The organism is Sphingomonas sp. 1185 (assembly GCF_040544655.1).
Classification (GTDB): domain Bacteria; phylum Pseudomonadota; class Alphaproteobacteria; order Sphingomonadales; family Sphingomonadaceae; genus Sphingomonas.
On the sequence record NZ_JBEPKL010000010.1, the window covers coordinates 1 to 57,050 of the forward strand.

Sequence of the window (57,050 nt, forward strand, 5' to 3'; positions counted from 1 at the left end):
TTCCAGCGGATCGGCGCTCCCGAACCCCACCAGCAGACCAAGGCGCAGACGCATCTGATCGAAGCGTCCAACGCCTCGTTCCGCGACATGCTGGCTCGCTTCAACCGCCGAACCAAGCGCGCCTCCAAGACCCAAAACATGCTCGAGATCACCCTCGACATATTCCTCGCCAGAAAACGCCTGCAGAGTTCGGGGTGAGCACTCCCCCTTGCAGGGGAGGAATGGGAGGGCGCACTATACGCCGTATATATGCGAAACCGGGCAATCGCCCTCGCATTGCTACGCCGCCCAGGCCTAATTGCCCGGCCCTGGAGGTCGCCCATTTCTTCGCGGCGGCCTGTCCATAGGGGCCTATATGAAGACCATCACCATTTGCGCCGCCACGGCGCTGTTCGTGTTTCCGGCCGCCGCATCGGCGCAGACCGCTGAAACCGCGCCGCCGCCGCCCGTGACGGTCAGCGGTTCGGCCGCGATCGTCTCCGACTATCGCCTGCGCGGCATTTCGCAGTCGGATGAACATATGGCGGTGCAGGCCGGTATCACGGCGACCCATGAGAGCGGTGCCTATGTCGGCGCCTGGGCGTCGAACCTGGCGGGGTGGGGCACCTTCGGCGGCGCCAACATGGAGCTGGACCTGATCGGCGGGTACAAGACCAGGATCACGTCCAACGGCACGCTGGACGTCGGGCTGACCTGGTACATGTATCCGGGTGGCGCGAACAAGACCGACTATGCCGAACCCTTCGCCAAGCTGTCGGGCACGACCGGCCCGGTCTCGCTGACCGCCGGTGTCGCCTATGCGCCCAAGCAGCAGGCGATCGGCAAATGGTATGACAACGGCGCCCGTGCGGCGGCGGGCGTCTATGACCATCCGGGCGCCAAGAGCGACAATCTGTATCTCTGGGGCGACGGCGCGGCGGCGATCCAGAGCACGCCGATCACCGCCAAGGCGCATATCGGCCATAGCTGGGGCATGGACGGCCTCGGCCCCAACGCCACCGCGCCGACGCCGACCGGCGAATATTGGGACTGGTCGCTGGGCGCGGACACGACGTGGCGCAACCTGACGCTGGGTCTGGCCTGGGTCGATACCGACATTTCCGACCGCAAGGCCGCCTATCTGCGGCCGAGCTTCAGCAAGGGGCAGGACGGCACCGGCAATATCGCGGGCAGCACCTTCCTCGCCACCCTCACCGCTGCCTTCTGAGGAGCCGCACTATGGACGATCTGATCTGGTTGCTGGTCATGGCCGGGCTGGTGGCGGCGACGCTCGCCTATGCCCGCCTGTGCGACCACGCGTGAGGAGGGCGGAGCCATGACCCTAGACCTCTGGCTGGCGGCGCTGACCGCGCTTGGCCTTCTCGTCTATCTGGTGGCGGTGCTGATCCGCCCCGAACGCTTCTGAAGGAGGCGGCATCATGACGCTTCAGGGATGGGCCCTGATCCTGGGCTTCGTGGCGATCCTGCTCGCGCTGACCAAGCCGGTCGGCGCGTGGCTGTTCGCGCTCTATGAGGGGCGGCGCACGCCGCTTCACTCCGTGCTCGGCCCCGTCGAGCGCGGCTTCTACGCGCTGTCGGGCATCGACCCGGAGGCGCAGCAGGGCTGGCGCCGCTATGCGCTGCACATGCTGATCTTCAACGTCGCGTTGATGATCCTGACCTATGCGGTGCTGCGCCTGCAATATTACCTGCCGGGCAATCCGCAGGGGCTGGCCGGACTCGCCCCGCATCTGGCGTTCAATACCGCGATCAGCTTCACCACCAACACCAACTGGCAAAGCTATGCGGGCGAGTCGACCATGTCGAACCTGTCCCAGATGCTCGGCCTGACCATCCACAATTTCCTGTCGGCGGCGACCGGCATCGCGCTGGCCTTTGTGCTGTTCCGCGGCTTTGCGGGGCGCGAGACGAAGAATCTCGGCAATTTCTGGGCCGATGTGACGCGGATCACCCTGTACCTGCTGCTGCCGATTTGCGTCGTCTACACTCTGTTCCTGATCGCCAGCGGCGTGCCGCAGACCATGGCGGGCGTCGTCAATATCGACACGCTGGAGGGTGTGCGCCAGTCGATCCTGCTCGGACCCGTCGCGAGCCAGGAAGCGATCAAGATGCTCGGCACCAATGGTGGCGGCTTCTTCAACGCCAACAGCGCGCATCCATTCGAGAACCCGACCGCGCTGGTCAACTTCGTCCAGATGCTGTCGATCTTCGTCATCGGCTTCGGCCTGACCTGGTGCTTCGGCAAGGCGGTCGGCAACACCCGCCAGGGCTGGGCGATCCTGGTCGCGATGATCCTGCTGTTCCTGGGCGGCGCGACCGTGGCCTATTGGGCGGAAGCGGCGGGCAACCCCGTGCTGCACCAGCTGGGCGTGGCGGGCGGCAATATGGAGGGCAAGGAGGTCCGCTTCGGCGTCGCCGCGTCCGCCCTGTTCGCGGCTGTCACCACGGCGGCGTCGTGCGGCGCGGTCAATGCGATGCATGACAGCTTTACAGCACTTGGCGGCATGATCCCGCTGTTCAACATGCAACTGGGCGAGGTCGTCATCGGCGGCGTCGGTGCGGGAATCTACGGCTTCCTGCTGTTCGCCATCCTGGCGGTGTTCGTCGCCGGCCTGATGGTCGGTCGCACGCCCGAATATGTCGGCAAGAAGATCGAGAGCTGCGAAGTGAAACTCGCGGTCCTCGCCATCGCCGTCCTGCCGCTGTTCATCCTTGGGATGACCGCGCTGTCCTGCGTGACGGGGCAGGGGCTGGCGGGGCCGCTCAACAAGGGGCCGCACGGGTTCGGCGAGATCCTCTACGCCTTCACCAGCGCGGTGGCGAATAACGGCTCGGCCTTTGCCGGTCTGACCGCCTCTACCCCCTGGTATGACGGTCTGCTGGGCGTCGCCATGTGGGTCGGCCGCTTCTTCATCATCGTGCCGATGCTCGCCATCGCGGGCAGCCTGGCGGCGAAGAAGCATGTCCCCGCCTCGGCCGGGTCCTTCCCGACCACGGGTGTGCTGTGGATCGGTCTGCTCGTCGGCATCGTGCTGGTGCTGGGCGGCCTGACCTTCCTGCCGAGCCTCGCCCTTGGTCCCATTGCCGATCATCTCGCGATGATCCGCGGTCAACTCTTCTGATCGGGAGCGCCAGTCGTGGCCAATTCCCCTACCAAGAGCCTGTTCACCGCCGAGCTCGTGCTCCCGGCGATCAAGGCCTCGTTCGTCAAACTCAATCCGCGCGAGCTGATCCGCAATCCGGTGATGTTCGTGACTGCGGCGGTCGCCGCCCTCCTGACCGTGCTGCTCGTCGTCGGGCATGACGGGCTGACCACCGGATTCAAGCTGCAACTGGTCGTCTGGCTGTGGCTGACCGTGCTGTTCGGCACCTTTGCCGAGGCGCTGGCGGAAGGCCGGGGCAAGGCGCAGGCCGCGTCCCTGCGCGCCGCCAAGGCCGAGCTGACCGCCAAGCGGCTGAAGGGCGCTGGCCAGGAGTGGGAGAATGTCCCCGCCAGCGCGCTGAAGATCGGCGACGTGGTGCTGGTCGAGACCGGCGACCTGATCCCCTCGGACGGCGAGGTCGTCGTGGGCGTGGCGAGCGTCAACGAAGCCGCGATCACCGGCGAGAGCGCGCCGGTCATTCGCGAGGCGGGCGGCGACCGTTCGGCGGTGACGGCGGGCACGCGCGTCATCTCGGACGAGATCCGCGTCAAGGTGACGGTCAATCCGGGCCAGGGCTTCCTCGACCGCATGATCGCGCTGGTCGAGGGCGCCGAGCGTCAGAAGACCCCGAACGAGGTGGCGCTGACCATATTGCTTGTCGGCCTGACCATCATCTTCCTGATCGCGGTCGGCACCATTCCGGGCTTCGCGTCCTTTGCGGGCGGCAGCATCCCGGTAGCGATCCTGGCGGCGCTGCTCATCACCCTGATCCCGACGACCATCGCCGCTTTGCTGTCGGCGATCGGCATTGCGGGCATGGACCGGCTGGTCCGCTTCAACGTGCTCGCCAAGTCGGGCCGGGCGGTCGAGGCGGCGGGTGATGTCGACGTGCTGCTGCTCGACAAGACGGGGACCATCACCATCGGCGACCGTCAGGCGAGTGAGTTCCGCAGCCTCGGCGGCGCGGACGTGGATGCGCTGGCCGAGGCGGCGCTGATGGCCAGCCTGGTCGACGAGACGCCCGAGGGCCGCTCGATCGTCGTCCTGGCGCGCGAGCAGTTCAAGGTGTCGATCGCCAGCCTGCCTGCGGATGCCGAGATCATCCCCTTCACCGCGCAGACCCGTATCTCGGGGGTGAGGATCGGTGACCGGCTGATCCAGAAGGGCGCGGTCGACTCGATCCTGCGCGCGCATCCGGGCGTGGGCGAGACGGCGGCGGCGACCCAGCTGCGCCGCATCACCGACGAGATTGCGCGCGCCGGTGGCACGCCGCTGGCGGTGGCGGAGAATGGCCGGTTGCTAGGCGCCATCTTCCTGAAGGACGTGGTCAAGGCGGGCATCCGCGAGCGTTTCGGCGAGCTGCGCCGCATGGGCATCCGCACGGTAATGATCACCGGCGACAATCCCCTGACCGCCGCCGCCATCGCCGCCGAGGCGGGCGTGGACGACTTCCTCGCCCAGGCGACGCCGGAGGACAAGCTGGCGCTGATCCGCAAGGAACAGCAGGGCGGCAAGCTGGTCGCGATGTGCGGCGACGGCACCAACGACGCGCCCGCGCTGGCGCAGGCGGATGTCGGCGTCGCGATGAACACCGGCACCCAGGCCGCGCGCGAGGCGGGGAACATGGTCGACCTCGACAGCGATCCGACCAAGCTGATCGAGGTCGTCGGCCTCGGCAAGCAGTTGCTGATGACGCGCGGCGCGCTGACGACCTTCTCGGTCGCCAATGACGTGGCGAAATATTTCGCGATCATCCCGGCGATGTTCGTGGCGCTCTATCCGGGGCTCGGCGTGCTCAACGTCATGGGTCTGGCGACGCCGCAATCGGCCATCCTCAGCGCGATCATCTTCAACGCGCTCATCATCCCGCTGCTGGTGCCGCTGGCGCTGAAGGGCGTCGCCTACAAGCCGATGGGGGCGGGGCCGCTGCTGGCGCGCAACCTCGCCATCTATGGCCTGGGCGGCCTGATCGCGCCGTTCGTCGGCATCAAGATCATCGACCTCGTGGTCGGTGGGCTGGGTCTCGCGTGAGTTGAGAGCGAACGCCCCTCCCCTTCAGGGGAGGGGTTGGGGTGGGGCGTCGCCGCGAACGAAGCGCTTGTGGAAAGGCCCCACCCCCTACCCCTCCCCTGAAGGGGAGGGGCTTGAGGAAGGAAGCATTATGAATACCGACATCACCACCGCATTACGGCCCGCGATCGTCATGACGATCCTGTTCGCGGTCCTGCTCGGATTGGTCTATCCTCTGGCGATGACCGGCATCGGACAGACGATCTTCCCGCATCAGGCCAATGGCAGTTTGGTGCAGGTCGGGGGGCGCGTAATCGGCTCCGAAGTCGTCGGGCAGGCGTTCGTCAGCGACCGCTATTTCCAGACGCGACCCTCGGCGGCGGGCAAGGGCTATGACGGGCTCGCCTCGTCGGGCTCGAACCTGGGGCCGACGTCGCAGGCGCTGGCCGACCGGGTGAAGGCGGATGTCGCCAGGCGTCGGGCCGAAGGCGTGATGGGCGACGTGCCTGCCGACCTCGTCACCACCAGCGGTTCGGGGCTCGACCCCGATCTGTCGCCCGAAGCCGCACTGGCGCAGGCCGCCCGCATCGCCCGCGTCCGTGGCCTGGGCGTCGAGCAGGTCCGCGCGCTGGTCGTCCGAAAGACCGAGGGTTCGGTGCTGGGCGACCCCCACGTCAACGTCCTCGCCCTCAACCGCACGCTGGACGCCACGCCCGCGCGATGACGGCAGGCGAGCAGCGCCCCGACCCCGATGCCCTGCTGCGCGCCGCCGAGCGTGAGGGGCGCGGCCGCCTGAAGATCTTCCTCGGGGCAGCCCCCGGCGTCGGCAAGACGTTCGAGATGCTCTCCGAGGGCGCGGCACGCCGCCGCGACGGCGTCGACGTCGTCGTCGCGGTGGTCGAGACCCATGGCCGGGTCGAGACCGAAGCGCTGGTGCGCGGCCAGGAGGTCATGCCCCGCCGCGCCGTCCCCTATGAGGGGCGGACGCTGCACGAGATGGACATCGATGCGGTCGTCGCCCGCGCGCCCCGCCTCGCATTGGTCGACGAACTGGCGCACACCAATGCGCCGGGCAGCCGCCATCCCAAACGCTATCAGGATGTCGAGGAGCTGCTGGCGGCGGGGATCGACGTCTATTCCACCGTTAATATCCAGCACGTCGAGAGCCTGAACGACGTCGTCGCCAGCTTCACCCGCGTCCGGGTGCGCGAGACGGTGCCCGACCGCATTTTGGAGGCCGCCGAGATCGAGGTGGTCGACATTCCGCCCGACGAGCTGATCGAGCGGTTGAAGGCGGGCAAGGTCTATCTGCCGCAGGAGGCGACGCGGGCGCTGTCGCATTTCTTCTCCAAGTCGAACCTGTCGGCGCTGCGCGAACTGGCGCTCAGGCGGGCGGCGCAGGCGGTCGATGCGCAGATGCTCGATCATGTCCGGTCGCTTGGCGTCGGCGGGCAATGGGCGGCGGGCGAGCGGCTGGTCGTCGCGGTCAGCGAATTGCCTGGTGCCGACGAACTGGTCCGCGCCGCCAAGCGCGCGGCCGATGCGCTTCGTGCCCCCTGGACCGCCCTTTTCATCGACACCCCGCGCACCGCGACGCTGGGAGAGGCGCAGCATCGGCGGCTCGCCGCGACCATGACGCTGGCGACGCAACTCGGCGCGGCGGTCGCCACCGTGCCCGCGCCCAGCGTGGTCGAGGGCATCCGCGCCTTCCTGACCGATGCGCGCGCCACGCAACTGGTCGTCGGCAAGGCCAAGCGGTCGCGCTGGTTCGAGTTGCGCCACGGCTCGGTCGTCGACCGGCTGGTGCGCGAGACGCCGGGCGTCACCGTCCATGTCCTGCCGGTCGGCGAGGTCCCGGTCGAGCGCGAGCGGGCCCGGCGGCGCGGGCAATGGGGATCGCCCACCGGCTATGGCCTGACGCTGCTCGGCGTGGCCTTGGTGACGGGCTTGGCCAGCGCGCTGTTCCATATCCTGAACCTCGGCAATGTCGCGCTGCTCTATCTGCTGCCGGTTATGGCGGCGGCGAGCCTGTACGGCCTGCGTACCGGGCTGTTCGCGGGGCTGGCGTCGAGCCTCGCCTATAATTTCTTCTTCCTGCCCCCGGTGGGCACGCTGAGCGTCAGCAATCCCGAGAATGTCATTTCGATCTTCGTCCTGCTGGGCGTTGCGGTCGCGACCAGCCAGCTGACCTCACGCGTGCGGGCGCAGGCCGACCTTGCGGCGAGCAGCGCGCGCGACAATGCGACGCTGGCGGGCTTCCTCCATCGGCTCAGCGGCCTCGCCGATCCGGCCGAGGCGGCGCGCGTGATCTGCGAAGACATTGCCCGGCTGTTCGAGGTGCAGGCGGTGCTGCTCACCCCGTCGCCCGCCGGTCTGGCGGTGCAGGCGGCGACCAAGCCCGATTACCGGCTGGAGACGATGGAGATGGCCGCCGCGCACTGGGCCTTCGATACCGGCACGCCGGCGGGCAAGGGTTCGGCGACGCTGGCCGCGTCCGAATGGCTGTTCCAGCCGCTCAAGGCGGGCAACCGGACGCTCGCCGTCCTCGGGCTGGCGCGTGAGGCGGGGGGCGAGCCGGTGCGCGCCGACCGCCTGCCGCTGCTGACCGGGCTGATCGACCAGGCGGCATTGATCCTCGAACGGTTGCGGCTGGAGGCGGAGGTGCGCGACGTCGATGCGGTGCGCACCCGCGACCGGCTGCGGGCGGCGCTGCTCTCCTCGGTCAGCCACGACCTGCGCACGCCGCTGACCGCGGTGATGGCCGCCGCCGCGCAGTTGCGGCAGGGCACGACGCCCGATCTGATTGCGACCATCGAAGGGGAGGCGGCGCGGCTCAATCGCTTCGTCGCCAATCTGCTCGACATGGCCCGCGTCGAGGCGGGGGCGCTGAAGCTGAAGATCGAGGCGATCGACCTGAGCGACGCGGTGACGGGCGCGGCGCATGACGCCCGCCGCGCGCTGGAGGGGCATGCCGTGCGGCTCGACGTGCCGCCCGACCTGCCTTTGGTGCGCGCCGATCCGCAACTGCTGCACCATTGCCTGCTCAACCTGCTCGACAATGCCGGGCGCTATGGCGATCCGGGGACCGAGATCGTGATCGAGGGGCGGCATCGCCACGGCAGCTTGCGCCTCTCGGTCCTCGACCATGGCCCCGGCCTCCCGCCGGGCCGCGAGGCGGAGGTGTTCGAGACGTTCCGGCGGCTGGAGGGGTCGGACCGGGTGGCGGGCGGCACCGGCCTGGGCCTCGCCATCGTCAAGGCCTTTGCGGAGGCGATGGGTCTGGGCGTAGAGGCGGGCAATCGCGACGATGAAAGCGGTGCGGCCTTCGCCCTCGTCTTTCCTCGCGACCTGATCATGCGCGACGGCGCGCCGGAGGGAATGGCCTGATGCCCGCGACGATCTTGGTGGTGGATGACGAAGTCGCGATCCGTCGCCTGCTGCGCAACACGCTGGAGCAGGCGGGGCACAAGGTGGTCGAGGCCCGCGACGGCCGCGACGCGCTGGCACGCGCGGCGGCCGAGCATCCCGATGCGGTACTGCTCGACCTGGGGTTGCCCGATCGCGACGGGCTGGGCCTGATCCCGCTGCTTCGCGCGGCCGAGCGGGTGGTGCTGGTCGTGTCGGCGCGCGACGCGACCGACGAAAAGGTCGCCGCGCTCGATCTGGGCGCGGACGATTACGTCACCAAGCCGTTCGACAGCGACGAACTGCTGGCGCGGCTGCGGGTCGCGCTGCGCCACGCCCGCGCGGCCGAGGCGGCGCCAACGATCGTGCGGACCGGCGACCTGGCGATCGATCTTGACCGGCGGCTGGTCACGCGCGGGGGTGAGGAACAGCATCTGACCCGCAAGGAATATGGCGTGCTGGCGGTGCTGGCGCGCCATCCCGGCCGGGTGGTGACGCATGACCGGATCATCGACGCGGCCTGGGGCGGGGACGAAGATCCGCGCATCGACTATTTACGCATCGTCGTGCGCAACCTGCGCCAGAAGCTGGAAGCACCGCAGCCGGTCGGGAGCGTCATCGCGAACGAACTCGGCGTGGGGTATCGGTTGCGGGTGGAGGGGTAGCTGCCTGTTCCCCGGCGAAGGCCGGGGCCCAGTTTGTACGAACAGCGTGGCGCGCCAGCCGATGCGGGGGAGGCCATAGTGACCGCGTCGTTGATGCCTCCCCCGCATCGCCTCGCGCGCCATCGGCCACATCGTAACTGGGCCCCGGCCTCCGCCGGGGAACGGATTTCAACCCAGCTTTTCGTCCGCCCGCAGCGTCAGCACTTCCACCCCGGTCTTCGTCACCGCGACGGTATGTTCGAACTGCGCCGACAGCTTCCCGTCGTCCGTCACCACCGTCCAGCCATCCTCGCCGGTCGACACCTTGTGCTTCCCCTGGTTGATCATCGGCTCGATGGTGAAGGTCATCCCCTCGCGCAGCACCGCGCCGGTTCCCGGCCGTCCGAAGTGCAGCACATTGGGTTCCTCGTGCATCTCGCGCCCGATGCCATGACCGCAATAGTCGCGCACCACCGAATAGCCATTCGCCTTGGCATGTTTCTCGATCGCCGCGCCGACATCGCCCAGCCGTGCGCCGGGCCGGACCTGGCGGATGCCCTTCCACATCGCCTCCTGCGCGACGCGGACCAGCCGCCTTGCGCCGGGCGCGACCTCGCCGACCATATAGGTCTTGCTGGAGTCGGCGATGAAGCCATTCTTCTCCAGCGTGATGTCCAGATTGACGATGTCGCCGTCGCGGATCACGTCGTCGGCGCTCGGCACGCCGTGGCAGACGACTTGGTTGATCGAGCTGTTGAGCACATAGGCAAAGCCATATTGCCCCTTGCTCGCGGGCCGGGCCGACAGGTCGTGGGTGATGAAATGCTCGACCCGGTCGTTGATCGCCAGCGTCGACATGCCCGCCAGCGTCAGCCCGTCGAGCATCTCGAACACCTGGGCGAGCAGCCGTCCCGACACGCGCATCAGCGCCAGTTCGTCCGCCGTCTTGACCATGTCAGGCGACCATCGGCTGGGGCAGGGCGGCATCGGCGGCGGCCATCTGCGCCTTTACGATGTCATGGAAGCTGAGCGTCGGATTGGCCTCGGCCAGCATGCCCATCTTCATCCAGAATTCGGCCTGTGCGTTGATCGAACGGCACATGACGGTGCTGGTGCGGCGTACTTCTTCGTGCAGTTCGTCATCTATTTTCACGATACCCATATATGGACTATATATGGTTCGTATATTAGGCGCAACCGGTCAGTAGCGGGCAGTCGGACGGCTGAGGACGAAGGCCGCGCATCCGCCCATTATAACCGCCACGCATAAGGCGAGCGGCCAGTGCGGTCTGGCGGTGGCCCAGAACAGGCCATAGCCCAGCGCCATCCCGCCGCACGCCATGGCCTTGCCCTTGACCCCGATCGCGCCGTCCCGTCGCCAGGCCCGCAAGGTCGGTCCGAAGCGGGGATGGTCGAGCAGCCACGCCTCCAGCCGGGGCGAGGACCGCGCGAAACAGCCCGCCGCCAGAATCAGGAAGATCGTCGTCGGCATCAGCGGCAGGATCGCCCCGATCACACCGAGCGCGACGAACAGGCATCCCAGGATGAGCCAGCCGAACCGTATCATGGGTGATGCGTAGCGGGGTGCGAGCATGGGGGGAAGGGGAGCCGCGCCCGTGACATGGCCTTGGGGGGAGGGCAGGCCGCAAAGCCCGCCCCGCCCATTATTCGCCCGCTACGCCCAGCTGCGACAGCATGAATGCCTGCCACTCGGCATTCTGGCGGATACGCTCGAACCGCCCCGACTTGCCGCCATGCCCGGCTTCCATATTCACCCGGAACAGCAGCGGGTTGGCGTCGGTCTTCGTCGCGCGCAGCTTGGCGACCCATTTGGCGGGTTCGTAATATTGCACCTGGCTGTCCCACAGCCCGGTGCCGACATAGAGCGCCGGATAGGCCTTGGCCGCCACATTGTCATAGGGCGAATAGCTGAGCATGTAATCATAATAGGGCTTGTTCGCCGGATTGCCCCACTCGTCATATTCGAAGGTCGTCAGCGGGATCGAGGCGTCGAGCATCGTCGTCACCACGTCGACGAAGGGCACCTGCGCGATGATGACCTTGTAGTCCTGCGGCGCCATGTTCGCGACCCCGCCCATCAGCAGTCCGCCCGCACTGCCGCCCATCGCCGCGACCCGGCCGGGCGCGGCATATTTCTGCGCCACAAGATAGCGGGTGACGTCGATGAAGTCGGCGAAGCTGTTCTTCTTGTTCAGCAGATGGCCGTCATCATACCATCCGCGCCCCATTTCCTGCCCGCCCCGGATATGCGCGATGGCATAGACCACGCCGCGATCGAGCAGCCCGATCCGCCCCGGATCGACCCCCGGATCGGTCGAAATGCCATAGCTGCCATAGGCATATTGGAAGAGCGGCGCAGTGCCGTCGCGCTTCACGTCGCGGCGATAGACCAGCGAGACGGGTACGCGCGTTCCGTCGCGGGCCGGAGCCCAGACGCGTTCGGTGACGTAGCGGCTGGGATCATAGCCGGGCACCGGCGTCACCTTGAGCGTCCGGCGCTCGCCGGTGCGGGCATTGACCTCATAGGTCGTGGTCGGCGTGACCAGCGAGCCATAGGTATAGCGGACCCAGGGCGTATCCGGCTCCTCGTTGGTCGACAGGCTCATGCGATAGGCGGGTTCGTCCGCCTTGACCGGGATCGACTTGCCCGCATCGGTCAGCAGGCGGATCATCCGGTTGCCGCCCTCGCGCTGGTCGATCGCGACGAACCCCTCGAACGGCTTGAAATCCTCGATGAACACGGTGTCGCTGCCGGGCACCAGATCGCGCCAGGCGGCGACCCCCTTGGCCATGTCGGCATCGGCCAGCGTCACGAGCTTGTAGTTCTTGGCCCCGCGATTGGTGCGGATGATCCAGCGATGGCCCAGATGGTCGGGGCTGTAGCGGAACTCGCGCTCGCGCGGGGCGATGACGGTGAAGCGGGTGGGCGCGGTGGCCGGTGCGCAGCGTTGCTCGTCGCTGACCGTGCTCTGGACGCCGATGCAGATATAGCGATCGTCGGTCGTCCGGCCGATGCCCATCTGGAAGGTGTCGTCCTTCTCCTCATAGAGCATGCGGTCGTCGCCGACCGGCGTGCCCAGCCGATGCGCCATGACCCGATAGCCGCGCAGCGTCACCGGGTCCTTGGCGATATAGAGGATGGTCCGGTTGTCATCGGCCCAGACGATGTTGGGCTCGATATTGGTCACAGTGTCGGCAAGGATGCGGCCGGTCGCGATGTCCTTGACCTTCAGCACATATTGCCGCCGCCCGACCGTATCCTCGGCCCAGGCGACCATCTTGTTGTCCGGGCTGACCGACCAGTCGGACAGTGAGAAGAAATTGTGGCCCTTCGCCATGGCGGGCTGGTCGAAGAGAAGGGTGGCGGGGGCGGTCTGGCTGCCCTGCCGACGCTCGATCAGCGGATAGTCGGCACCGGTGACGAAGCGCGAGGAATACCAATAGCCGTTCTTGCGATACGGGACGCTGCTGTCATCCTGTTTGATATGCGCGACCGTCTCGTCATAGAGCCGGGTCTGGAGCGGCTTGAGCCCGGCCAGCTGCGCATCGGCATAGGCGTTCTCGGCGTTGAGATAGGCGAGCATCTCCGGATTCTTGCGGGTGTCGTCGCGCAGCCAGTAATAATCATCCTCGCGTGCGCCGTTGGGCGAGGGCACCTGATAGGGCTTCTTCGCGGCGACGGGCGGGCGGACCGGAGCCTCCTGCGCCATCGCCGGGATCGCCAGCGCGACCATGCTTGCCGCCGCCATCCAACGCATCGTCATTCGCTTCCCCCCCGATCGATCCATGGGGGCAGGATGGCGGGGCCTGCGTGCCAGTGCAAGCCCGTCAGGGCGCCGTGATCCGGTGGACGATGGTGCGAATGGCTTCCCGGTCGAGCGGATCGCGATCGATCGAGTTGTGGATGCCGATCCCCTCGACCAGCGCATCCAGCGCGCGGGCGGTCAGCGGGTCGAAGAAACGCTCCAGCGCGGCGCGGCTGTTGTTCATCCACCCCTGCATCACGGTCGAGACCGAGGGGTGGCGCGCGGCAAAGGCATAGAGTTCATAGCTCAGCAGCAGCGTGCGCGGCTCGGCCCAGACCGATCCCGCGATGATGTCGATGATCGCCTCGCGCGCGCTGTCCGCATCGCTGGCCCGCGCCATATGCGCGGCGAAGGCGGCGGAGGAACGCTCGGCCAGCTGCACGAAGGCGGTGGTCAGCAGATCCTCCAGCGAGGCGAAATAATAGGTGACCGACCCCAGAGGCACCGCCGCCGCCGCCGCGATCCGGCGATGCGTGGTCCCCGGCACGCCCTGCTCGGCGACCACATCCAGCGTCGCGTCGATGATGCGTTGCCGCCGTTCGGGATCGTTCCGTCGTGCCTCGCCGCCTGCCACACCACACTCCCTGCCGCTCGATGGCGGGTCGTACACGGCTTGCCGCCGATGCGACAGGCGCGCCGCACGATCCTTCGCCTACCATGAAAGAATTTGGGGGCAGGGCGGACAATTGATCGTTGGTGCGCCGCTTTCCGCTGCGATAGCCAAACAGTGCTCCACAAGAGGGAGCGTCGCCATTCTCGCAGGTTTGCCATGTCTTCGTTCGTGCATGCCGCATGTCCGATCCCGCAACGTCGATCATGGCTCGGCCTGCTGACGTCGGGTATTGCCCTCGCGCTGGTCGCGCCGGGTATCGTGCTGGCCCAGACCTCCCCGCTCCCGCCGCCATCCAAGGCGGAGGACAAGGAGATACTGGTGCGGGGCCGCCGCCTGCCGGCCAAGCGGACGCTGGAGGGGGTGGTCTATTCCACCGCCGATCGCGTCCAGGGCGAGGGTGGAAGCGCGGTCGACCTCCTCAACACCATTCCCTCGGTCCATATCGCGCCGGATGGGCGGGTGACGATGCGCGGCAGCGACAAGGTCCGCATCCTTATCGACGGACGCCCTTCCGCCGCGCTGAATGGCCCGGAACGGGTCATGGCGTTGGAGGCATTGTCGGGCGGGTCGATCGAGTCGGTGGAATTGCTGACCAACCCTTCGGTCCGCTACGACGCGAATGGCGGCATGATCCTGAACATCCGCCTGAAGAAGCCGAAAGAGGAGGGGCTGAGCGGCAAACTCGCCGCCAGCGTCGGCGACTCCGGTGGCCGGACGCTGTCCGCCGACACCATGCTGCGGTCGGGCAGATGGAAGATGTCGATCGATACCGCCTTGCGACAGGATGTGCGTCTCAGCACGGTCCTTGACGATCGGCGTCTGCTGAATCGCGACGGCGGCGAGATCGGTCGATTTGCCACGGTCGCGCGCTTTACCCCGACGTTCAGCCGATCGGCCAGTCTTACCGGCACCCTGTCCTATGCCGCGACCGCCAATGACGAGATCGGACTGGAGGCGATGGGCTCACGCGGGACGCCGATCAATACCGTCTTCGAGGATCATCGCGACCAACTGCGGGACGGTGTGACGGCCCTCTATCGGCGCGTCCGGGGCGGAACCTATTGGAACGACGCGCGCGACGTTTCGCTCTATTACCGGGAAAAGGTGGCGGCCGACCGCCCGTCCCTGTCGGTCGAGGCGCAGCATAGCGAGACGGGGCTGCGGTGGGACCGTCCCTTCACCACGATCCATGACAGCCCGGCACGACCGGCTTCGGGTCAGATCGTCCTGTTCCGCAGCCGCTCGACCATCGACCGCGTCGCCATCGACCATAGCCTGCCGCTCGGCAAGCGGTGGACGCTGCAATCGGGGGCGGAGTGGAAACGCGAGGGGGAACGGGTCGCGAACGGCGCGGCGGCCTTCGACCCCGCCCAGGCGGGCGCGCTTCCCATGCCGTCGCTCGCCACCTTCGATGGCGTTCAGACCATCGCGGCCATCCATGCGGCGGCGGCCTATCGTGACCAGGACTGGGCGATCGAAGCGGGGACACGGGTAGAGGCCATTCGCATTACGGCCGCGACCTCACCCGAAGCGACGTCGGTACGGCGCAGGGTCGCGGGATTTGCGCATCGCTTGTCGGTCACGCATGACCTGGGACGCGACCATCTCGCGTTTCGCGTGTCGCGCAGCCGCGAGAGGATCGATTCGACCGAGCTCAGCCCGGTCGTCGTAACCATCGATCCGCAGAATCTGTCGATCGGCAATCCGCTGCTCCGCCCGCAGGACGTCACGGGTGTCGAGGTCGAATATGGCTTCGCCCATGCGGGCTTTCAGGCGACGGCAACGCTCTATTCGCGGCGGACCGACCGGTTGATCGGAAACTCCTATGTGTTCCAGTCGGACAATGTCCTGCTCCGCGTCGCGCGCAACAACGGCACATGGCATTCGGCCGGGGGAGAGGTCGTGCTGTCGGGCCCCGTCGGTGGGACGCTGCGATATTCGCTGACGGGGAATTTGCGGACCGACTGGACGACGAGCGGCGATCAGGCGGGCACGTATCGCGCCGCGCTTCTCAGCTATTCGCTCCAGGGCTCGCTCGACTGGCAGGCGACGCACCGCGACACATTGCGTGTCGATGCCGACCGGCAGGGGCCGGAGCTGATTCCGCTGGGCACCCGGACTGGCACCAGCGCGGTCGATCTGGTCTGGAGGCACAAGATTTCCTCGCGCTGGTCCACATCGCTGACCGCGCGCGGTCTGGTGCAGGACAGCGCGATCCGCACGGTGATCCGGACGCCGCTGGCGATCGCCGTGAACGATCGCATCACCGATACCCGCGCGATCCTTTTCGGCCTGTCCCATGACTGGGGGCGAATGCGGCAGCGGTGACGCTTCGGCACGGGGAGGGGCCCATTGCAAAGGTTTTTGTTAACCCGGCATGTCTATCGTCTGATGCCACTATGCGGGGGCATGGCGACGAATTCGAGAGATACAGGGAGTTTGCAATGAAGAACCTGCGGATCGGTACGAAGCTGATAAGCTGCTTCGCCGTCGTGCTGGTGGCCTTGCTGATCGTCGGCGGGCTGTCCATTCGCAATCAGAACGCCCTGAGCGCCAATGCCGCCGATATCGCCCAGCGGCTGGCACGTCTCCAGAAGCTGACCCACAGCATCGATACGCAGACGTCGAACACCCGCGCCGAGGAAATGACCCATATCGTCAGCACCTCGCCCGAGGTGATGGCCGCGCATGAAAAGGCGATGCGCAAGGCGGCCGACATGATCAACAGGTCGCTGGTGGAGGTCGCGTCGCTGGAACAAGACCCGACCGCGAAGGCTGCGATGCAGGACTTCGCCGCCGTCTGGCAGCGCTATTTCGATCATATCCCCGCCACGATCGCCCTGTCCCGCCAGAACGAGGTCGCCGCGGCGCAGGCCAGCGCGCTGACCGAGGTCAAGGACTATGACGCGCAGAACGCCGCGCTCGGCCGGGCGGAGGATGCCTATACCGCCGCGATGGACGCGGCGCGTGCCAAGGCCGATTCGATCGCCACGACCGGGCGACTGATCACCCTCGCGATGATCCTGGCCGCGGTGGCGCTGACGGTGGCGCTGCTCGTCCTGCTGATCCGCCAGATCGCCAAGCCGTTGGGCACGATGACCGATGCGATGGGCCGACTGGCGGCGGGCGATATGCATGTGTCCGTCCCCGAAGCCGATCGCCGCGACGAGGTCGGCGATCTGGCCCAGGCGATGACCCGGTTCCGCGACCAGCTTGCGGCGGCGGAGCGGGCCAAGGCGGAGCAGACCACGCTGATCGTCGACAGCATCGGCCATGGCCTGTCGGAACTGGCGCGCGGCGACCTGCTGACCCGGATCGACACGCAGCTGACCGGCCCGTTCGCCAAGCTGAAGACCGACTTCAACGCCGCCGCCGAGGCCTTGCAGGACGCGCTGGGCCGGGTGTCGACCGCCGTGTCGGGCATCAACGGCGGCGCGAGCGAGATCCGCACCGCCTCCGACGACCTGTCGATGCGCACCGAGCAGCAGGCCGCGAGCCTGGAGGAAACCGCCTCGGCGATGGACGAGATCACCGCGACGATGCGCTCGACCGTCGAGCGGACCGCCAGCGCCAATGCGGCGGTGCGCAACGCGCGCGAACTGGTCGAGCGGTCGGGCGGCATCGTCCGCAACGCGGTCGAGGCGATGAGCGGCATCGAGCGGCGGTCCAACGAAATCTCAGAGATCATCGGCGTGATCGACGGCATCGCCTTCCAGACCAATCTCCTTGCGCTGAACGCCGGTGTCGAAGCGGCGCGCGCGGGCGATGCGGGCAAGGGCTTCGCCGTCGTCGCCTCCGAAGTCCGCGCGCTGGCGCAGCGTTCGGCCGACGCCGCCAAGGACGTCAAGGACCGGATCAGCGCGTCCTCCGAACAGGTGGCCGAGGGCGTCCGTCTGGTCGGCGAGACCGGGGACGCGCTGACCGGCATCATCGACCGGATCGTCGAGGTCAGCAGCCTGGTCGGCGAGATCGCCAGCGCGGCCGAACAGCAGGCGGCGGGGCTCCAGCAGGTCAATACCGCAGTCGGCGAGATGGACAGCGTGACCCAGCAGAATGCCGCGATGGTCGAGGAAGCGACCGCTGCCGCGCGCAGCCTGGCGGCGGAAGCCGATGGCCTGGCCAACCAGATCGCCCGTTTCCGCATCGGGATGCCCGCGCCCGCGCCGACCTCGCCGGTCCATGCGCTTCAGGACCGGGTGGCGACGGCGGCACCGCGCATCCGCAGCAGCGCCCCGGCGCCGCGTGTCCAGGGCAATGTCGCGCTGGCCGACGATGATTGGGATGCCTTCTGATCCGTCCGCCTCGCTGCGGTCGCGCAGGAAGGCATGATGGGAAAAACGACATAGATTAGGCCGCTTCGTACCTTTCTTTACGCCGCAGAAACGATCCAGAAAAATTTCGGTGCGATGGGGCGCGTCGAAACGGAAAAGGGGGCCTTCGTGGCAGCGAAGCGGTTGGGATTTCGGGACGCGGTCGGCTGGCTGGCGCAGATCATGGGGCCGGACGCGGCCTATGTGCGGCTGGGCATGGTCTATACCATCGCGATCAGCCTGTTGGCGCTGGCCACGCCCATCTCGGTCCAGCTGCTGATCAACAGCGTGGCCAATACCGCGATGCCCGCCCCGCTCTGGGCGCTGTCGGGCGTGCTGCTGCTGTTGCTGTTGCTGGTCGCGGGGCTCAGCGCGCTTCGGGTGTGGATCATGGCTGCGTTCGAGCGCCGCCTGTTCTCGCGCGTGGTGGCCGAGGTCACGCTGCGCGCGGTGCATGCGCAGGACCCGTTCTTCGCGGACGGCAATCGCGGCGACCTGTTCAACCGCTTCTTCGATCTGGTCGTCGTCCAGAAATCGGTGCCCAGCCTGGTGATCGGGGCGTTCACCATCATGTTGCAGGCGGCGATCGGGCTGACGATCACCAGCTTCTACCACCCGGTCTTCCTGGCCTTCAACGCCGTGCTGGTGGCGGCGGTGCTGCTCGTCTGGCTGCTCTGGCGGCGCGGGGCGATCAGCGGCGCGGTCGCGCTCAGCCATGCCAAGCACAATGCCGCGCGCTGGCTGGAGAGCGTCGGCGGATCGAACGGCTTCTACAAGTCGCTGCGCCACCTCGACTTCGCGATGGCGCGGTCGGAGGCGATGACCGCCAGCTATGTCGACACGCATCGCCGCTATTTCCGCTATCAGTTCGCGCAGACGATCGCGTTCCTGCTGATCTATGCCTTTGCCAGTGCCGGGTTGCTGCTGCTGGGCGGCATGCTGATCCTGCGCGGGCAATTGTCGCTGGGCCAGCTGGTTGCCGCCGAACTGATCCTGTCGGGCGTCTTCTACGGCATTTCGCAGCTCGGCTTGTATCTCGATACTTTCTACGACCTGGTCGCCAGTTCCGAGGAGCTGTCGCTGCTGTTCGCCATTCCGCAGGAGCCCAAGGTGCTGGGCGACAACGGCCCGCGCGACGGCGCGGTGAAGATGACCGATGTCCGGTTCGACCAGGCGCGGTACAATCTGACGCTGGCGGCGGGCGAGCAGCTCGTCACCGTCGCCGAACCCGGCGCGGAGCGGCGGCTGGCCATGTTGCTGAAACGGCACGTGGTGCCCGAACGCGGGCTGGTGCGGATCGGCGGCAGCGATCTGGGGTCGTTCGACATGTACCATCTGCGCTCGGACGTGACGGTGCTCGACCGTTCGACCATCGTCGAGGTCACGATCCGTGAATATCTGCGCCTGGCCTCGGGCGAACGTGCCGAGGATGCGATGGCGGCGCTCGCCATGGTCGGGCTCGAGCGGCGTCTGGCCAGTCTGCCGCAGGGGCTGAACACCCTGCTCGGCTCGACCGGCTATCCGCTCAGCGTCGGGGAGACCATGGCGTTGAAGCTGGCCAATGCGCTGCTCGTCCGGCCCCGGCTGTTGCTGCTCGGCCAGCTGTTCGACCTGTTGCCGCCGCAGCGGCTGCTGGCGGCGCTGCGCCTGTTGAAGACGCATGGCACCACCGTGTTGCTCTGCACCGGCCGGCCCGAGGATTTGACGCTGGACGGGTATCTCTATCTGGGCCTGACCGAGCAGCGGCGCTTCGACCATCTCGCCGATCTTCAGGCCGCTTATCGTCAGGAGGATGGCGATGTCGCATCTGCCTGAGCATCTTGCGCATTTCCGCACCTTGGCCTCGCTGCGTCCGCCGCGCGTGGCGGTCGCCATCGCCTGGATCCTGACGGTCGGCATCGCGGTGGTGGTCTTCATCCTGTTCGCGGTGCCCTGGCTCCAGACCGCGCAGGGGCGGGGGCAGGTCGTCGCGCTCGATCCGGAGGACCGCGCGCAGGACGTGACCGCGCTGGTCCCCGGACGGGTCGAGCGCTGGTATGTCCAGGACGGCCAGCCGGTGAAGCGCGGCGACCCGATCGCGCGCATCGTCGATCTCGACCCCAATCTGCTGTCGCGCCTGGCCGCCGAGCGCGCGCAGGTCGAGGCGGAGATCGCCTCGGTCCGCCAGTCGCAGGCGGTCGCGCAGATCGACGTCAACCGCACCCGCCAGCTGTTCGCCGAAGGGCTGGCCTCGCGGCGCGACTATGAACAGGCGCAGATCAAGGTGTCCGACTCCGGGGCCAAGCTGGCGGAGTCGCGCGCCAAGCTCAACCGGATCGACGTCCAGCTGAACCGCCAGTCGGCCCAGCTCGTCCGCGCCCCGCGCGACGGCCGTATCCAGAATCTCAACGCCACCGCCGGTGGTGCGCTGGTGTCCGCCGGGACGGCGCTGGCGGTGGTCGCGCCGGAACAGGTCGAGCGCGCGGTCGAACTGATGATCGACGGTCGCGACGTGCCGCTGTTGCGCCCCGGCCGCCCGGTGCGGCTGGAATTCGAGGGGTGGCCCGCGATCCAGTTCAGCGGCTGGCCATCGGTCGCCTACGGCTTTTTCGACGGCCGCATCCGCAGCATCGACCCGACCGCCAACGCCCAGGGGCTGTTCCGCATCCTGGTCGAGCCGGTGCCGGGCAAGCCCGCCTGGCCCGAGCGGCGCTTCGTCCGGCTGGGCGGCAAGGTGCAGGGCTGGGTGCAGGGGGAGACGGTCAGCGTCGGCTATGAACTCTGGCGCCAGCTGAACGACTTCCCGCTGGAATTCGGCAAGGTCGCGGGCGACAAGACCACCGAGAAGGAGGACGACAAGAAGATCGCGGCCAAGGCGGGCAAGCCCAAATGATCCGGCCGCTGCTGATCCTGTCGATGCTCGTCGCGCCCGCCGCGCCCGCCACGGCACAGCGTATCCGGCCCAACCCGGTGCCGGTGCAGGCCACCGGCACGGGGCCGCTGACCCTGGACGAAGTGCTGCGCGCCTCCGCCCGCGCCGCGCCGCAGATCGTCGAGGCGCTGGCCAAGGTCCGCGCGGCCGAGGGGCGGGCCCTGACCGCGAACGGCGCGTTCGACACGGTGTTCGAGGCGGAGGGCCGGTCGCGCACGCTGGGCTATTATGACGGCACCGTCGCCTCGGCCACCGCGACCCGTCCGCTGGGCGACAATGGCGGCTATGTCTATGGCGGCTACCGGGTCAGCCGGGGCGATTTCCCGGTCTATGAGAACCAGAGCTATACCAACCGCCTGGGCGAGGTGAAGGTCGGCGCGCTCTATTCGCTGCTGCGCGACCGACTGGTGGACGAGCGTCGGACCCGCCGCACGCTGGCCTCGGGCGATATCGACATTGCGCGGTTCGAGCGCGAGGCGGTGGCGATCGGGGTGCAGCGGCGCGCGATCGACGCCTATCAGAACTGGGTGGCGGCGGGCCTGCGGCTGCGCGCCTATCGCGACCTGCTGGCGCTGTCCGAGAGCCGTCGCGGCGGCCTGGCGCGTCAGGTCCAGCTGGGCGCGCGGCCCGACATATTGCTGGCGGAGAACGACCAGAATCTCGCGCGCCGCCGGGCGCTGGTGGTGCGGGCGGAAGGCGATTTCCAGGCGGCGGCCAATGCGCTGTCGCTCTATTTCCGCGACGCGGCGGGCGAGCCGCTGCTGGTCGGGCCGGACCGTCTGCCACAGGGGGCCGAGGCGCTGTCGGGGGTGGCGGCGGCTGCGCGTGCCGACTTCGCGCAGCAGCGTCCCGACATCCAGATGCTGCTGGCGCGGATCGACCAGGGGACGGCTCGGCTGGCCCTGGCGCAGAACGACCTGCGCCCCCGGCTCGACCTGCGGGGCGAGGCGGGCAAGGATATCGGCCCGGTCGGGCTGGGCGGACCGTCGCGCACCCCGCTTGAGGCGGCGGTCGGCTTTCGCTTTTCGCTGCCGCTCCAGAACCGCGCGGCCAAGGGGCGGATCGCGGAGGCGCAGGCGGAGATGGACGCGCTGGCGGCGCGCAGCCGGTTCCTGCGCGACCAGATCGCGGTCGAGGTGGAAGGCATATTGATCGGCGTCGGCGCGGCCGAGAAGCTGGCCGGGATCGCCGACCAGGAACGGCAACTGGCCGAGCGGCTCGCGGCGGCCGAGCGGCGCCGCTTCGAACTGGGATCGAGCGACTTCTTCCTGGTCAACCAGCGCGAGGAAACCGCCAATGACGCCCGTGTCCGCCTGATCGACGCCCAGGCCAGGATCGCCGCCGCGCGCGCCGAACTGGCCAGCGCCACCGCCGATCGCGCCGCGCTGGGGCTCGACCTCTAGGTCGGATCGACATTCAGGATTGCGTCTTCTTCCCTCTCCCCTGGGCAGGGGAGAGGGTTAGCGAATTCTGGCTCGCGCAGCTTGGGTGAGGGGTACAGCGAGCCCAAAGGCTCGCGCGCTCGCTTCGCGAGCGCCCACCCCTCACCCAGCTCCGACTAAGCCTTTGCTCTCGCAAAGGCCAAGTCTGCGCAACCCTCTCCCCTCTGCGAGGGGCGAGGGGAGGAAGGCGTCGCCCTTTGCCGGATGTGGCCGATATTCCTCAAACATTACAACATCCTGTTCATATGCGATTGACTCTCATTAGCTGACGCCATTAGACGCCCCCGAATTATCACGGAAGCGCCGTCAGGGCGGCGCGTACCAAGGGGCGGGAGACGTATGAAAATCTGTTTGGGTATCGGGTTGCTGCTGTCGGCGGCGACCTCGGCCGAGGCGGCCCAGGATAACAAGGGCGATGCGCTTCGCGATACCGACATCGTCGTGACCGCCACGGGGCAGACCCAGGCGACGTCGGGCACCAAGACCGCGACGCGCCTGATCGAAGTGCCGCAATCCATCTCGGTCATCACCCGCGAGGAACTCGACGTCCGCGCGGTGCACAGCGTGACCGAGGCGCTGGCCTATACCGCCGGGGTCCAGGCCGAGCAGGACGGCATCGACAGCCGCGCCGACAGCTTTTCGGTGCGCGGCTTTTCGGCGGGCAGCTTCAGCGACAATCTGTTCCTCGACGGCATCCGGTTGCCGGCGGGCGGTCAATGGACGCGCACCGCCTTCGATCCCTTCGCGCTCCAGCAGATCGAGGTGCTGAAGGGCCCCTCGGCGGTGCTGTTCGGGCAGGTGGCGCCGGGCGGTATCGTCAATCTGGTGACGAAGCGGCCGACCGCGACCCCGCGCGGCGAGATCATGTTGCAGGGGGCCGGGTTCACCAGCCTCGGCAAGTGGCAGTATCAGGGCGCGGCGGACGTATCGGGGCCGCTGACCGCCGATGGCACGGTCACCGCACGGCTGGTCGGTCTGGCGCGCTATGGCGATGCCCAGATCGATTCGATCAAGACGGGCCGCTATTACATCGCGCCCAGCCTGACCTGGGCGCCCGATGCGGCGACCAGCGTCACGCTGATGGCGCAATATCAGCGCGACGAAGGCGGATCGACCTTCCAGTTCCTGCCCGATATCGGATCGCGCCAGCCGGGCGCGGGCGGACGTCATATCCGGCTGGACGCCTTTCTGGGCGAGCCGCAGTTCAACACCTATGACCGCAACCAGTATCTGCTCGGCTACGAACTGCGCCATGCCTTTTCCGATCGCTTCGAGCTGCGGCAAAATGGTCGCTATACCCGTGTCGAGACGCTGTTCGAGGGGACGGTGCTGCGCGGCGGCACGCTGTCCAACGGCAAGACGATCAACCGGCGCGCGGTGCGCGGCGTCGGCCATTCCGACGGCTATGGCCTCGATACCAAGCTGGAGGGGCGCATCGACACCGGGCGGCTGGCGCACCGGGTGCTGCTGGGCGTCGACATGCTCGACACCGAATGGCGGCACCTGCGCGACCTGTCGACCGACGTTCCGGCGATGCCCGACATCTTCAACCCCGTGTCGCAAGGGGTGGGGCGGATCCTCTCGACGCTCCGGCCGCAGGTCCATCTGAATGCGCGGCTGGAACAGGTCGGCGCCTATGGCCAGGATCAGCTTTCGCTCGGCCAGCTGCATGTCACCCTGGGCGCGCGCTACGACTGGGCCAAGAACCATCAGGTCAACGAACTGGCGACCGGCACCACCGATCCGGTGACGGTGACCAAGGCCGACAAGATGACGTGGCGCGCGGGCGCGACCTGGATCTCGCCGAGCGGCGTGGCGCCCTATGCCAGCTACTCGACCTCGTTCCAGCCGACGACCGGGCAATATTTCGACGGCACGCCGTTCAAGCCGACAACCGGCGACCAATATGAGGTCGGCGTGAAATACCAGCCGCAGGGCAGCAACGCGCTGCTCACCGCCGCGATGTACCAGCTGACCCAGAATAATCTCGCCAGCCCCGACCCGGACGAAAGCCATGTCTGCGCGGGCACGACCTGTCAGGTGCAGACCGGCCAGGGTCGCATCCGTGGCGTCGAGTTGGAGGGCAAGGCGACGCTGATCGGTGGCCTGAGCCTGATCGCGACCGGCACCTATATGGACAGCGAGATCACGCGCGGGGCGAAGGGGCAGCAGGGCAACCGGCTGACCCAGGTGCCCGACTGGATGGGGTCGCTGTTCGCCGATTATCGCTTTGCCGAGGGCGGGGCGCTGGGCGGCGTCGGCCTGGGCGGCGGGGTGCGCTATGTCGGCGTGTCCTATGGCGATACCGCCAACGCCTATCGCGTGCCGGGCTATACGCTGTACGACCTGTTCCTGCGCAAGGCCTTTGCCAGCGGCATCATCCTGTCGGTCAATGCGCGCAACCTGACCAACCGGCGCTATGTCGCCCTGTGCTCGGCGGCATCGGCCTGTTTCTACGGGTCGGGGCGCACGCTGAACCTGCGGCTGCAATACCGGTGGTAAGCGCGTGGCTGGCGGGCCTGCTCGCGCTGGCGTCGCCGGTTGCGGCGGCAATGCCGGAGCCACCTGCGGGGCCGCCCTATACGCTGCCGCGCAGCGTCGAGCGGGTCGTCCATGCGCCGGACGGAGAGGCGTATCGCCTCTTCGTCGCCTGGCCGGAGGCGCCGCCGCCGCCCTCCGGCTATCCGGTGCTCTATGTGCTGGACGGCGAGGATAATTTCGCGATCGCGGCGCTGACCGCGCGTCGGCTGGCCGGGGCAGGCGCGCGCAGCGGCGTGGGGGAGGGCATCGTCGTCGGGATCGCGGCGGGCTCGTTCCAGCGCCGCGCGCGCGACTATACCCCCGCCACGCCTGGCTGGACGATCCCCGCGAACAGCCCCGGCAGCGGATGGCCGACCGGCGGGGCCGAGGCGTTTCTCGACCTCGTCGAGCGACAGGTACAGCCGTTCGTCCGCCAGCATTGGCGGGTCGATCGATCGCGCGAGACGCTGCTCGGCCACAGCTTCGGCGGCCTGCTCGCGCTGCATGCCGCACTGACCCGTCCGGCGATGTTCGGCGGCGTCGTCGCGGTCAGCCCGTCGCTCTGGTTCGGCAACGGCCTGATCGCGCGTGAGGCCGCGACCGCCGGGGCCGCGCATCCCCGCATCCTGATCGCGGAGGGCGACGCGGCCGCGACACCTCCCGCCGAGCTGGCGCGGTCGCTCGATCGGGGCGGCGGCGCGGACCATGCCCGCTTCCTGCCGCTGCCGGGCCAGACGCACGGAACGACGATGCTGGCGGCGATGGCACCGGCGATCCGCTTCGCCTTTGCACGGGCCGCGCCGTGATCGCGGCCTGGTGCGCCGCTTTCGCCATTATCGGCGGAGCTCTATGCCTTTATGTGGGCACGCCGCATCAGGCCCTGATCGCCGGTAGCGGGGCGCGGCGGTCCGGTCGGATCGCCGGGATCGTGCTGCTGGCGGTCGCGCTGGCGCTGCTCATGACCGTGCAGGGCCCGGCGACCGCCGTCTTCACCTGGATGACGGGGGCGATGCTGGTCTGGAGCATCGTCCCGGTGGCGGTCCGCTGGTGGCGCTTCCGGCGGGAGGCGGCGCGATGAGCCGTCCGCTTCTCACCAGTCGCGACTGGTTCGGCAAGGTATCGGCCGCCGCCCTGCTGGGGCTGACGCTGGCCTTGGCGCTCACCTGTCTGTTCGCCGCGCTATTCTCGACGGACGATGGCCCGTTCAGCGCGCAGAAACAGCTCGCCATGTGGCTGGTGTCGCCGATCTGGTGCCTGGTGCTGGGCCTTTGTTTCCTGTTCCGCAGCGGCGCGCGCGCATGGGGTTGGCTGGCGCTCGCCAATCTGATGGCCTGGGCGGCCTATATCGCCGCGCGCCTGCTTCTGGGGTGATCGCCGATGCGCACCGATATTCTGAAGACCTATAAGGACGTGCATAGCTGGGTCGGCATTATCGCCGGGCTGGCGCTGTTCATCGCCTTTTATGCCGGCGCGATCACGATGTTCGCCGAGCCGCTGAACCGATGGGCCTCCGCCCCCGCCAGCATCGCGCCGCCGCCGTCGCTGGATCGCACGCCCGAGCTGATCGCCAAGGTGCTGCGCGCGCGGCCCGATGCGCGTGCCGCCTATACCGTCCATTTCGACACCGGCCCCGACATGCCTGCACGGCTGAGCTGGACCACCGGCAACCGCCGCGCGCCGGGCCCGACCTTCCTCGCCGCGCTGACCCCGGAGGGCGCGTTGCAGGTGGTCCGGCAGGACGCCTCGCCGGTCGCGGAACTGGTCGACGTACTGCACCAGCAGGTCGGCCTGCCGCTCGATCGCAGGACGGCGATGCCGATCATGGGGTTGGTCTCGCTGCTTTACGCCGTCGCGATCGTCTCGGGCGTCATCTGTCTGCTGCCGAGCCTTGCCAAGGACCTGTTCGCGCTGCGCTTCGGCAAGAATATCAAGCGGATGTGGCTCGACCTTCACAATCTTCTGGGTCTGTTCAGCCTGCCCTTCCATATCGTCATGGCCGTCACCGCCGTCATCTTCGCGTTTCACGACCAGATCTATGCCGCCCAGGGCGCGGTGTATCGGGTCGGCGCGGCGAGGGTCGAGCGGCGGGCCCCGCCGCCGCCCGGTCCGCCGGAGCCGCCCGCGCTTGAGGCGGTGCAGGGCACCTTGTCGCCCGTCGAACTGCAACGGCGGATCGCGGCACAGGCGCCCGGCTTCGCGCTGCGCTCGATCACCTATCGCCATGATGCCAAGAGTGGCGCCCAGGGCGATCTCACGGGCGTCGACCAGCGCTATGGCATGCGCGCGCCCACCTATGGCCGGGCGGAGATCGACACCCGCACCGGTGCGATTACCGAGGCGGATTATATGCCGGGGCGGCAGGGGCCGTGGTTCGCGGCGGTCACCTCCTTCTTCGCGCTGCATTTCGGCAGCTTCGGCGGCGCGTCGGTGCGCTGGTCCTATTTCCTGCTGGGTCTTGCCGGTGCCTTCCTGTTCTACTCGGGCAATCTGCTGTGGATCGAGAGCCGCCGCCGCAAGGAGCGCAAGGCGGCTATGGTGGAGCAGACGCGCGCGACCCGCATCCTCGGCAGCCTGACCGTGGGCGTGCCGCTGGGCTGCGTCGCCGGGATATCGCTGACGATCGCCGCCGCCAAGTGGCTGCCCGCCGACCGCGCCGATATCGGCGCATGGCATGGGCGCATCTATTATCTGGTGTTCGTCGCGGCGGTCGCCTGGGCGCTGATCCGTGGTGCGGCGCGCAGCGGATCGGAATTGTTGTGGGTCGCCGCCGGGGCGACCGCCGCCATTCCGCTCACCACGCTCCTGTCCCCCATATTCGCCCAGGGCTGGAGCCATCCCGGTGCGAGCCAGTTGGTCGACGGGGTCGCGACCCTGGGGGCGATCGGCTTTGCCATCATGGCGCGTGCCGCCCGGCGGCGTGCGGTGGCGGGGCCACGCGACAGCGTCTGGGCCGCACCGCGCATCGCCACGACATGACTCTTTGTTGATAATGACTATCAAATGCTATAATGACGGAGTCCCAGTAAGGCGTCGAAGGAAACCGGCATGAGCCCATGTCCGAAGCGAGCGGAAAGCCTCATGAACCCGCCAGCGCCGATGGGCGCGGCCCCCGATGCCGCCGGGCTTTTGACGGCCGCCGCGCGCTGCTGGCGCTATGCGCGCGATGGGGGCAGGCCGGTGCAACAGGCGTTGCACCGCATGCTGGCCCCGCATCGCTGCGAGATGCTGGCGCCGGTGTTCGACAGCTATCTGACCTTGTGCGAGGCCGCGCTCGGCCGTTGCATCGATGTGGGGGAGTGCGCGCGGTCGGACGACGAATGCCTGCTGCTCGGGCTGCTGGACGGATCGATGCGCCGCCGCGCCTGTATCGATTGCAACAAGGGCGCGGCCAGCGCGCTCGACTGCGCCATCTGTTCGACGCGCATCATGCTGGCGATGACGCTGGGCGCGCCGCGAGGATATGGGCTCCAGTGACCGTCGCACCCTGGTCGCCCGCGACGATCGGGGCGGCCAGGGGAGGGCGGGCTATGGAACGCCGAGCAGGCCGGAGGCGGGAACATCGTCGACCAGACCCTGCAACCCGAAGCAGTCCAGCCCCAGCGTCATCAGCGCCAGCGTGCCGCGCAGTTCGTCGGCGCTGACATCGCGGGTGATGAACACCAGCCGCGTGCGCCGGTCGTCGGACGGCCAGGCGTCGAGCACCACCGGCGGGTGGAAGACATGCTGCACGCCGTGGATCACCACCGGGTTCGGCTCGTCCTCCAGATTGACGATGCCCTTGATGCGCAGGATGTCCGGCCCCTTGAACATGGCCAGGACATCGAGCCACCGCTCGAACGCATGCGCCTTCAACGGTTCGTCGAAGGTCAGGCAGGTGGCGCGGATGCGATCGTCATGCCGGTTCACGTCATGATGATGGTCATGGTCGTGATGGTGGTGATCGTGCCCGTGATCGTGCCCGTGATGATGATGGTCGTGGCCATGATGGTGCGGATCGTCATAGGCCTCGGCCGCCAGCCAGCGGCGGACATCGTTGGTCTTGGTCTCGGGATTGTAGAGACCGGCATCGAAGAGCACGTCCGGCGATACCGCGCCGTTGACCGCCACGATCAGCGGCGCGGCGGGGTTGAGCGCGCGCAGCCGCCCGGTCAGGGCCTGCTGGTCCTGCGGAGAGGCGAGGTCGGTCTTGGTCAGGAGGATGCGGTCGGCGACGGCGGCCTGCTTCACCGCCTCTTCCTGCGCGTCGAGCGTCGCCATGCCGTTGACCGCATCGACCGTCGCGATCACGCCGTCGAGCCGGTAGAGCGTGCGCAGCCGATGGTCGGTCATCAGCGTGTGGAGGATCGGCGCGGGGTCGGCGAGGCCCGTGGTCTCGATCACCACCCGGTCGAACCAGCACAGGCCATCGCGGGCGAAGCGCCAGGGCGCATCGCGCAGGGTGCGCGCCAGGTCGCCCCGGACGGTGCAGCACAGGCAGCCACCGATCATCTCGACCACCAGATCGTCATTCGACCGGGCGATGAGATCATGATCGAGGCTGACCGCGCCGAACTCGTTGATGATGACCAGCGCGCGACTCATCTGCGGCGCGCGGACCAACTGGTTGAGCAGGGTCGTCTTGCCGCTGCCCAGAAAGCCGGTCAGCACCGAAACGGGGATCAGCGACTCGGGACCGGAGAATAGCGCCGGATGCGACTCAGCCATGGGCGATCCCTCCCCGCCGAGCGAGGGCGCCGGAAAATGGCGCGATTGCCGGAGTACCGGCCTTGCGGATCATGTCTTCATCCTTGTCGGGGGTGAACGGGTCGGACTTCGCGCCGTCGTGGAAAAGCATCATGCGGAACGGCTCAGCGAAGGACGGCGCAGGCGATGCGCGCGCCTGCGCCACCGATGGGCTGGGTCCGATAATCGTCCGGCTCGGCATGGATGACGAGCGCCGCGCCGTCGGCATCGTTCAGCGCGGGGCGTCCGCCCGCGCCGGTCATCGATACCAGCGTGGAGTGCAGCTCGACGGTGGCGCTGCCGTCCGCCCGGACGAACAGGTTGGGCAGATCGCCCGCGTCATTGGCGCCCGGCACCAGGAAACCGTGCACGACCGGCTTGGCGGCATGGACATGGCCGCCCGCCGAGCTGAAGCCCGCGCTGGAACAATCGCCTTTCTCGTGGAAGTGCATGCCGTGCCATCCCGGCGGCAAGCCGGTCGCCTCGATCCGCAGGAGCACGCCCGACGCCGTATCCCGCACGCTGACGCTGCCATGGCGCGTGCCGTCGGTGGCGAGGATCGGGCTCGCCTGGGGTTCGGTCGCCGCGACCGGGGGCGGTCAGCGTCAGCATGAGCGGCAGGGCGCAGGCCAGCGAGGCGCGGAAGGGCAGGCGCGAAAGCGCGTGCGCGGCGGTCGCGATCCGGCTCATTCGGCCATTTCCAGCGCGCGCTCGCCCCAGGCCGGGAAGGGATCGCGCAGGCCCATCCACAGGTCGGGCGTAAACGCCTTGACCGGCAACAGGCAGGCGTCGAGCCGGGCGCGGATCCGCGCCTCGTCCATGCCGATGCCGATAAAGACCAGTTCCTGCCGCCGATCGCCCCAGATCTCGTTCCAATGGCCCGCGACGAAGCGCTCGAAACGGTCGTCGTCGGGCCATTGGTTGCGCGGGATGCTGGCCCACCAGCGGCCCAGGCGCGCGGTCATCGTCTGCGCGCCCGCGACCGCCAGTTCGCCGACCCAGTCGGGCCGGGTTGCCAGCCAGAAATGCCCCTTGGCCCGCACGACATGATCCAGTCCGCCATCGGTCAGGAAGCCATGGAACTTCACCGGATCGAACGGCGCGCGCGCGCGGTAGACGAAGCTCTCAATGCCATATTCCTCGGTCTCGGGGACATGGCTGGCATAGCCGTACAGCTCCTTCGCCCAGAGCGGATGCTGCGCGGCCTTTTCCTCGTCGAACAGGCCGGTGTCGAGAATGGCATCCAGCGGAACGCGCGCCTGGTCGCAGGCGATGATCCGGGCATCGGCATTCAGGCTGGCGACCAGCTTCTTGACGGTGGCGAGTTGTTCGGCGGACACCGACGACGCCTTGTTGACCACCACCACATCGGCGAATTCGATCTGTTCGACCAGCAGGCCGACCAGGCTGCGCGTGTCCTCCTCGCCCAGCGACTCGCCCCGATCGGCGAGGAAATCCTGGCTCGAATAATCCTTCAGCAGGTTGATGGCGTCGACCACCGTCACCATCGTGTCGAGCCGCGCGACATCGCCCAACGACTGCCCCGCCTCATCGCGGAAGGAGAAGGTGGAGGCGACCGGCAAGGGCTCCGAGATGCCGGTGCTCTCAATCACCAGATGGTCGAACCGCCCGGCCTCGGCCAGCGCGCGGACCTCCTGCAACAGGTCGTCGCGCAGCGTGCAGCAGATGCAGCCATTGGTCATCTCGACCAGCGTCTCCTCGCTGCGCGACAGGGTGGCATCGCCGCCGCGCACCAGATCGGCGTCGATATTCACCTCGGACATGTCGTTGACGATCACCGCCACCCGCCGCCCTTCGCGATTGGCCAGGATATGGTTGAGCAGCGTGGTCTTGCCCGCCCCCAGAAAGCCCGACAGGACGGTCACCGGCAGGCGGGCCTGCCCGGTCTCGACGATCGAAAATGCGCTGTTCATACCAAGCTCTCATCATTGATATGATGTATCATTACGTCATCGAGGCGTGGCAAGTCAAAGCGTTTGACCCGGGCAGCCGTCGCATGGGTGGCGATCGGCCCTGCCGACAGGAGGGGGAGGGCGGGTAGGTCCGCCCGCGGATCGCCGCCCCTGACGGGCGATCCGCGGGCCGTTCGGTCAGACGATGGTGCGTTTCAGCCGGATCAGCATGGGGTCGCCCTCGACCGGATGGGGCTCGAAACCCATTTCGCGTTCCAGGGTGATGGCGGACCGGTTGTCGCGATCCTCCAGCGCCTCGATCGTGCGATATCCCTTCTGCCTGGCATGGCCGACCAGATGGTCGAGCAGCGTCCAGCCGATGCCCTGCGCCTTCCGGTCATGCCGGATCGCGATCGCCGCCTCGGCCGATCTGGTCGCGTCGTCCCCCACCAGCATCGCGGCCGCGAGCACCGACCCGTCATCGGCCAGGGCGATCAGGCTGGTGCTGGCGGCATCGTTGGCGCGGATCATCCCGGTCAGCCGCTCGTGACTGACCTGCCGCACGCTGGTCAGGAAGCGGAAGCGCAAATCCTCGGGCGAGACGCGCGCGAAGAACTCGGCCAGCGCGGCCTCGTCCTCCTCGCGCGTGGGACGAACGTGCAGCCGCACGCCATGGCGCGTGACGAGCAACTCGGTATCCGCGATCATCATCCTGTCCTCCTGACTGGGTGCCTTCATGGTCGGGGCGACCTTCGACATGGTCAAGATGGCCGCATCGTTCCCGTTTCCATGAAACGACGATGCCAGGACAACGCCTCGGCGGGCAGCGAGGGTGCATGAAGGCCATAGGAACCGCCCTCGGCCCGCAGCGCATAGTCGGCGAGGAGGGGGCGGTAATCGGGATGCGCGCACCGTTCGATCACCGCCCGCGCGCGCTGGCGGGGCGACAGGCCGCGCAGATCGGCGAGCCCCTGTTCGGTCACGATCACCTGCACGTCCTGCATGATGTGATCGACATGCGCCGCCTGCGGCACGATCGCGGAAATCTTGCCGCCCTTGGCGGTGGAGGGGGTCATGAAGATCGAGACATAGGCGTTGCGCGCGAAATCGCCCGATCCGCCGATGCCGTTCTGGATGCGTGATCCCATGACCAGCGTCGAGTTGACGTTGCCATAGATGTCCGCCTCGATCAGGCCGTTCATCGCGATGCAACCCAGGCGGCGGACCAGTTCGGGATGGTTGCTGATCTCCTGCGGGCGCAGGATCATGCGATCGCGATAGCCCGCCATGTTCGCGTTCAGCCGCGCCGCCGCCTGCGGGCTGAGCGAAAAGGCGGTGGCGGATGCCATGCGCAGCTTGCCGGCGTCCAGCAAGTCGAGCATCCCGTCCTGGATCACCTCGGTATAGGCGGTCATCGGTTCAAAGGGCGTGTCGATCAGCCCCGACAGCACGGCATTGGCGATGTTGCCCACCCCCGACTGGATCGGCAGCAGGGCAGGGGGCAGGCGGCCGCGCGACACCTCATGGGCGAGGAACTCGATGATATGCCCGGCAATGGCGCGCGCGGTATCGTCGGGCGCGGCGAAGGGCAGGTTGCGGTCGGGCGCGTCCGTCTCGACCACGGCGACGATCTTGTCGGGATCGCAGGCCAGATAGGGTGTGCCGATGCGGTCGTCGGGCCGCACCAGCGGGATCGGCACGCGGTCGGGCGGCAGGCGGGTGCCGTAATAGATGTCGTGCATCCCTTCCAGCGCCGCGTCCTGCCAGCGATTGACCTCCAGGATGACGCGCTTGGCCCGGTCGGCCCAGGTCTTGTTGTTGCCGACCGAGGAGGAGGGGATCAGCGAGCCGTCCGCGCGGATGCCCGACACCTCGATGATCGCGGTGTCGAGCGTGCCCAGCACCCCCTCCCACGCCATCGGCGCGACCTGGCTGAGATGCATGTCGAGATAGTCGATCTCGCCGCGATTGATCTTCTCGCGCGCGACCGGATCGCCGCTATAGGGCAGGCGCTGCGCGATGCCGTCGACCGCCGCCAGCGCGCCGTCCAGTTCGGGGCCGGTCGAGGCGCCGGTCCACAGGTTGACGCGGAAGGGCCGCCCCTCGGCATGCTCCGCCGCCATCCGCCGCGCCAGCGCCTGCGGCACGGCCTTGGGATAGCCCGAGCCGGTGAAGCCGCTCGTCGCCACCGTCTCGCCGGGGCGGATCAGGGCGGCGGCGCTATCGGCATCGGTGATACGCGAACGAAGGGTCGGGCAGGCGATACGATCGGTCATTGTCACTCCCAAAGCGGCGGGCGGCGCCGAAACCGCCGCCCGCCCTGATGTCAGGCGGCGAGGTCGAGGACGATGCGGCCCTCGATCTGCCCTTGGCGCATCCGGTCGAACACGTGATTGACCTCGGTTAGCGGCGCGGTGGAAACCGTCGCCCTGACCTTGCCGTCCGCCGCGAAGTCCAGTGACTCCTGAAGGTCGAGCCGGGTTCCGACGATCGACCCGCGCACGGTGATGCCGTTCAGCACCAGACCGAAGATGTTGAGCGGGAAGTCGCCGGGCGGCAGGCCGTTGAGCGCCACCGTGCCGCCGCGCGCCATCATGCCCACGGCCTGCGCGAACGCCTTTTCGCTGACCGCCGTGACCAGCGCGCCTTGCGCCCCGCCGCCCGTCTCGCGCCTGATCGCCGCCGCCGGGTCCGCCTCCGTCCGCGCATTGACCGTGACCTTCGCGCCCAGACGGCGGGCCAGGTCCAGCTTGGCATCGTCGACATCGACCGCCGCGACGTTCAGCCCCATGGCGACCGCATATTGCACCGCCATATGGCCCAGGCCGCCGATGCCGGAGATGACGACCGTGTCGCCCGGCTTGGTGTCGGTCATCTTCAGCCCCTTATACACCGTCACCCCGGCGCACAGCACGGGCGCGATCTCGGTAAAGCCGATATTGGCGGGCAGGTGGCCGACGAAATTGGGGTCGGCGATGACATAATCGGCGAAACCGCCATTGACCGAATAGCCGGTGTTGACCTGGCTTTCGCACAGCGTCTCCCACCCGCCCAGGCAATGCACGCAGTGGCCGCAGGCGGTGTAGAGCCAGGGCACGCCGACCCGGTCGCCCTCCTTGATGTGCTTGACGCCCTTGCCGACCGCCGAGACATAGCCGACGCCCTCATGCCCCGGAATGAAGGGCGGGTTGGGCTTGACCGGCCAGTCGCCCTCGGCCGCGTGCAGGTCGGTGTGACAGACGCCCGACGCCTGGATCGCGACCTGGATCAGGCCGTCGCCGACTTCGGGAACGGGGACTTCATCGATGCTGAGCGGTTCGCCGAACGCACGGACGACCGCCGCCTTCATCGTCTTCGCCATGGTGTTTCTCCTGTCGAATGAGGATAGGCCGGGGATGGGCGCGGCGGCCGATCCCCGCCTTGACCGCGGTCAAAAGAAGCCGAGCTTCTTGGCCGAGTAGCTGACCAGCAGATTCTTGGTCTGCTGATAATGGTCGAGCATCATCCGGTGCGTCTCGCGCCCGATGCCCGAGCGCTTATAGCCGCCGAATGCCGCATGGGCGGGATAGGCGTGATAGCAGTTGGTCCACACCCGCCCCGCCTGGATCGCGCGGCCCATGCGATAGGCGCGGGTGCCGTCGCGCGTCCACACGCCCGCGCCCAGGCCATAGAGCGTGTCGTTGGCGATGCGCAGCGCCTCCTCATCGTCCCTGAAGGTCGCGACCGAGACGACGGGCCCGAAAATCTCCTCCTGGAACACGCGCATCCGGTTGTTGCCGCTCAGCACCGTCGGCTTGACATAATAGCCCTCCAGCCCCTCGGGCCGGTTGCGCGTGCCGCCGGTCAGCACCTTCGCGCCCTCGTCGCGGCCGATGTCGAGATAGCCGAGGATCTTGTCCATCTGCTCCTGCGACGCCTGCGCGCCGACCATGGTGGCGGGGTCGAGCGGATCGCCCTGGATCATCGCCTCGACCCGCGCGACCGCCTTTTCCATGAAGCGGTCATAGATGGATTCGTGGACCAGCGCGCGGCTGGGGCAGGTGCAGACCTCGCCCTGGTTGAGCGCGAACATGGCGAAGCCCTCGATCGCCTTGTCCAGATAATCGTCATCCTCGGCCGCGACGTCGCCGAAGAAGATATTGGGGCTCTTGCCGCCCAGCTCCAGCGTCACCGGGATCAGGTTTTCGGACGCATAGGACATGATGAGCTGCCCGGTCGTCGTCTCGCCGGTGAAGGCGATCTTGGCGATGCGCGGGTTCTGCGCCAGCGGCTTGCCCGCCTCGACGCCATATCCGTTGACGATGTTGAGCACCCCGTCGGGCAGCAGGTCGGCGATCAGTTCGGCCAGCACCATGATCGACGCCGGGGTCTGCTCGGCGGGTTTCAGCACCACGCAATTGCCCGCCGCCAGCGCGGGCGCCAGCTTCCAGCAGGCCATCAGCAGCGGGAAGTTCCACGGGATGATCTGCCCCACCACGCCCAGCGGCTCGTGGAAATGATAGGCGACCGTGTCGTGGTCGATCTCCGAAATCCCGCCTTCCTGTGCGCGGATGCATCCGGCGAAATAGCGGAAATGGTCGATCGCCAGCGGCAGGTCGGCCGCGGTCGTCTCGCGGATCGGCTTGCCATTGTCCCAGGTCTCGACGGTGGCGAGGCGGCTGAGATTCTCCTCCATCCGGTCGGCGATGCGGTGGAGGATCAGCGCCCGCTCGGCGACGCTGGTGCGGCCCCAGCCGTCCTTGGCCTTGTGCGCGGCGTCGAGCGCGAGTTCGATATCGGCCGCCTGGCTGCGCGCGACCTGGCAGATGACCTGTCCGTCGATCGGCGATCGGTTGTCGAACCAGCGTCCGTCGACCGGATCGACCCAGCGCCCGCCGATGAAATTGGCATAGCGTTCCTTGAACGGCGCGGTGCGGGCCTTGATGCTTTCCTGGATCGTCATGAAACCTCTCCTTGGTCTGTTATGACGCCAAGGCTCTGCCTGTGCGGCGCGCGGGGCAAGCCGATCCGCGACGAGATGCGCGGTGCCGATGGACTTTCCGTCGGCAAGGCGTAGCATGTGTCGCATGGCGCGACGCGAAAGCCGCGCCGGTGTCGCACTTTGCGACAGTCGGAGAAGGATGCGGCGATGGACGGCGCCGGGATAGAACAGGGCCGGCGAGCCTATTTCGACGAGGGGCAGCTGCCGCTCGAAAGCGTGCGCCAGCCGGTGCTGCGCTCCTGGCTGCGCTGCACCGACATGGGGCTGGCGCAGGGGCGGCTGCGCGACGGCGGGCCGCTGACCGAGGGCGAACTCCATGCGCTGCGCCAGCGTCGCGAGTCGCTGCGTCGCCTTTGCCGTCCCGAACTGGAGATGCTGGCAGGCGAGGCGCGCGACACGGGCAGCGTCGTGATCCTGGCGGATGCCGACGGCATGATCCTCGACACCATCGGCGACACCGGCTTCCTGTCGCGGGCGGCGCAGGTGGCGCTGCGGCCCGGCGTGTCCTGGACCGAGGCTAGCACCGGCACCAATGCGATCGGCACCGCCATCGCCGAGCGCCGCCCGATCGCGGTGCATGGCGGCGAACATTTCTTCGCCGAACATGCGGTGCTGAGCTGCGCCGCGACGCCGATCCTCGATCCGCGCGGCGCGATCGTCGGGGCGCTCGACATTTCAGGCCCTTCGGTCAGCGGGCACGGGCATGCGCTGGGGCTGATCCGCCTGGCGGTCGACCAGATCGAGCATCGGCTGTTCCGCACCGGCTTTGCGGATTGCCGCGTGCTGCGCATGCACGACGATGCGGCGATGCTGGGCACGGCGCGAGAGGGGATATTGGTGTTTCGCGACGACCGGCTCGTCGCGGCCAACCGGCGCGGCCTGTCGCTGGTCGGGCGCAGCTGGGAGGCGCTGGACGACACCGCGCTGGGCGAGTTGGTCGACATGCGCAGCCAGGCGGCGAAGGGGCAGTTGCGCCTGGCCAATGGCGCGACGCTGATCGGCGGTTGGGATGCGGAGGCGCGAAGCGGCGGCATCGAACTGTCGGTCGCGCGTCCGCTGGCGGATGACCGGGCTCAGGCGATCGACGCGGCGCTGGCAGCCCATGGCGGCAATGTCTCGGCGGCGGCGCGGCAACTGGGCGTCCACCGCAGTACGATCCACCGGCATCTCGCCCGCCATCGTTGAAGGGGCCGGGCGCCCGCGTTTGACCATCGTCAATGTCGGCGACGCTGCCCTGCGTCACGAGGGCGGCGAAGGAGACCCTGCGCGATGGACCGCAACCCGCTTCAAGGCAGCGTCGTGCCGTTCGCGCGTCGCTGGCACGTCATCCACGAAATCGACCTGGTCCGGCTGATCCAGGAACATCGCCGTCGCCTGGCCTTGTGCGACCAGGCGGAGGCGATCGCGGACGGCCTGCCAGCGCAGCCCGACGCGCCGATGACGGCGGCATTCCTGACGGCCTTGCAGGGGCTGGTGGCGAAGGGGGAGCGGGTCGATGGCGATTATCTGGCGGCGATGCTGCTCAACGGGCATGAAGACCCGCTCGCCTGGACGCTGCTCGACCATGTCCGGCATCGGCACATGGCGGACGGCGCGGCGGCGCGCGATCTGATCGAGGCTTTTGACGGGGCCGACGCCACCATGGGGCCCGAGGCACTTGGCCATATGCTGCGCTGTTTCTTCACCGGGTGCCGCCGCGCGGTCGATTTCGAGCAGCTGACCATCATCGCCCTGGCCGGGCACCGCCTGACGCGCGAGGCCCGCGCGCTGCTGGTCGAGGCGCTGGCGGACAACGTCGCGGCCTGACCGCCTCTCAGGCCGCGGCGCGGGCGGCCAGCGCGTCGCGGTCGCTGATCGTGATGGCCCGGCCGCCGGGCAGGCCGATGATCCCGCTCTGCTTCATCCGGGTCAGCTGGCGGCTGACCGTCTCGATCGTCATGCCCAGCACGTCGGCGATCTGTCCGCGTGTCAGCGGCAGGTCGAAGGTGAGCGGCCCGTCGCGACTGGCCCGGCACCCGCCGGCCCCGGCGCGCGCCGCCATGTCGAGCAGGAACCCGGCCAGCTTCTCCCCCGCCGATTGGCGCGCCAGCACCAGCATCCGCCCGCGCGCCTCGTTCAGCGACTCGAAGGTCCGCTGGAGCAACAGCCGCTCCATGCGCTGGTGATCCTCCAGCACCCGCTCGAAGGCGACACGCGGGAAGACGCAAAGCTCGGCATCGGTCAGCGCGGTCAGGGTGAAGTCGACATCGCCCGCATAGGGCTGTCCGAAGAAATCGGCCGGATAGAGCAGGCCGACCGTCTGTTCGCGCCCGTCGGCGGTGGCGGCGACCAGTTTCAGCACCCCCGACAGCAGGTTGCCGCAGAGCACCGCCTCGTCGCCCGCCCAGGCGATGGTCTGGCCCCGCGCGACATGGCGGCGCTGGCCTATCGTGTTGAGCGCGATCAGCTCGCGGTCGTCGAGGCTGCCGCACAGGGCCCGGTCGCGCACCGCGCAGTCGGCACAAACGTCGTTCGGGATCATGGCCTTGCCCGATAGCATGGCCATGATCCCTTGTCGTCGGACGGATTGTCCCATCCGTCAGTGTCGCGGCGACACATCCTCCTCCTGCGGCAAATGGAATTCATGCCACATGCCGTTGAGGATGCCGAAGCCGATGGCCAGGCCGAGGCCGAGGACCCAGGAGAAATACCACATGGACGGGGCCTTTCAGTAGAAGTCGGGGTTGGTGCGCACCGCCTCCGCCGTCACGCGGCCGAACATCACCCGGTAGGCCCAGGCGGTGTAGGCCAGCACGATCGGCAGGAAGACGATGGTGACGAACAGCATGATGCCCAGCGTCTTTTGCGAGGACGAGGCGTTCCAGACCGTCAGGCTGCTATGCGCATCGATGCTGGAGGGCAGGATGAAGGGGAAGATCGAACAGCCGACCGTGGCGATGATGCCCGTCGCGGCCAGCGACGACCCGGCAAAGGCGACGCTCTCGCGCTTGGTCCTGATACCGATCAGGGCCAGCGCAGGCCCGGCAAAGCCCAGAATGGGCAGCGCCGTCATCCAGGGATAGGCGGCATAATTGTCCAGCCACGCGCCGCCCGCCGCTTCCGTCGTCATGTGCAGCGGATTGGACGGGCCGAGAGGATCGACCGCACCGACGACATGATAGCCCATGCCGCCCCAGGCGACGAAGGCAAAACCGCCCGCGAACAGCAGGATCGCGGCGATCGCCGCCACCGTCCCGAACGTCCGGGCGCGGTCGTGCACCGGCCCGTGCTCGACCTTGATCGACAGCCACGCCGCGCCGTGCAGCACCAGCATCGCCACCGACAACAGCCCGCACAGCAGCGTGAAGGGCGTGAACAGGTCCAGCAGCGTTCCGTCGTAAAAGGCGCGCAGATCGCTGTCGAGGCGGAAGGGCGCGCCCAGCAGGACGTTGCCGACCGCCACGCCGAAGACGAGCGCGGGCACCAGCCCGCCGACGAACAGCGCCCAGTCCCAGCGGGTGCGCCATGCCGGGTCGGGCCGCTTGCTGCGATATTTGAACCCCACGGGCCGCAGGATCAGCGCGGCGAGGACCAGGAACATCGCCAGGTAGAAGCCCGAAAAGCTGACCGCATAGACGAAGGGCCAGGCGGCGAAGATCGCCCCGCCACCCAGGATGAGCCAGACCTGGTTTCCCTCCCAGGTCGGCCCGATGGAATTGATGACCATCCGCCGCTCGGCATCGTTCCGCGCGACGAAGGGCAGGAGGGCGGCGACCCCCAGGTCGAAGCCGTCGGTCAGCGCGAAGCCGATCAGCAATATACCCAGCAGCGCCCACCAGATCAGGCGCAACATCTCGTAATCGAACATATCCCAGTCCTTCGGGTCAGGCGGCAACGGGAATGGCGGCGGGGATCGGGCCGGGGCCGGGCTGGTCGTCCCGTTCCTCCGGCCCGTGCGCGATGGCGGCCAGGATCAGCCGGACCTCGATCACGGCCAGCACGCCGTACAGCGCGGTGAAGCCCGCCAGCGTGGTCCATAGCGCGCCGCGCGACAGCGAGCTGGTCGCCAGGAAGGTCGGCAGCACGCCCTCGATCGCCCAGGGCTGACGCCCCAGTTCGGCGACCAGCCAGCCCAACTCGATCGCCACCCAGGGCAGCGGGATCGCCGCCACCGCCAGCTTGAGGAACCAGCGCGCGTCCATATGCATCCGCAGCGAACACAGGGCGAAGGCGGTTGCGAACAGCGCGATCATCGCAAAGCCGATCCCCGCCATGATGCGAAAGCTCCAGAAGAGCAGGCCGACATCGGGCACCGTGTCCCATGCCGCCGCCTCGATCTGCTGCGGCGTCGCGCTGCGCGGGTCGGTCATTTGCCGCTTGAGGAGCAGGGCATAGCCCAGGTCGCGCTTATGCGCCTCGAACCGCGCCCGCTGGGTCCGGTCCTGCGGATGGGCCTTCAGCCGCTGTACCGCGTCATAGGCGATCACGCCCGATGCGATCCGCTCCTGCGCCTTCAGCACCAGTTCGGACATGCCCGTCACCGTGCCGTCCAGGCTGCGCGTCGCGATCAGGCCCAGGACCCAGGGGATCTCGACCTTGTAGCGGGTCTCGTGCGCCTTGACGTCGGGCAGCCCGAACAGCGTCAGCCCCGACGGGCCGGGTTCGGTGTGCCAGACCGCCTCGATCGCGGCGAGCTTCATCTTCTGGTTGTCGGTCAGCGCATAGCCGCTCTCGTCGCCCAGCACGACGACCGACAGCGAGGAGGCGAGGCCGAACGCCGCCGCCACCGTCATCGACCGGCGCGCGACGGATACGAAACGCCCCTTCAACAGCCAGAAGGCCGACACGCCCAGCACCACGACCGAGGCGCAGACATAGCCCGCGCTGACCGTATGGACGAACTTGGCCTGCGCCACCGGATTGAACAGCACCGCGCCGAAGTCCGCGACCTCCATCCGCATCGTGTCGGGATTGAAGGTCGCGCCGACCGGGTTCTGCATCCAGCCATTGGCGATGAGGATCCACAGCGCCGACAAATTGGTGCCCAGCGCCACCAGGAAGGTGACGATCAGATGGCCCAGCTTCGACAGCCGGTCCCAGCCGAAGAACATCAGCCCGACGAACGTCGCCTCCAGGAAGAAGGCCATCAGCCCCTCGATCGCCAGCGGCGCGCCGAAGATGTCGCCGACATAATGCGAAAAATAGGACCAGTTGGTGCCGAACTGGAACTCCATGGTCAGCCCGGTGGCGACCCCCAGCACGAAGTTGATGCCGAAGATCTTGCCCCAGAAGCGCGTCGTCACCCGCCACACCGGGCGATTGGTCATGACATAGACCGATTCCATGATGACCAGCATCATCGACAGGCCCAGAGTCAGCGGCACGAACAGGAAATGATACAAGGCGGTGGCCGCAAATTGCAGCCGCGACAGGTCGACGACCCCGGGGTCCATGGCATGTCTCCATAAAAGGAGCCGCCCCCCGGCCCCTTGTCCGCGGATTCGCTACGCCCCGGTCCGCCCCCCGACATTGACCGCGGTCAAAGACGCCCGCCCATGCCGCTGCGACGGTCGCGGCATGACGACGATCGCCCATGATGCCCCCGCCGCCCGGATGCGGAGCCGCTGGTTGAAGGATGCGGCCGCGGGCCGTGACGGGACGCCGGGCCTGCTGCTCCTCGATACGTTGGCCGCCATCGGCTTCGCGGCCGGGATCGCGGGGGGCGTGGCGGCGGTGGCGGGGCGGGGGGCGGTGCTGCCCTGGGCCCTGCTTGCGATTGGCATGGGGATGGCGCGCGGATGGTTCGCGATGCTGGCCGTGCGACAGGGGGCCGCGCGCGCGGGACTGGTCAAGCGGGCGCAACGGCGGCGCGTCGTCGCCGCTGCCCTGTACCGGCAGGCGGGCATGCCGATGGACAGCGGCCAGCTGGCGACGCAGGCCGTGGATGCGGTCGAGGCACTGGACGGGTTCGTCGCCCGTTTCCTGCCCGCACGCCGGGCCGCCGCCATCGCGCCGATCCTGGTCCTGGCGGCGACGGCCTGTGCCAGCCCGGTCGCGGCCGTCATCCTGGCGGCGACGCTTCTGCCCTTCGTCGCGGCGATGATCCTGGCGGGCGGCGCGGCGGCGGACGAGTCGCGGCGGCAGTTCCTTGCCCTGCATCGTCTGTCGGCGCGTTTCGCCGACCGGGTGCGCGCCTTGCCCGTCGTGCTGGCCTTCCGCGCCGAGACGCGCGAGACCCAGGCGATCGGCGCCGCCGCGCAGGAACTGGCGGAGCGGACCATGCGGGTCTTGCGGATCGCCTTCCTGTCGTCCGCCGCGCTGGAATTCTTCGCAGCGCTGTCGGTCGCGCTGGTCGCGGTCTATTGCGGTTTCTCGCTGCTCGGCCTGCTGCCCTTTGCGGCCCCCGAGACGCTGAACCTGCCGCGCGCCTTCTTCGTGCTGGCCCTGGCGCCGGAATTCTATGCGCCGATGCGCCGCCTGGCCGCCGCCTATCATGACAAGCAAGGCGCGGAGACCGCCGCCGAGACGCTGATGCCGCTGGTCGAGCCGGGGCGCGCGGTTCCGGTCGCGGCGGCTGCGGCGGTGCTGACCCTGCGCGACGTCACGATCCATTATCCCGGCAGCGATGCGCCCGCCGTCTCGCGTCTTTCCCTGTCCGTCGGGGCCGGTGAGACGGTGGCGCTGCTGGGGCCGTCGGGCAGCGGCAAGACCAGCGTGCTGCACCTGCTGCTGGGCCTTGCGCCGCTATCGGCCGGAACGGTCGAGATGGACGGCATGGCCTTGGCCTCGCTGGCGGGGCAGGCAAGCTGGGTCGGCCAGCATCCGTTGCTGATCGCGGGCACGATCCGCGAGAATCTGTTGCTGTCCCATCCCGGGGCCACGCCGCTGGCCCTGCAACGGGCCGTCGTCGTGGCGGGGCTGATGCCGATGCTCCGCCGTCGTCCGGGCGGCCTGGATGCGCCGCTGGACGCGCGGGGGAGCGGTTTGTCGGGCGGCGAACGGCGGCGTATCGCCCTGGCTCGCGCTTTGTTGAACCCCGCGCCCTTCCTGTTGCTCGACGAGCCGACCGCGCATCTCGACGCGGTGGCCGAAGCCGCGCTGATCCGGACGATCGGCGGGGCGGCGCGGGGGCGCACGACATTGATCGCCACCCATAGCCCCGCGCTCGCCGCCATCGCGACGCACGTCATCCATCTGGGACCTGCCGCATGACCCTTCGCACATGGATCGCCGCCCAACGCCGGAACGAGCGTCGCCGTCTGTGGCGGGCGGGTGGCTGTGCTGCGTCGGTGGCGGCCGCATCGGTGCTGCTGCTCGCGCTGTCGGGCTGGTTCCTGACCGCCGCCGCGCTGGCGGGCGGGGCCGGGATCGTGGCGGCGCAGGCGTTCAACTATATGCTGCCCTCCGCCGCGATCCGCCTGCTGGCGATCGTGCGGACCGGCGCGCGCTATGGCGAGCGGCTGGCGAGCCATGGCGCGGCGTTCGGCGCGCTCGCCCGGCTGCGGCCCGCGCTCTACCGCGCGATCACCGCCGCGCCGCCCCGGGTCGCGCTGGCGCTGGGGCGGGGCGAGGCGACCGCGCGGCTGATCGGCGATGTCGATGCGGTGGAATGGCGCTTCGTCCGTCTGTCGGGGCCGTGGGGCGCCGTCGCGGGCTTGGTGTCGGGTGCAGCGCTGACGCTGCTCGGCGGTTGGCCGGCGATGGTGGCGACGCTGGCCTGTGCCGGGGGCGTCCTGGCCCTGGCCCTTCAGGGCGCGCGCCGGTTGGAGCAGCCCGGCCGCGCGGTGCAACGGGCGACGGGCGCGCTGCGCGAGGAAGTGGCGATGCTCGGAAGCGCGGCGGCGGAGCTGCGCTGCTTCGCGCTGGAGGACTGGGCGGCCGCGCGCGTCGCGGCGGCGAGCGATCGCCTGGCCGAAGCGCAGAACCGGCAGGCCGCGGTCGCCGCGCGGTTCGAGGCGCTGCACGCGACCGGCGTGGCCGTGGCGGCGGCGTCGGCCCTGATGCTGTCGCTCGACGCCGGTGCGCCGGTCGCCGCGCTCGCGGCGCTGGCGGCGGCGATGACCATCGACGGTCTCGCGCCGATCCTGCGGGCGTTGACCGAAAGGGGGCGGCTGCGTGAGGCGGAGGCGCGGCTGGATGCGGTCTTCGATGCGGCGGCGGAACCACGCCCCGCTGTCGGATCGCCAGACCAGCCGACCCTCGTCCTCGATGGCGACCGGTGCATGCCGGGCAGCCGGATCGCGCTGACCGGGCCATCGGGCTGCGGCAAGACGACGTTGATCGAAGGCTTGCTGGGGCTGCGTCCGCTACGGCCCGGCCGGATCGGGATCGATGGCCGGGATGCGGCCGATCTGCCGCCCGCGACGCTGCGCGCGCTCTTCGCCTGGGCGCCGCAGGAGGCAATGCTGATCGCGGGCACGGTTCGCGACAATCTGCGCATGGCCGACCCGCATGCGACCGAGGATTGCCTGTGGCAGGCGCTGGGCGACGCGGCGCTGGATGCGGTGGTGCGGGGCTTGCCGGACGGGCTCGACAGCTGGCTGGGCGACGATGGCGCGAGATTGTCGGGTGGAGAGCGTCGGCGGCTGTCGCTGGCCCGCGCCTATCTGGGCGATGCGCCCTGGCTGTTGCTCGACGAACCGGGCGAGGGGCTGGACGCCGATGTCGCGGCGGAGGTCGCGCGTCGCCTTGCCGCCCGGCTGGAGCGGACCGGGCAGGGGATGATCCTTGTCAGCCATCGCCCCGTGCTCAGCGCGTTGTGCGAGCGGCAATGGGCGGCGGACGATGCGTCCCACCGATCCGCCGCCTGAGCTAGCCCGCGACGATGGCGAGGCGCGTCCGGTCGATCAGGCGCACGCCGCGCAGGCCGCAAAGCTGGATCACCCCGTCATTCTGGAGGGCGGTCATGTGGCGGCTGACCGTCTCGACCGCCAGGCCCAGCGCCTCCGCCATCGCGCCGCGTGACAGGGGCAGCCGAAACATGCCGTCGCCCTCCGCCCCGCAGCGCCGCGCCATGTCGAGCAGCAGCGCGGCCACCCGTGCATCGGCGCGGGCGCGGGCCAGCATCGGCATCCAGCGCCGCACCTCGCCCAAAGTCGCCAGCGTCCGGCGCAGCAGCAGTCGTCCGGCGGCGGGATGGCGGACCAGCATCTCCTCCAGCGCCTGGCGCGGATAGACGCACAGATCGGCATCGCCCAGCGCCGTGATCGCATCGGCGGACCGGTCGGCGAAGAGCGTGCCGGCGAAATCGCCGGGATAGAGGAGGCCGACGATCTGGACGCCGCCATCCGCCTGCATGCGGGTCACCTTCAGCACGCCGGAGACGAGATGCGCGCAATGGCGTGCGGGATCGCCGATCCAGCCGAAAGCCTGTCCCGCGCGCAGCCGACGGCGGTGACCGATATGATGGATCGCGGCCAGGGCGGCCTCGTCCAGACCGTCGCACAGCGCCATGCTCCGCCCGGCACAGGCCGCGCAGCGTGGCGGAAGGTCAGACGGCATGGCTGAAGCGGGTATCGTCCTCGTTGCGCCAGGCATCGATGGCCGCCGCGATGGTGCGGGCATAGGGCAGGGCCTCCGCCGCCAGCCGCAGGCACGCCCCGTCCCAAGCGATCAATCCGACCTGTTCGAACCGACCGAGCCGTTCGCGAATGGCGGTCCGCTCGGGCAGGCCATCGAGGTCTGCGACGCCGTGGCACAGCACGCCCGCAATCGCCCGTGCCCGGCGCTGTTCCAGGGGGCCGCGATGAAGGCCGCGCGTCGTCGCGAACCGGCCCGCACCGATCGCCTGATGCCATGCCCCCGCATTCTTGGCGTTCTGGAGCAGGCGGTCGGGAAAGGCGCTGATCGCGCTGGCGCCCAGGCCGATCACGATGTCGGCGGGATCGTCGGTAAAGCCCTGGAAATTGCGGCGCAGCCGTCCGTTCGCCGCCGCGCTCGCCAGCGGATCATGGCCTTGCGCGAAGTGGTCGAAGCCGATGGCGCGATAGCCGGCACGCGTCAGCCGGTCATGCGCCAGCGCCGCCTGGCCGAAGCGTGCCGCCGCCTCCGGAAGGGCCCGTGCGTCGATGCGGCGCTGGCGGGGGATGAGGTGCGGCACATGCGCATAGCCGAACACCGCCAGCCGTTCCGGGGCCAGCGCGATGGCCTCCTCGAGCGTCGCGGCCAGCGCCGCGTCGTCCTGGCCGGGCAGGCCGTACATCAGGTCGAAATTAATCGATCCGACTCCGGCGGCGCGCAACAGGGCGACCGCGCGGACGATCTGCTCGCGCGGCTGGACCCGACCGATCGCCGCCTGAAGTATCGGGTCGAAGGTCTGCACCCCCAGGCTGGCCCGCGTGACGCCGGTCTCCGCGATGACGCTCGCCCAGTCCGCATCGAAACCGCGCGGATCGATCTCCAGCGACAGCGTCGCCTCCTCGCTGGCGAAGGCGGTGCGCAGATGGCCGACCAGCGCGGCGAAGGCGGCGGGCGGGATCGCATTGGGGCTTCCGCCGCCAAAGGCGATCCGGGCGATCCGTCCGCGTCCCTTCAACCGGGCGGCCACCAGATCGATCTCGGCGTGCAACCGCGCTAGATAGGCGTCCAGCCGCGCGGTCCGGTTCGCCGCCCCGGTGCTGCACCCGCAATACCAGCAGATCGCCCGGCAATAGGGGATGTGGAGATAGAGCGACACCATCTCGTCCGCCCCGACCGTGTCGAGCGCCATCGCCATGTCGGTATGGCCCACATGGTCGCCGAACTCGGCGGCGGTGGGATAGCTGGTGTAGCGCGGCACGGGCCGGGCGAGCAGATCGGGATGATAGGGCCACATGCCCATGTCGTGCCCCGGCGGTGCGCGCATGCCTTTGACCGCCGTCAAACCGGCGCTTGTCGATGGTCAAGGCGGCGGGGCGGGGGGGCTCCTATCCCGACGTCCACAGCCTCACAGGAGACATGGGATGACCGTCATCAGAACCGCCGCCACCCTGTTCGCGCTCGCCGCGACGGGAATCGGTACGTCGGCATGGGCACAGGATAGCGGGGGACGCGACGCTCGGGTCGGGACTCGCGCCGGCGACGTGCTGCTCCGCGCCCGCGCCATCCTTGTCGCGCCCAATGAGCGGTCGGGCAGCATCCTGCCCGGCTTCCCCGGCGAGCCGGTGAAGGTCGACGACCGCGTGATGCCGGAGGTCGACGCGACCTATATGGCGACCGACCATATCGGCGTCGAACTGATCGCCTCGACCACGAAGCATGCGATCGGCGGGGTGCGGGGCACGACCGGCGGTATCGGCAGGCTCGCCTCCACCTGGGTCCTGCCGCCGACCCTGACCGTCCAATATCATTTCGCACCGACCCGGCATGTCCGGCCCTATGTCGGTGCGGGCGTGAACTATACGATCTTCTGGAACGAGGCGGCTTCGGACGGACTGGAAAGCGCGGTGGGGCCGACCAGGGTCCATCTGAAGGACAGCGCAGGCTGGGCGGTGCAGGCGGGCGTCGATATGGACCTCACCCGCCGGGTCTTTCTGAACCTCGACGTCAAATATATCGATATCGACACCACCGCGCGGCTGGACAATGCGGCGCTGGGCCGCCAGCGGGTGAACGTCTCGCTGGACCCGCTGGTCTTCGGGATCGGCCTGGGGCTGCGCCTGTGAGGATGGCCGGTCGGCGTCGAGGCTTATCGGCGGGTTGAGGGCGCGGGGCTGCGCCTGGTGTCGATCCATCGCACGAGCCCCGCGATCAGCGTACAGATCACCAGGGCGATCGACGTGCCCACGATCGTATCGACGGCGCGGGCCTGGGGCGCGCTCGCGCTTTGCAGGGGAAGGGCGATCTTGGCGATCACGACGAACAGGGGCGTCACGCATCCGACGAACATGGTATAGTTGACCGCACGCAGCGCGATCGTCAGCGCGGCCAGCGGTAGTACCAGGGCCTCCAGCGCGACCGGGCCGTTGGCGTGGCCGATCAGGACCATCACGATCGCGGTCCCGATCAACGTCCCCGCGATCCGCTCGACCGCGCGCCAGGACGAGGTGCGGATATTGACCGTGATGACGACCACCGCCGTCATCGTCGCCCATTGCGGATAGGCCAGCCCCAGTCCATGCGCCGCCAGGAAGCAGGCGAACACCGCGACACCGGCGCTGGCGGCATGAAGCAGCGCCGATCGTGTCGAGGGAAGCTCGGGCGGGGCGGGGCGTGCCGCATCGCGGTCACGGTTCGGCCGCTCCAGCACATAGACGCTGCCGATCCGAAGCAGCAGCGCCAGGCCGCCACCGGCCAGGAACGCGATGCCGACCGCCATCGGGCCTGCCGCGTCGACCGGCCATTCCGCCGCCACGACCACCACGACGCCCAGCAGCATGCCCACCGTGGCCATGCCATAGGACCGGCCGGCGACAAAGGTGATCGCCGCGACCGCCACCGCCGCCAGCGTGGCGGTCAGCGCAAGGGCGGGATGGACCATGGCCGTCATGGCGGTCGCCAGCACCGCGCCGCCGATGACGAACAATGCCATGGCCCGCAGGCGCGACGCGGCATGGAGCCGGTTGTCCGCCAGACAGGCCCAGAACGCGGCATAGGCCCCCCAGATATCCGCCGGGCGATGGGACGCCTGCGCCCACAGGATCATCGCCAGCACCGCGACGCTGCCCGATGCGCCCTCCAGCAGCGCGAACTCGCCCGCGCGGAACTGTATGCCACGACGCGCCAGCTCGGTGGCCAGGCGGCGGGCGATCGCCCGATCACGGGCAGGGACGGAAGGGGGCGGCACGGGCACGACGGGCTCTTTGGATAACCGAGGGGAACACGCCCCGATAGCCATTTTGCGGTCACGCCTGGAGCGACTTGTTGGCATGGATACTATTCCTTAAAGGAATGACATGGAGTTCCGAACGCTACGCGCCTTTGTCGAAGTGGTTCGCCAGGGCAGCTTTTCGCAGGCGGCCAGGACGATCTTCGCGACGCAGTCCACGGTCAGCAAGGCGGTCAAGCAGCTGGAGGACGAACTGGGCGCGCCGCTGTTCGACCGGATCGGCCCGCGCGTGAAGCTGACCACCTTTGGCGAGGCGCTGTATCCACGCGCCGCGCGCCTGCTGGCGGAACGGAGCGACCTGCTCGTCGAACTGGACGAGATACGCGGATTGCAGCGGGGCAGCCTCCGGATCGGACTGCCCCCGGTCGGCAGCGCGCGGATCTTCGCGCCGATGCTGGCCCGCTATCGCCGGACCTATCCGGGCATCGCCATCGAATTGCGCGAGCATGGCGGCGACCAGCTCCTCGACATGGTGCGCACCGGCGAGATCGAGCTGGCGGCGACGGTCGATCCCAGCGCGCCGGAATGGCATAGTCAGGAGGTCTGGCGCGATCCGGTGATGGCGGTCATGGCGCGCGATCATCCGCTGGCCAAGGCCGGGTCGCTGTCGCTCGACGCCTTGCGCGACGAGCCGTTCATCCTGTTTTCCGACAGCTTCGTGCTGCATCGCATGGTGGTCGATGCGTGCCACCGCCATGGGTTCAAGCCGAATATCGCGGTCCAGAGCAGCGAGGTGGAATTCATCCTCGAACTGGCCGCATCGGGGATCGGCATCGCCTTTCTGCCCCGGTTGCTGGTGGATCAGGTCGATGCGGAGCGTATCTGCGGCGTCCTGGTGACCGAACCCTATATCGAATGGCGGCTGGCGATGGTCTGGCGCAACGGCGCCTTCCTGTCGCACGCCGCGCGCGCCTGGTTGCGGATGGTGGCCGACCAGGCGGATTAGCCGGTCGGCTGGGGCGGCGATCCGTCTGGGCCAGTCGATTTGGGAATGGAGGCCAGTCGGAGCTTTCGTTTTTCGCAACCCGACCCTTGGCCTATTTTCGTCGCTTACCGGGTCGGTGACCCGTCAAGCGAGGTCTTTCGATGATCATTTCCGCCCCCACGGATTTCCGCGAGGCGGCCCGGCGCCGCCTGCCGCGCTTCCTGTTCGACTATATCGATGGCGGCGCCGTGACCGAGTCCACCATGGTCGGCAATGTCGACGCCTTGCAGCGGGTGGCGCTGCGCCAGCGGGTCCTCAAGGGCGCGGGGGACCCCTCGCTGGCGGTGACGGTGCTGGGCCAGCCATGGGCGATGCCGGTCGCGCTGGGGCCGGTCGGAGCGACGGGAATGTATGCCCGGCGCGGCGAGGTGCAGGCGGCGCGGGCGGCGGGCCTTGCGGGCATTCCCTATGCCCTGTCCACCGTCTCGGTCGCGTCGATCGAGGAGGTGGCGCGCGATGCGCCGGGGCAGCTCTGGTCGCAGCTCTATGTGCTCAAGGATCGCGGCTATATGCGCAACGCGCTCGACCGGGCCTGGGCGGCGGGGATGCGGACGTTGGTGTTCACCGTCGATATGCCGACGCCCGGCTCTCGCTATCGCGATCGGCGCTCCGGCATGGCCGGGCCCGCCGCGACGCTGCGCCAATATGCCCAGGCGCTCCGCCACCCGCGCTGGGCGGTCGATGTGGGATTGCGCGGCCGCCCGCTCTCCTTCGGCAATATCGAGGCCTATGTCGGCCATTCCATGAGCATGGCCGACTATACCGGGTTTCTGGCGCGCAATTTCGACCCCGCCATTCATTGGCGCGATCTGGAATGGGTGCGCCAGGACTGGAAGGGCGCGCTGATCCTCAAGGGCATTCTGGATCCCGACGACGCGCGCGAGGCGGTCCGTTTCGGGGCGGACGGGATCATCGTGTCCAACCATGGCGGGCGGCAGCTCGACGGGGCCATGCCCACCGCCACGGCGCTTCCCCCCATCGCCGATGCGGTCGCCGGGGCGATCGCGGTGCTGGCCGATTCCGGCGTGCGCTCGGGGATCGACGTGGTGCGCATGATGGCGCTGGGCGCGGATGCGGTGCTGCTCGGCCGGGCCTATATCTATGCGCTGGCGGCGCGGGGACAGCGGGGGGTGAGCGAACTGCTCGACCTGATCGCGGCGGACATGCGGGTGACGATGACCCTGATCGGGGCCGATCGTCCCGGCGCGATCACCCGAGACAGTCTCGCGGGATTGCCGTCCTCGGTGCAGGGCCGGTCGGAGGCGCTGCGGGGCGGCGGGTGAGAGGCGGCCGCCTCAGGCCAGGTGACGCCGCTCCAGTCGGGTGACGTCGGGCGTCCCCAGCAGCGCCAGCGTCGTATCGACCTGCCGCCGCAGCATGGCGAGTACGGCATCGACGCCGCGCTCGCCATCCGCCGCCAGGGCATAGAGCAGCGGGCGGCCGACCAGCACGCCCCTGGCACCGGCGGCCATCGCCTTCACCACATCGGCACCGTCACGAACCCCGCTGTCCATCAGCACGGGCAGCCCGCACGTATCCGCGACGGCGGGCAGAAGGTCGATGGGGGCGGGCGCGTCCTCCAGCTGGCGGCCGCCATGGTTGGAGACGACGACACCATCCACCCCCAGTCCTTCGCAACGGCGCGCATCTTCGGCGGAGACGATGCCCTTGACGATCAGCGTGCCGCGCCAGTCGTCGCGAAGCCGCGCCAGCGCCGCCCAGTCGAAGCTCGCATCCATCTGGCGCGCCATCAGCGCGGCCTGCGCCTCCACGTCCCCGTCACCGGCGGCGACGAAATGGGCGAGCTGCGGAAAGCCCTGGCGCACCTGCCGGAGCGACCAGACCGGATGGCGGACACCGTCGAGCAGGATGCGCGGCGTCATGCGCAGGGGGACGCCGAAGCCGTTGCGCCGGTCGCGCACCCGGTCGCCATTCACCGCGACATCGACCGTGAGGACCAGGGTCGTGCACCCCGCCTCGCGCGCGCGGGCCACCAGCCGATCCGCCAGTGTGCGCTGGACGACGTAGAGCTGGAACCACAATTCCCCGTCCGAGGCGCGGCGCACCGCCTCGATCGTGCTGGTCGCCGCGGTGGACAGGCAGAAGGGGATGCCCGCCCGCGCCGCCGCCCGCGCCAGGATCAGGTCCCCCTGCGGCCGCACCACGCCGGTCAGGCCCATCGGCGCGACCGCGAACGGGCTTTCCCAGGGGCGGCCGAACGGCGCGATCGCCTGTCGGCGCTGCGAGACATCGGTCAGGCGATCCGGCAGCAGCCGGGTCCGGGCGAAAGCCTCGCGGTTGCGCGAAAGGCCGCGCTCGGAACCGGCGCCGCCCTCCAGATAGTCGAACACGATACGTGGCAGCTTGCGGCGCGCGGCGGCGCGATAATCGTCGAGCGTGATGAGCGCGCGGGTCACGTCAGTGATGGTCCAGCCACACGTCCAGCACGGCGCAGCGCCGTTCCTCGCGCACGACCCGCAGCGCCTCGGCGATGGCATCGTCGATCTCCGCCGGGTCGCGAAGCTGTCGACCCCATGCGCCGCCCGACGCGGCGGCGATGCCGACATAATCGGGGGCGGGGTCGAACGAGGTGTCCAGATCGTCGGCATGCGCGGCAAAGCCGTCCGGATGGACCGCCAGTGTCGACAGCTTGGGCGATTTCCAGCCGCGATTGTTGAAGACGATCTGCACGAATGGCGCGTCATAGCGTCGCGCCATCCAGTGCACCGAACTGGGCACGGTGAACAGGAACGAACCGTCGCCGGTCAGCGCCACCACCGTCGCATCGGGCTTGGCCAGCCGGACGCCGATCGCCGCGCCGCCATTCCACCCCAGCGATCCGCCGCCACTCGTCGCGATCGCCCCCGGCGTGTCGAGCCGCAGGTGATCGAACACCACGCCATAGTTGGAGATCGCCTCGTTGACGAACAGCATGTCGTCGCTTTGTGCGGCTCGCAGGCGCGACACGAAATATTCCGGCGTGATGGTCCCCGCCGGAACCGCCTCGCGCGTTCGCAGCATCGTTTCGCGCGCCGCGTGGCGATCGGCATAATGCGCGCGCCGCTCCTCGATGCGCGCGGCGGGGAGGGGCTGCGCGGCGAGCCAGTCGTCCAGCTGCGCGAGCGCGGTCGCGGCGTCGGCGCGGCACACCGCCTCCGCCCCGATCCGCCACAAAGGCATCTGTTCCTTCAGCGGATCGACATCGATGTGGAAGATCCGCGCGGCATCGCCCGGCACCGACACGGTGGGGATCCACGGCACGTCGCTGTCGATCACCAGCACCATATCCGCCGCGGCCAGATCGGCATTCTGCTGCGGCTGATTCCATTGGTTGCCGAGATAGAGCGGGTGGCTGTGCGGGAAGTTCATCGCATTGGGCACGGATTCGAGCACCCCGATCCCCAACCGCTCGCACAGCGTCACCATGGGCGCGACCGCCGCCGGATTGCGGCCCAGGAAGGACGTGACGACAAGCGGTCGTCGCGCCGTCAGCAGCGCCTCGCCGATCAGGGCGACCGTTTCGGGCGGCAGCGCGCCCGGCCCGATGCAGCGCCAGGCCGCCGCCTCGTCGGGGGTCGGCGCAACCTCTTCCTCCATCACCTCGCGCGCGCCGATCAGATAGACGGGGCCTTTCGGATCGGAACCGGCGAACTGGAAAGCGCGGTGCACCAGTTCCTTGACGTTGCGCCCGGTGCGGATCTCGTTGTCGTAGCGCATATAGCCGCGCACCAGCCCGCGCTGGTCATGGACGTCCTGGATCCACTGGATGAACTCGTTGCGCGATCCCTTCAGCTCCCCATGCTGGGTGAAGGGGGACGCACCCGCGAAGATCAGCATCGGGGCGCGTCCCTTGGCGGCGTTGTGGACCGCACCGGCCAGCGCCTGGGTCCCGCATTCGACATGGACGACCACCGCCTGCGCCACGCCGCTCGCCAGCCAGAAGCCGTGCGCGGCGCTCATGCCGACCATTTCATTGGGGCAGGTGACGATGCGCGGGATCGGCCGCCCGGCGGCGCGCGCCTCCGCGATCGCCTCGACCAGCGCGGGGTGATCGCTGCCGAGATTGGCGAAGACATGGGAGACGCCATGCTCGATCAGGGCATCGAGGAAGGCGCTGGAGGTGGTGTACATCGGGGGGCTTGGCCTTGTCGCATCGCCGGTCGCCCGGCGGGGGTCGTCGTCGGGGTAAGAAGTGGCGGTCAGGGGATATAGTCGACCGCGCCGCGCCGGATCGTCACCCAGTGCGTCGTGGTCATCTCCTCCACGATCCAGTCGCCGCCGAAACGGCCGATGCCGCTGTTCTTCTCGCCGCCGAACGGATTGAACGGCATGTCGGCGACGGTCATGTCGTTGACATGCGTCATCCCGACGTCGAGCCCATGGGCGAAGCGCAGCCCGCGCGCCTCGTCGCGGGTGAAGACCGCGCTGGACAGGCCCGCATCGGTGGCGTTGGCGAGTTCGAGCGCATGCGCCTCGTCCCGCGCCCGGATGACGAAGGCGATCGGCGCGAACATCTCGGATTGTGCCAGCGGATCGTCATTGTCGACATCGGCGAAGATGTGCGGCGGCACCACCGCGCCCGACGGCTCGCCCCCCAGGACCAGGCGGAAGCGGGATTTGGCGGCGGCGAGGTGATCGAGGTTCGCGGCCAGCTGCTTCGCGTTCATCGCCGGGCCGATCAGCGTGTCCGCCTCGGCCGGATCGCCATGTTTCAGCCGCGCGGCGCAGGCGGCGAATTTTTCGAGGAAGGCGTCATGGACGCTGTCCTCCACGATCACGCGGTTGGTGCTCATGCAGATCTGGCCTTGGTGCAGGAACCGGCCAAAGGCCGCCGCCTGCGCCGCCTGGTCGAGGTCCGCATCGGCCAGCACGACGAACGGGTTGTTGCCGCCCAGCTCCAGCGCGACCCGCTTGATGACCGGGGCTTCGATGGCCAGCCTGCCGATGCGCCGCCCCACCCCGGTCGAGCCGGTGAAGGACAGGAAGCGCGGAACATCATGCGTGCAGAAGCCGTCGCCGATCACGCGCGAGCTGCCGGTGACGACGTTGAACAGTCCGGGCGGCAGTCCCGCCTCTTCATAGATGCGCGCCAGCAGCAGGCCGCCGGTGACGGGGGTGTCCTCGGCCGGTTTGACGACCACCGCATTGCCCACCGCCAGCGCGGGCGCGATCGTGCGGTGCGACAGGTGGAGCGGGAAGTTCCACGGGCTGATCACGCCGACGACGCCGATGGGGCGGCGATAGACGCGGCTTTCGGTGTCGGGCAGGTCGATCGGCAGGATGCGGCCGTTGATGCGATAGGGGATCGACGCGGCCTCGTTCAGGCCGCCCATCACCGCCTGCCATTCGATCCCGGCCTTGATCCGGGTGGAACCCGATTCGGCGACCAGCCAGTCGATGATCTCGTCGCGCCGGGCCTGGACGATATTCGCGGCGCGCCGGAACAGGTCGGCCCGGACCGCCGGAGGCGTTTGCGCCCATTCCCTCTGCGCCTTGGCGGCGGCGCGATAGGCGGCATCGACGTCGGTAAGGTCGGCGGCGCGCAGGCGGAGGAGGCACTCGCCCGAATAGGGGTTGCGGTCCTCCATGGTCTCCTCGCCCGAACCGGGCCGCCATGTTCCGTCGATATATTGCGCCTCGAAGCTGTAGCGGGTCATCCTCTCACTCCTTTTTTCCTTGTCGGTCCATGCTATGCCGGTCGCGGGCCGGGCCTCAAACGGCGATGGCGGGCGTTTCGGGACGGGCCGCCCCATGGCCGCGCCGCGGCGCGGTTTCGATCAGGGCAACGCTGGCGACCGCGCCCAGGACCAGAACGCCCGACACGGTGAGCAGCGTCGTCGGCAGCCCGGTGGTGACGGCGATCCGCCCGGCGATGCTCGGCGCGATGCCGCCGCCGAAAATCTCGCCCAGCCCCACCACCAATCCCATCGCGGTCGAGGACAGCGTATAGGGCACGGCCTCGCCCGCCACGGGCCCCGCGAGCAGCGCGTTCGCGCCACAGCAGCAAAAGGCGGCGAGGAACAGCAGCGCGAACAGCGGCAGCGGCGTGTGCGCGGTCAGCACCAGCGCGGCGAGCGCCGCCGCCCCGCCGAGGAACGCGGCGACGAGTGCGGGACGGCGACCGATCACGTCCGATATGCCGCACAGCGCGATCTGCCCGACGAAACCGCCAAAGCCCAGGCCCGACATCACCAGCCCCATTTGCGGGCCGTTCAGTCGCACCACGTCGGTCAGGAACACCGGCGTCATCGCGCCGAGGACGAAGATCCCGCTCATCGAGCAGAAGATCGCCGGGATGGCGACCCGGACGTTGCGCCGCGCCAGCACGTCGCGCCACGATGCGCGGGGGGCGGGATCGGCCGTCACGGCGGGGCGGGCCGCGCGGGGAGGATCGCGCAGCACCACGAACATCGCGCCCGCCAGCACGAGGCCGGGCACCGCGACGATCTGGAACACGGCGCGCCACGACGGGACGATCGCGACCAGCTGCGTCGCGATGATGGGGCCGAGCGCCAGCCCGAACAGCGCGAACGCCCCCTGGATGATGCCGAGGTTGAGGCCGCGCCGCGCCGGGCGCGACGCATCCAGCGCGGCGGCGTAGCTCGCGGGACAATAGGCCCCCTCCGCGACGCCCATGGCCAGCCTTGCGACCATCAGCATCGCCAGGCTGCCCGCCAGTCCGCTGACCCCCGACAGCAGCGAGAAGCCGATCACCGAGGCGATCACGATCCGGCGACGCCCGATGCGGTCGGCCAGATTGCCCATCAGGATCGCGAACACGCCCCAGGACAGGCCGACCGCCGCGGCCAGGTTGCCGAGGTCCTGATAATCCAGCTTCAG

Annotated in this window: 49 protein-coding genes and 1 pseudogene (1 of these 50 running past the window's edge); 26 read left to right on the top strand and 24 right to left on the bottom strand. The window is 68.8% G+C overall.

The window, feature by feature from the left end; genetic code table 11:
* The 8 genes from ABIC44_RS09075 to ABIC44_RS09110 form a co-directional block, all read left to right on the top strand.
* The coding region (locus tag ABIC44_RS09075; RefSeq protein WP_354294981.1) for a hypothetical protein at positions 1–198 on the top strand (198 nt) is incomplete at its 5' end.
* 157 nt (positions 199–355) lie between these two features.
* Positions 356–1,207, top strand: coding sequence for a TorF family putative porin (locus ABIC44_RS09080; RefSeq protein ID WP_354294982.1), 852 nt, complete (start codon positions 356–358; stop codon positions 1,205–1,207).
* Between the two features lie 108 nt (positions 1,208–1,315).
* The gene (gene kdpF, locus ABIC44_RS09085) at positions 1,316–1,405 is read left to right on the top strand and encodes a K(+)-transporting ATPase subunit F (RefSeq protein ID WP_037531783.1); all 90 of its coding nucleotides are present in this window, start codon (positions 1,316–1,318) and stop codon (positions 1,403–1,405) included.
* Between the two features lie 13 nt (positions 1,406–1,418).
* Positions 1,419–3,122 (top strand): potassium-transporting ATPase subunit KdpA, encoded by a 1,704-nt coding sequence (kdpA, locus tag ABIC44_RS09090; RefSeq protein ID WP_354294984.1) that lies wholly within the window; start codon positions 1,419–1,421, stop codon positions 3,120–3,122.
* 15 nt (positions 3,123–3,137) lie between these two features.
* Entirely contained in the window at positions 3,138–5,174 is a 2,037-nt protein-coding gene (gene kdpB / locus ABIC44_RS09095; RefSeq protein WP_354294985.1) for a potassium-transporting ATPase subunit KdpB, read from the top strand.
* Between the two features lie 130 nt (positions 5,175–5,304).
* Complete coding sequence (kdpC, locus tag ABIC44_RS09100; RefSeq protein WP_354294987.1) at positions 5,305–5,877, top strand: potassium-transporting ATPase subunit KdpC; 573 nt, start codon at positions 5,305–5,307, stop codon at positions 5,875–5,877.
* Positions 5,874–8,540, top strand: coding sequence for a DUF4118 domain-containing protein (locus ABIC44_RS09105; RefSeq protein WP_354294989.1), 2,667 nt, complete (start codon positions 5,874–5,876; stop codon positions 8,538–8,540). The genes kdpC and ABIC44_RS09105 overlap by 4 nt, the downstream gene beginning before the upstream one ends.
* Positions 8,540–9,223, top strand: coding sequence for a response regulator transcription factor (locus ABIC44_RS09110; RefSeq protein WP_354294991.1), 684 nt, complete (start codon positions 8,540–8,542; stop codon positions 9,221–9,223). The genes ABIC44_RS09105 and ABIC44_RS09110 overlap by 1 nt, the downstream gene beginning before the upstream one ends.
* Before the next feature lie 168 nt (positions 9,224–9,391).
* On the opposite strand, the gene map is transcribed toward ABIC44_RS09110, so the two are convergent.
* The 5 genes from map to ABIC44_RS09135 all read right to left on the bottom strand — a co-directional run bounded on the left by map (position 9,392) and on the right by ABIC44_RS09135 (position 13,603).
* Positions 9,392–10,156 carry a type I methionyl aminopeptidase gene (gene map, locus ABIC44_RS09115; RefSeq protein WP_354294993.1) on the bottom strand — a complete coding sequence of 255 codons (765 nt, stop codon included), beginning with the start codon at positions 10,154–10,156 and terminating at the stop codon, positions 9,392–9,394.
* A gap of 1 nt (position 10,157) precedes the next feature.
* Entirely contained in the window at positions 10,158–10,364 is a 207-nt protein-coding gene (locus ABIC44_RS09120; protein WP_354294995.1) for a ParD-like family protein, read from the bottom strand.
* 39 nt (positions 10,365–10,403) lie between these two features.
* The gene (locus ABIC44_RS09125; RefSeq protein WP_354294997.1) at positions 10,404–10,769 is read right to left on the bottom strand and encodes a YbaN family protein; all 366 of its coding nucleotides are present in this window, start codon (positions 10,767–10,769) and stop codon (positions 10,404–10,406) included.
* A 97-nt stretch (positions 10,770–10,866) separates the two neighbouring features.
* On the bottom strand, positions 10,867–12,987 hold the full coding sequence (locus ABIC44_RS09130) for a S9 family peptidase (protein WP_354294999.1): 2,121 nt from the start codon (positions 12,985–12,987) through the stop codon (positions 10,867–10,869).
* Positions 12,988–13,051: 64 nt separating this feature from the next.
* Positions 13,052–13,603 (bottom strand): TetR/AcrR family transcriptional regulator, encoded by a 552-nt coding sequence (locus ABIC44_RS09135; RefSeq protein WP_354295001.1) that lies wholly within the window; start codon positions 13,601–13,603, stop codon positions 13,052–13,054.
* A gap of 195 nt (positions 13,604–13,798) precedes the next feature.
* On the opposite strand from ABIC44_RS09135, the gene ABIC44_RS09140 reads away from it, so the two are divergent.
* From ABIC44_RS09140 to ABIC44_RS09190, 11 genes are all read left to right on the top strand, one after another.
* Positions 13,799–15,970: a TonB-dependent receptor domain-containing protein gene (locus ABIC44_RS09140; protein ID WP_354295002.1), complete on the top strand. Its 2,172-nt coding sequence runs from the start codon at positions 13,799–13,801 to the stop codon at positions 15,968–15,970.
* A gap of 116 nt (positions 15,971–16,086) precedes the next feature.
* Positions 16,087–17,934, top strand: a complete 1,848-nt coding sequence (locus ABIC44_RS09145) for a methyl-accepting chemotaxis protein (RefSeq protein ID WP_354295004.1) — start codon at positions 16,087–16,089, stop codon at positions 17,932–17,934.
* 147 nt (positions 17,935–18,081) lie between these two features.
* On the top strand, positions 18,082–19,767 hold the full coding sequence (locus ABIC44_RS09150) for an ABC transporter transmembrane domain-containing protein (RefSeq protein WP_354295006.1): 1,686 nt from the start codon (positions 18,082–18,084) through the stop codon (positions 19,765–19,767).
* On the top strand, positions 19,751–20,824 hold the full coding sequence (locus tag ABIC44_RS09155; protein ID WP_354295008.1) for an efflux RND transporter periplasmic adaptor subunit: 1,074 nt from the start codon (positions 19,751–19,753) through the stop codon (positions 20,822–20,824). Before ABIC44_RS09150 ends, ABIC44_RS09155 begins: the two co-directional genes overlap by 17 nt.
* Positions 20,821–22,266 carry a TolC family protein gene (locus ABIC44_RS09160; protein WP_354295010.1) on the top strand — a complete coding sequence of 482 codons (1,446 nt, stop codon included), beginning with the start codon at positions 20,821–20,823 and terminating at the stop codon, positions 22,264–22,266. Before ABIC44_RS09155 ends, ABIC44_RS09160 begins: the two co-directional genes overlap by 4 nt.
* Before the next feature lie 378 nt (positions 22,267–22,644).
* Positions 22,645–24,807: a TonB-dependent siderophore receptor gene (locus ABIC44_RS09165; protein WP_354295012.1), complete on the top strand. Its 2,163-nt coding sequence runs from the start codon at positions 22,645–22,647 to the stop codon at positions 24,805–24,807.
* Positions 24,801–25,631, top strand: coding sequence for an alpha/beta hydrolase (locus tag ABIC44_RS09170; protein WP_354295014.1), 831 nt, complete (start codon positions 24,801–24,803; stop codon positions 25,629–25,631). The genes ABIC44_RS09165 and ABIC44_RS09170 overlap by 7 nt, the downstream gene beginning before the upstream one ends.
* Entirely contained in the window at positions 25,628–25,903 is a 276-nt protein-coding gene (locus tag ABIC44_RS09175; RefSeq protein ID WP_354295016.1) for a hypothetical protein, read from the top strand. Before ABIC44_RS09170 ends, ABIC44_RS09175 begins: the two co-directional genes overlap by 4 nt.
* On the top strand, positions 25,900–26,196 hold the full coding sequence (locus ABIC44_RS09180) for a hypothetical protein (RefSeq protein WP_307104233.1): 297 nt from the start codon (positions 25,900–25,902) through the stop codon (positions 26,194–26,196). The genes ABIC44_RS09175 and ABIC44_RS09180 overlap by 4 nt, the downstream gene beginning before the upstream one ends.
* A gap of 6 nt (positions 26,197–26,202) precedes the next feature.
* On the top strand, positions 26,203–27,801 hold the full coding sequence (locus tag ABIC44_RS09185; RefSeq protein WP_354295018.1) for a PepSY-associated TM helix domain-containing protein: 1,599 nt from the start codon (positions 26,203–26,205) through the stop codon (positions 27,799–27,801).
* Positions 27,802–27,870: 69 nt separating this feature from the next.
* On the top strand, positions 27,871–28,299 hold the full coding sequence (locus ABIC44_RS09190) for a hypothetical protein (protein ID WP_309694029.1): 429 nt from the start codon (positions 27,871–27,873) through the stop codon (positions 28,297–28,299).
* 51 nt (positions 28,300–28,350) lie between these two features.
* On the opposite strand, the gene ABIC44_RS09195 is transcribed toward ABIC44_RS09190, so the two are convergent.
* The 8 genes and pseudogenes from ABIC44_RS09195 to adh all read right to left on the bottom strand — a co-directional run bounded on the left by ABIC44_RS09195 (position 28,351) and on the right by adh (position 36,402).
* Complete coding sequence (locus ABIC44_RS09195; RefSeq protein WP_354295020.1) at positions 28,351–29,529, bottom strand: CobW family GTP-binding protein; 1,179 nt, start codon at positions 29,527–29,529, stop codon at positions 28,351–28,353.
* Complete coding sequence (locus tag ABIC44_RS09200) at positions 29,522–29,662, bottom strand: hypothetical protein (RefSeq protein ID WP_354295022.1); 141 nt, start codon at positions 29,660–29,662, stop codon at positions 29,522–29,524. The genes ABIC44_RS09195 and ABIC44_RS09200 overlap by 8 nt, the downstream gene beginning before the upstream one ends.
* Before the next feature lie 10 nt (positions 29,663–29,672).
* Positions 29,673–30,119 (bottom strand): annotated as a pseudogene (locus ABIC44_RS09205) (superoxide dismutase family protein); the annotation flags it as partial.
* A gap of 114 nt (positions 30,120–30,233) precedes the next feature.
* Complete coding sequence (locus ABIC44_RS09210; protein ID WP_309694038.1) at positions 30,234–31,481, bottom strand: GTP-binding protein; 1,248 nt, start codon at positions 31,479–31,481, stop codon at positions 30,234–30,236.
* 177 nt (positions 31,482–31,658) lie between these two features.
* Positions 31,659–32,171, bottom strand: coding sequence for a GNAT family N-acetyltransferase (locus ABIC44_RS09215; protein WP_354295026.1), 513 nt, complete (start codon positions 32,169–32,171; stop codon positions 31,659–31,661).
* Between the two features lie 50 nt (positions 32,172–32,221).
* Positions 32,222–33,736, bottom strand: a complete 1,515-nt coding sequence (scpC, locus tag ABIC44_RS09220) for a succinyl-CoA:acetate CoA-transferase ScpC (RefSeq protein WP_309694043.1) — start codon at positions 33,734–33,736, stop codon at positions 32,222–32,224.
* 50 nt (positions 33,737–33,786) lie between these two features.
* Positions 33,787–34,821 (bottom strand): zinc-dependent alcohol dehydrogenase, encoded by a 1,035-nt coding sequence (locus ABIC44_RS09225; protein WP_354295028.1) that lies wholly within the window; start codon positions 34,819–34,821, stop codon positions 33,787–33,789.
* A 69-nt stretch (positions 34,822–34,890) separates the two neighbouring features.
* The gene (adh, locus tag ABIC44_RS09230) at positions 34,891–36,402 is read right to left on the bottom strand and encodes an aldehyde dehydrogenase (RefSeq protein WP_354295030.1); all 1,512 of its coding nucleotides are present in this window, start codon (positions 36,400–36,402) and stop codon (positions 34,891–34,893) included.
* Between the two features lie 186 nt (positions 36,403–36,588).
* Between adh and ABIC44_RS09235 the strand changes: the two genes are divergently transcribed.
* Together ABIC44_RS09235 and ABIC44_RS09240 are read left to right on the top strand one after the other, a co-directional pair.
* The gene (locus tag ABIC44_RS09235) at positions 36,589–37,626 is read left to right on the top strand and encodes a sigma-54-dependent Fis family transcriptional regulator (RefSeq protein ID WP_354295032.1); all 1,038 of its coding nucleotides are present in this window, start codon (positions 36,589–36,591) and stop codon (positions 37,624–37,626) included.
* A gap of 84 nt (positions 37,627–37,710) precedes the next feature.
* On the top strand, positions 37,711–38,247 hold the full coding sequence (locus ABIC44_RS09240) for a hypothetical protein (protein ID WP_354295034.1): 537 nt from the start codon (positions 37,711–37,713) through the stop codon (positions 38,245–38,247).
* A gap of 7 nt (positions 38,248–38,254) precedes the next feature.
* Here ABIC44_RS09240 and ABIC44_RS09245 read toward each other — a convergent pair whose 3' ends face one another.
* The 4 genes from ABIC44_RS09245 to ABIC44_RS09260 are packed head-to-tail and all read right to left on the bottom strand — an operon-like array spanning position 38,255 to position 41,873.
* Positions 38,255–38,962, bottom strand: a complete 708-nt coding sequence (locus ABIC44_RS09245; protein ID WP_307104255.1) for a Crp/Fnr family transcriptional regulator — start codon at positions 38,960–38,962, stop codon at positions 38,255–38,257.
* Positions 38,963–39,019: 57 nt separating this feature from the next.
* Positions 39,020–39,136 (bottom strand): cytochrome bd-I oxidase subunit CydX, encoded by a 117-nt coding sequence (gene cydX / locus ABIC44_RS09250; RefSeq protein WP_307104256.1) that lies wholly within the window; start codon positions 39,134–39,136, stop codon positions 39,020–39,022.
* Positions 39,137–39,148: 12 nt separating this feature from the next.
* Positions 39,149–40,288, bottom strand: a complete 1,140-nt coding sequence (gene cydB / locus ABIC44_RS09255) for a cytochrome d ubiquinol oxidase subunit II (protein ID WP_354295036.1) — start codon at positions 40,286–40,288, stop codon at positions 39,149–39,151.
* Between the two features lie 16 nt (positions 40,289–40,304).
* A complete protein-coding gene (locus ABIC44_RS09260) occupies positions 40,305–41,873 on the bottom strand; it encodes a cytochrome ubiquinol oxidase subunit I (RefSeq protein WP_354295038.1) in 1,569 nt (522 codons plus the stop codon).
* A gap of 124 nt (positions 41,874–41,997) precedes the next feature.
* Here ABIC44_RS09260 and cydD point away from each other — a divergent pair, with 124 nt between their 5' ends.
* Positions 41,998–43,632: a thiol reductant ABC exporter subunit CydD gene (gene cydD / locus ABIC44_RS09265; RefSeq protein ID WP_354295040.1), complete on the top strand. Its 1,635-nt coding sequence runs from the start codon at positions 41,998–42,000 to the stop codon at positions 43,630–43,632.
* Entirely contained in the window at positions 43,629–45,230 is a 1,602-nt protein-coding gene (locus ABIC44_RS09270; protein ID WP_354295041.1) for an amino acid ABC transporter ATP-binding/permease protein, read from the top strand. The genes cydD and ABIC44_RS09270 overlap by 4 nt, the downstream gene beginning before the upstream one ends.
* A gap of 1 nt (position 45,231) precedes the next feature.
* Here ABIC44_RS09270 and ABIC44_RS09275 read toward each other — a convergent pair whose 3' ends face one another.
* On the bottom strand, positions 45,232–45,921 hold the full coding sequence (locus ABIC44_RS09275) for a Crp/Fnr family transcriptional regulator (protein WP_354295043.1): 690 nt from the start codon (positions 45,919–45,921) through the stop codon (positions 45,232–45,234).
* On the bottom strand, positions 45,911–47,233 hold the full coding sequence (locus ABIC44_RS09280; protein WP_354295089.1) for a radical SAM protein: 1,323 nt from the start codon (positions 47,231–47,233) through the stop codon (positions 45,911–45,913). Before ABIC44_RS09280 ends, ABIC44_RS09275 begins: the two co-directional genes overlap by 11 nt.
* Before the next feature lie 127 nt (positions 47,234–47,360).
* On the opposite strand from ABIC44_RS09280, the gene ABIC44_RS09285 reads away from it, so the two are divergent.
* Complete coding sequence (locus tag ABIC44_RS09285; protein WP_502959835.1) at positions 47,361–48,062, top strand: OmpW/AlkL family protein; 702 nt, start codon at positions 47,361–47,363, stop codon at positions 48,060–48,062.
* A gap of 23 nt (positions 48,063–48,085) precedes the next feature.
* Here the strand turns inward: ABIC44_RS09285 and ABIC44_RS09290 are convergent, their stop codons facing one another.
* Positions 48,086–49,189, bottom strand: coding sequence for an FUSC family protein (locus ABIC44_RS09290; RefSeq protein WP_354295045.1), 1,104 nt, complete (start codon positions 49,187–49,189; stop codon positions 48,086–48,088).
* Between the two features lie 103 nt (positions 49,190–49,292).
* Here ABIC44_RS09290 and ABIC44_RS09295 point away from each other — a divergent pair, with 103 nt between their 5' ends.
* Both ABIC44_RS09295 and lldD read left to right on the top strand, forming a co-directional pair.
* Positions 49,293–50,171 (top strand): LysR family transcriptional regulator, encoded by an 879-nt coding sequence (locus ABIC44_RS09295; RefSeq protein ID WP_354295047.1) that lies wholly within the window; start codon positions 49,293–49,295, stop codon positions 50,169–50,171.
* A gap of 140 nt (positions 50,172–50,311) precedes the next feature.
* Positions 50,312–51,493, top strand: a complete 1,182-nt coding sequence (gene lldD, locus ABIC44_RS09300; RefSeq protein ID WP_354295048.1) for an FMN-dependent L-lactate dehydrogenase LldD — start codon at positions 50,312–50,314, stop codon at positions 51,491–51,493.
* Positions 51,494–51,505: 12 nt separating this feature from the next.
* On the opposite strand, the gene ABIC44_RS09305 is transcribed toward lldD, so the two are convergent.
* The 4 genes from ABIC44_RS09305 to ABIC44_RS09320 form a co-directional block, all read right to left on the bottom strand.
* Positions 51,506–52,627 (bottom strand): alpha-hydroxy-acid oxidizing protein, encoded by a 1,122-nt coding sequence (locus tag ABIC44_RS09305; protein ID WP_354295050.1) that lies wholly within the window; start codon positions 52,625–52,627, stop codon positions 51,506–51,508.
* Position 52,628: 1 nt separating this feature from the next.
* Positions 52,629–54,341, bottom strand: coding sequence for a thiamine pyrophosphate-requiring protein (locus ABIC44_RS09310; protein WP_354295051.1), 1,713 nt, complete (start codon positions 54,339–54,341; stop codon positions 52,629–52,631).
* A 68-nt stretch (positions 54,342–54,409) separates the two neighbouring features.
* Complete coding sequence (locus tag ABIC44_RS09315; RefSeq protein WP_354295052.1) at positions 54,410–55,867, bottom strand: aldehyde dehydrogenase family protein; 1,458 nt, start codon at positions 55,865–55,867, stop codon at positions 54,410–54,412.
* A 55-nt stretch (positions 55,868–55,922) separates the two neighbouring features.
* Positions 55,923–57,050, bottom strand: partial view of an MFS transporter gene (locus ABIC44_RS09320; protein ID WP_354295054.1) — the 3' portion only. It continues 150 nt past the right edge of the window; 1,128 of the gene's 1,278 nt are visible here — the last part of the coding sequence; the start codon falls outside the window, past its right edge; it ends in the stop codon at positions 55,923–55,925.

Excerpts from the sequence above, each read along its gene's own strand:
- ABIC44_RS09080 (WP_354294982.1), top strand. The coding sequence starts at position 356 with ATGAAGACCATCACCATTTGCGCCGCCACGGCGCTGTTCGTGTTTCCG.
- kdpF (WP_037531783.1), top strand. The coding sequence starts at position 1,316 with ATGACCCTAGACCTCTGGCTGGCGGCGCTGACCGCGCTTGGCCTTCTC.
- kdpA (WP_354294984.1), top strand. The coding sequence starts at position 1,419 with ATGACGCTTCAGGGATGGGCCCTGATCCTGGGCTTCGTGGCGATCCTG.
- kdpC (WP_354294987.1), top strand. The coding sequence starts at position 5,305 with ATGAATACCGACATCACCACCGCATTACGGCCCGCGATCGTCATGACG.
- ABIC44_RS09105 (WP_354294989.1), top strand. The coding sequence starts at position 5,874 with ATGACGGCAGGCGAGCAGCGCCCCGACCCCGATGCCCTGCTGCGCGCC.
- ABIC44_RS09110 (WP_354294991.1), top strand. The coding sequence starts at position 8,540 with ATGCCCGCGACGATCTTGGTGGTGGATGACGAAGTCGCGATCCGTCGC.
- map (WP_354294993.1), bottom strand. The coding sequence starts at position 10,156 with ATGGTCAAGACGGCGGACGAACTGGCGCTGATGCGCGTGTCGGGACGG.
- ABIC44_RS09120 (WP_354294995.1), bottom strand. The coding sequence starts at position 10,364 with ATGGGTATCGTGAAAATAGATGACGAACTGCACGAAGAAGTACGCCGC.
- ABIC44_RS09125 (WP_354294997.1), bottom strand. The coding sequence starts at position 10,769 with ATGATACGGTTCGGCTGGCTCATCCTGGGATGCCTGTTCGTCGCGCTC.
- ABIC44_RS09130 (WP_354294999.1), bottom strand. The coding sequence starts at position 12,987 with ATGACGATGCGTTGGATGGCGGCGGCAAGCATGGTCGCGCTGGCGATC.
- ABIC44_RS09140 (WP_354295002.1), top strand. The coding sequence starts at position 13,799 with ATGTCTTCGTTCGTGCATGCCGCATGTCCGATCCCGCAACGTCGATCA.
- ABIC44_RS09145 (WP_354295004.1), top strand. The coding sequence starts at position 16,087 with ATGAAGAACCTGCGGATCGGTACGAAGCTGATAAGCTGCTTCGCCGTC.
- ABIC44_RS09155 (WP_354295008.1), top strand. The coding sequence starts at position 19,751 with ATGTCGCATCTGCCTGAGCATCTTGCGCATTTCCGCACCTTGGCCTCG.
- ABIC44_RS09160 (WP_354295010.1), top strand. The coding sequence starts at position 20,821 with ATGATCCGGCCGCTGCTGATCCTGTCGATGCTCGTCGCGCCCGCCGCG.
- ABIC44_RS09165 (WP_354295012.1), top strand. The coding sequence starts at position 22,645 with ATGAAAATCTGTTTGGGTATCGGGTTGCTGCTGTCGGCGGCGACCTCG.
- ABIC44_RS09180 (WP_307104233.1), top strand. The coding sequence starts at position 25,900 with ATGAGCCGTCCGCTTCTCACCAGTCGCGACTGGTTCGGCAAGGTATCG.
- ABIC44_RS09185 (WP_354295018.1), top strand. The coding sequence starts at position 26,203 with ATGCGCACCGATATTCTGAAGACCTATAAGGACGTGCATAGCTGGGTC.
- ABIC44_RS09190 (WP_309694029.1), top strand. The coding sequence starts at position 27,871 with ATGAGCCCATGTCCGAAGCGAGCGGAAAGCCTCATGAACCCGCCAGCG.
- ABIC44_RS09195 (WP_354295020.1), bottom strand. The coding sequence starts at position 29,529 with ATGGCTGAGTCGCATCCGGCGCTATTCTCCGGTCCCGAGTCGCTGATC.
- ABIC44_RS09200 (WP_354295022.1), bottom strand. The coding sequence starts at position 29,662 with ATGATGCTTTTCCACGACGGCGCGAAGTCCGACCCGTTCACCCCCGAC.
- ABIC44_RS09210 (WP_309694038.1), bottom strand. The coding sequence starts at position 31,481 with ATGAACAGCGCATTTTCGATCGTCGAGACCGGGCAGGCCCGCCTGCCG.
- ABIC44_RS09215 (WP_354295026.1), bottom strand. The coding sequence starts at position 32,171 with ATGATGATCGCGGATACCGAGTTGCTCGTCACGCGCCATGGCGTGCGG.
- scpC (WP_309694043.1), bottom strand. The coding sequence starts at position 33,736 with ATGACCGATCGTATCGCCTGCCCGACCCTTCGTTCGCGTATCACCGAT.
- ABIC44_RS09225 (WP_354295028.1), bottom strand. The coding sequence starts at position 34,821 with ATGGCGAAGACGATGAAGGCGGCGGTCGTCCGTGCGTTCGGCGAACCG.
- adh (WP_354295030.1), bottom strand. The coding sequence starts at position 36,402 with ATGACGATCCAGGAAAGCATCAAGGCCCGCACCGCGCCGTTCAAGGAA.
- ABIC44_RS09235 (WP_354295032.1), top strand. The coding sequence starts at position 36,589 with ATGGACGGCGCCGGGATAGAACAGGGCCGGCGAGCCTATTTCGACGAG.
- ABIC44_RS09240 (WP_354295034.1), top strand. The coding sequence starts at position 37,711 with ATGGACCGCAACCCGCTTCAAGGCAGCGTCGTGCCGTTCGCGCGTCGC.
- ABIC44_RS09245 (WP_307104255.1), bottom strand. The coding sequence starts at position 38,962 with ATGATCCCGAACGACGTTTGTGCCGACTGCGCGGTGCGCGACCGGGCC.
- cydX (WP_307104256.1), bottom strand. The coding sequence starts at position 39,136 with ATGTGGTATTTCTCCTGGGTCCTCGGCCTCGGCCTGGCCATCGGCTTC.
- cydB (WP_354295036.1), bottom strand. The coding sequence starts at position 40,288 with ATGTTCGATTACGAGATGTTGCGCCTGATCTGGTGGGCGCTGCTGGGT.
- ABIC44_RS09260 (WP_354295038.1), bottom strand. The coding sequence starts at position 41,873 with ATGGACCCCGGGGTCGTCGACCTGTCGCGGCTGCAATTTGCGGCCACC.
- cydD (WP_354295040.1), top strand. The coding sequence starts at position 41,998 with ATGACGACGATCGCCCATGATGCCCCCGCCGCCCGGATGCGGAGCCGC.
- ABIC44_RS09270 (WP_354295041.1), top strand. The coding sequence starts at position 43,629 with ATGACCCTTCGCACATGGATCGCCGCCCAACGCCGGAACGAGCGTCGC.
- ABIC44_RS09275 (WP_354295043.1), bottom strand. The coding sequence starts at position 45,921 with ATGCCGTCTGACCTTCCGCCACGCTGCGCGGCCTGTGCCGGGCGGAGC.
- ABIC44_RS09280 (WP_354295089.1), bottom strand. The coding sequence starts at position 47,233 with ATGTGGCCCTATCATCCCGATCTGCTCGCCCGGCCCGTGCCGCGCTAC.
- ABIC44_RS09285 (WP_502959835.1), top strand. The coding sequence starts at position 47,361 with ATGACCGTCATCAGAACCGCCGCCACCCTGTTCGCGCTCGCCGCGACG.
- ABIC44_RS09295 (WP_354295047.1), top strand. The coding sequence starts at position 49,293 with ATGGAGTTCCGAACGCTACGCGCCTTTGTCGAAGTGGTTCGCCAGGGC.
- lldD (WP_354295048.1), top strand. The coding sequence starts at position 50,312 with ATGATCATTTCCGCCCCCACGGATTTCCGCGAGGCGGCCCGGCGCCGC.
- ABIC44_RS09310 (WP_354295051.1), bottom strand. The coding sequence starts at position 54,341 with ATGTACACCACCTCCAGCGCCTTCCTCGATGCCCTGATCGAGCATGGC.
- ABIC44_RS09315 (WP_354295052.1), bottom strand. The coding sequence starts at position 55,867 with ATGACCCGCTACAGCTTCGAGGCGCAATATATCGACGGAACATGGCGG.